Raw genomic sequence first — 55,757 nt, forward strand, 5'->3', positions numbered from 1 at the left:
CCCTCCCCCAGCGCAGTATGGGACACCACCATCGGCCCGCGTTTCACCAACCCAACGCTGCCGGACACCACCAACTACTCCATGCTGGAGACCGCAGAAGAGGTGGCCAAAGTAGAAGGTGTTTCGCGCGAGGACGCGGACGCCTTTGCCGTGGAATCCCAGCGCCGCGCACTCGAGGCCATCAGCCAAGGGCGCTTTGTTCCTGAGATTACGCCGGTCACGGTGACGGACCGCAAGAACAACAGCCACGTTGTGGACACCGACGAAGGCCCACGCGAAGGCGTCACTGTAGAAGGCTTGGCCAAGCTCAAACCGGTGGTCAAGGGCGGCTCGGTAGTGACGGCGGGCAATTCTTCCTCGCTCAACGACGGCGCCTCCGCCCTCATCATCGCCTCAGAGGAAGCAATCAAGCGCTACGGGCTCACCCCGCGCGCACGAATTGTAGACTTTGCCAACGTTGGCCTTGCCCCAGAGATCATGGGCATGGGTCCAGTCCCCGCCGTGGAAAAGCTCTACGCCCGCACCGGGTGGAGCAACCAAACGGTAGACACCTTTGAAATCAATGAGGCATTTGCCACCCAATCTCTAGCCAGCATCAGAAGGCTGGACCTCGACCCAGAAAAGGTCAACCCCTGGGGCGGTGCCATCGCACTCGGGCACCCGCTCGGCTCATCCGGCTCACGCATCACCATCACCCTGCTCAACCGCATGGAACAGCTGGGCCTCAGCACCGGCGTCTCCACCATGTGCGTGGGATTCGGCCAAGGCATGGCGTTGGCACTCGAACGCGTGTAGCACCCAATACCAAAGTTCCACCATCCCCCACACGAGCCCACCTTGAGGAGGAGAGCTCACATGCAATCCAAGATCTTCCCCAACGTTCAACAAGCTCTCGCCGGGATACAATCCGGCATGTCCATTGCCTTTGGCGGATTTGGCACCTCCGGCGTTCCCTATGCGCTCATCGCACAGCTCGCCAAGGAACCGGTGGATAACCTCACCATTTACTCCAATAACCCCGGCGGTTCAGACAGCGAGGGCAACCTCACCGGCTTGGCGTTCGTGGTGGAAAACAACCAGGTGCGCAAGTTCGTGGGCTCGCACCTGGGCTTCAACCGCGGTTTCCAGGATCTGTTCTTAGGCGGCAAAGTGTCTGTGGAGCTGATCCCGCAGGGTTCCTTCGCGGAGCGACTTCGCGCAGGTGGCGCGGGCATTCCTGCGTTTTTCACCCCCACGGGCGCGGGAACGGCGGTGGCGGAGGGCGGCGTGCCCACGCGCTACAACGAGCAAGGCGAGGCCATCGAGTTCACCCAGCCCAAAGAAGTGCGCACCTTCACCCACAACGGCCAAGAGCGCGAGTACGTCCTTGAGGAGGCAATTCAGCCGGACTACGCCATGGTCCACGCCTGGAAAGCCGACGCCGAGGGCAACGTTGTATTCCGCAAGTCCTCCACCAACTTCAACCCGGACATGGCCAAAGCGGCCCGGGTCACCGTGGTGGAAGCAGAGCATATTGTTCCCGTCGGCTCCCTTGATCCCTCCGAGATCCACCTGCCCGGCATCTTCGTGGACCGTGTCTACCCACTGACCAAGCAAGAACGAGATTACAAACCGCTCGGTATCCTGCAGCTCACTGACCCCGAAAGCAGTGAGGAGCATGCCGACGCCCCCACGTCCGCGCCCAGCAACGCCGCAGCAGGGTGGTCGCGGCAGCAAATCGCAAAGCGCGCAGGCCAGGAACTTTCCGATGGCGAGTACGTGAACCTCGGTATTGGCCTGCCCACCCTCGTAGCCAACTATGTTCCCAAGGGAGTGGAGGTGCGCCTGCAAAGTGAAAACGGCATTCTCCACATGGGCCCAGCCCCACTGCCCTGGGAGCTAGACCAGGACGTGTGCAACGCCGGAAAGGAAACCGTCACCATCAAGCCCGGCGGCTCCACCTTTGATTCCTCCACGAGCTTCAGCATGATCCGCGGTGGCTACATCAACACCGTCATCTTGGGCGCCTTCGAGGTGTCCGAATACGGCGACCTTGCCAACTGGGCAGTGCCCGGAAAGCTGCTGCGCGGCATGGGCGGAGCCATGGACCTGGTCCAAGGTGCACAGCGCGTAGTGGTAATCATGGAGCACCTGGACCCCGAGGGCAACTCCCGCATCAAACGCGAATGCACCTACCCACTCACCGGAAAACGCGTGGTAGATCGCATCATCACCTCCATGGGCGTGTTTGACGTTACCGACCAGGGGCTGAGCCTCGTGGAGCTGGCTCCGGGGATCACGGTAGACCAGGTACGCGCCGCCACTGACGCCCCCTTTGAGGACCTCACTTAAGGAAGCAGTGCACAACCGCAAAAGCGGCCCGCGAGCAAAAGCTAGCGGGCCGCTTCTTCATTCCCTCACCGGAATGCGTTTTCCCCGGTAAGCACCTGGCCGAGGATGAGGGTGTGAACTTCGTCCGTGCCCTCATAGGTGCGCACCGACTCCAAGTTGGCGGCGTGCCGCATCGGTGAGTATTCGGTGGTAATGCCGTTGCCACCCAAGATGGTGCGTGCCAACTGGCAGATTTCAATGGCGGTGCGGCAATTGGACAGCTTGCCCACGGAGATCTGGTGGGTTTGCAGGGTGCCGGCGTCTTTCGCACGGCCGATGGTCAAGGCGAGCAACTGCCCCTTGTTGAGCTCCACCGCCATGTTGGCCAGCTTCTGCTGAGTGAGCTGGAAGGAGGAAAGCGGGCGCTCAAACTGAAGGCGCTCGGCGCTGTATTTAAGGGCGCACTCCAGTGCATCGCGTGCAGCGCCCATCGCGCCAAAGGCGATGCCAAAGCGGGCCTCGTTGAGGCACATGAACGGGGCCTTCAAGCCGGGGTTTTTGGGCAGCAGAGCGTCCGCGGGGAGGGCTACTTGGTCCATCTCAATGTCGCATTGGATGGAAGCCCTCATGGACAACTTGTTGGTGATCGGGGTAGCGGTGAAACCCTCAAGGTCGGTGGGCACAATGAAGCCGCGCACCGTTGCACCGCCGGCGGATTCTTTTTCCAAGGTGTTGCCGGAAGCAACCACGTCAGCGTCGGAAACCTTTGCCCACACGATCGCCACCTGAGCCACGCTCGCGAGGCCAATCCAGCGCTTCGCGCCACTGAGGCGCCACTGGCCATCCACCCACTGAGCGTGGGTAGCCATGCTGGAGGGGTCAGAGCCGGCGGTAGGTTCGGTCAGCGCAAAGCAGCCGATCACCTCGCCTTTTGCCATCCGCGGCAGCCAGTGTTCCTTTTGAGCTTCAGAGCCGTGCTTGTAGATGGCAGACATTGCCAGCGAGCCCTGCACGGAAACCACCGTGCGGATGCCGGAATCGCCAGCCTCCAATTCCTGCATGGCCAGGCCGTATTCCACCGCAGACTTGCCGGCGCAGCCATAGCCCTTGATATGCATACCGAACAGGCCTGCCTCGGCGAGGATCGGGAAGAGATGGGTGGGTAGCTCGGCATTTTCGAACCACTGGCCTACGTGGGGCTTGATGTGCTCGTCCACAAGCGCGCGGACGCGGTTGCGGGTTTCAATTTCGGAGGGTTGAAGCAGCGCCTCAATACCAATGAGGTCCGTGTTTCCAGCAGCCATGGAAAGCACCTTTCTTGAAAAAGTTGTGGCCTAAAATGTGACCTAAAATGTGATGCGCGTCTCTTTATACTAGGAGACGCGCATCAATTACTGCGGGCAGATACCCAATTTGGGTGAGATTATTTCACCTGACAGAAGAATCCTTAGGGAGCAGCGACCGCGGCGGGAACAGGGGTGCTGGTGACGTCGGAACCTTCGCTCCCCTTCCTGGAACCCCGGCGCAGGCGGTGCAGCACGATGAGACCTGCGATCACCACCGCACCAGCGATGGAAATGCTCCACTGCGGGAGGAACACCGCGAAGCCAGCGACCACCAGGATGATGCGAGTGACGGGGTCGATCTTGGCGTCGGCGATTTGGAGGAAGCCGGAGAAGCCTGCTGCCAGCGCGAACACGCCGATGATGGAGAGGACCGCTGCCGCGAGGACCACTGGGAAGCTCGCCTGCGCAACCAAGGCGGGGTTGAGGGCGAAGCCAAACGGGACGATGTATTTCACCGCGCCCAAGCGCATGGCCTCCACGGATGTTTCCATAGGCCTGGACTTTGCAATGCCCGCCGCCGCGAAGGCCGCCAAGCCCACCGGCGGGGTGATGTAGGAAACGGATGCCCAGTAGATGATGAACAAGTGCGCCGCGTACACGTTCACGCCGAGTTCCAGCAGCGCCGGCGCCATGATGATGGCCAGGAATACATACGCCGCGGAGATCGTGAGGCCCATGCCGAGCACAAAACAGGCGAGCGCACCGGTGATGAGGAGGAGGATGACGTTGTCGCCGACCATTGCGATGAGGTCGCTGGACATACTCAGCGCCACGCCCGTTGCGGAGAGCCCACCCAGGATCAAACCAACGCCCGCAACGGTGGCAAACAGCTTGCCCATGGAAACCGCGAGGTCAATGTGCATTGAGTAGAGGTCTTTCAGCGTCATGCGGTCCTTCTTGCGCACGAAGGCGATGATCAGCAGCGTGAGCACAACCCAGTAAGGAATCTGCGCCTCAGAGGGGCTTACCACCAGCAGGACCGTGAGCAGGCCCAAGGCCAGGATGAACGGCCAGCCGCCCACCAGGGTTTTGCCGAATACCGGCAGCATTTCCTTGGGCACGCCACGCAGACGGTTCTTTGCGGAGTATCCGTCCAACTGCATGTAGATGCCAAAGAAGTAGAGGAATGCGGGGATAGACGCCGCGATCAGGATTTGGGTGTACGGAACGCCGGCGAAGGACACCATGAGGAAGGCAGCCGCGCCCATGATCGGCGGCGTGATGGAACCGCCGGAGGAGGCGGTGGCCTCAACGGCACCCGCGGTCTTGCGGCTAAAGCCGTTCTTGATCATCGCCGGGATGGTCATCGGGCCGGTGGTGAGCACGTTGGACACCGCGGAACCGGACATCATGCCCAGCGCAGCCGAGGAGGCAACCGAGACCTTTGCCGTACCGCCGCGGTACTTGCCGAAGATGGACATTGCGAGGTCGTTGAAGAATCGCGCACCACCGGTGTGCTGCAGCACCACACCGAAGGCCATGAAGCCGATGAGCAGTTGGCCGGCGGTCTGCATTGGCAGTCCCACGATGGAATCGGCGCCCATCACATGCACCTGGGCCAGGGTGCCAAAGTCATATTGAATACCGGAAAGCACTGGTGAAGGGATACTTTCCGCGATCAGCGGGTACAGGGAAACCAAGGCTGCGAGCAAAGCGACGATCCAGCCCGCCGCACGGCGCAGAGCCTCCAGGATGAGGGCCCACACGATAATGGCCACCACAGTTGCGCGCGTAGGCGCGATCATGGACCAGCCGAACAAAGAGATGTTTTCCGCGTTGAATGCCAACCACATGTTGGTGGCAAAGAAGACGACGATCATCACGACGTCATACCAAGGCACACTCGGGCGCGGCGATTCTTCCTTTCGGAAAGGCACCACAATGAATGCGATCGGAATGAACAGCGCCATGATGATGTAGAGGAATGCATTGGTAGGAATGTGCACTCCGCCCACACCGAGGTAGAACACCTGGTTGATGGTGAGCAAGATACCCGCGGCGGACAAAATGCCCACCACGATTCCCCAGAACTTGGTCAAGCGCGGGTTTTCCCACACCGAGTCATTGTGCTCAAAGTCAATGGACTCAGCCTTGTCAATGAGTGCGTTCCTATCCAAGCCGCCGGGGAGCTGCTCTCCTGAAGCCTGACCCTGAGCGCCGTTTGAAGTTGCAGTGGTCACGGCTCCTCCTTTCTGTTGGTGCTGTGAGTGTTGTTGAGAGTGTGTTAGGTACGAGCCTCAGCTTTTGGCAGCTCAGGAAGGTTTTCAGCACGCCATTGGTCCCACATTGCGGAGGTTTCAGCGTGCGGCTTGGAGCCATGTTCCGCCCAGAATCCGGGCCAGGCTTCCTGCATGATGCGCTCGCGTTCGAGGAGTGCTTGGTTACGCACGTCAAGGGCATCAGTCCACTTGCCGCGCTCTTTGAGAACACGAACCACGCCTTTGTGGAATGGGATGAACAGCGGGGTCATCACGAGTTGGTCGATGCTCATCGCGGGGCTTTCCGTGGTGACGTTCTTGTATTCGTCAAAGCGATCCACAAAGAGGTTGGTCACCGCGTACACCTCTTCTTCAGAGAGGTCCTCGCGGACCACCATCGGGAGGGAGGTCTCCATCACGCCGGCCTCCTGCTCGGGGTCTTGGCCTGGGAGGTTCTTGGCGCGGACCACTCGGCCCATGGGGAACTTATCTACCAACTGGGTGTAGTTCTCCGGCGGGTAGGCGCCCATGTCCAACCAGCGCAGGTCATAGCGGGAGGCCACCTCTTCAATAGAGGCGCCCACCACGTTGGCGTAAATCACGTCAATTTGTCCGGTCTTGAGCGCCTCGAACTGTTCCATGCCGGTGATGGTGATTGGCTGGACGTCTTCCCAGTCCATGCCGGCGATGTTGAGGAAGCCAGACATTTTCTTGTTCGTTGGCGCCATTGCAACAAAGCGCGGCACCTTCTTTCCTCGTAGATCATCCAGGGTGTAGATGTCCGAGTCCGCCTTGACGGCCATGCCGAACTTGGTGGAGGGAGTCCACAGCAGGCGCACGGGCTTGGGACCCCAGGCCTCAGAGGCAAACTCGCCGCTGCCTTCAAACACCTGCAGGGATTCGTCGCCAACGCGGGCGTAATTGGCAACGCCAGAAAACAGCGGCGCCATACGCGCAATGCCGGTATCGCCAGTCATCAAGCGAACCTGGGTGCCCGTGCTGCGGGAAATCACATTGCCCAAGGAAGCAACAACGGCGTAGGTAGATGAACCAACTGCGAAGGTGCTCCACACCATGTTCTTGGGGAATCCAGCTTCCCTTGTTTGTTCATCACGGGCACAGGATGCGAGAGCAGTTGCGGCGAACGTTGCAGCCACTCCCTGCAGAAAACGGCGCCTAGACATTGGCCGAGAAGTAACCATTGCCCCTCCAATCTAAAGAATGTAATGCGGGTCACGTTGAAAGCATTGCGGCAATCATAAAGAGGCGAAATGTGAAACACCATACAAAAACGGATTGATACCAAACGGCACATCAATTATTGCCGCTTTCCTGTAGGAAACAATCTTGATCCCGCCCAAATGACGGCGCCGCAACCTGCAACTTTGCACATCATTGCAGGTCAGGAATGCGATCACTGGGCGCATAAACCTAATACCGCTGCAGCATAAATAGGGAGGCAAAACCGCGGCACCACGTCCGCCACGGGGGTATTTTCCAGTGCCCGAATATTTGGAAATCCTCAGGCCAAGGCTTATAGACGGCAAGTACGCTACCCCCGTTTGAGGAAGTTTCGCGCAGTTCCTACCGATCTTCGGGCACCTCAAGCGCCCCTGCATAAACCCTGCCCGACAGCACCTCAGAAGCCCTAAGCTGGAATCAACCTTGGGTACGCAAGCAGTAAAACAGCAGACCAGAGGAAAACAGACCAGCCCGTCAGACGCACGCCCACGAGACGCACGCCCACGGCAGGAGAACTTCATCCCGGTTCCGGTTCAGGTGAACCGAATGGCCGGGTGGCCACCTGGTTGCGTCGGAAATGCACCGCACTCCAAGGGCCAGCAACACTCGCGCCCCAGCAATTAGAAAAGGTAGGGCGCAATACAAATTCACCATTGGCCTTCACAGGAAAGGACTCATCATGACCACCCAAACTGCAGAGAGCTTCCAGGTCCCCGCAACCATGAAGGCGCAGCGCCTATATACAGCGGACAAGCGCATCACCATTGAGGAGGTGCCGGTTCCCTCCATTAAGGCCGATGAGGTGCTCCTCAAGGTGGCGTATTGCGGTATTTGCCACTCGGATCTTTCCTTGATCAACGGCACCTTTACCCCGCGTGTGGATGTGGTCACGCAGGGCCATGAGGTTTCGGGAACGATTGTGCAGGTAGGTGAGAAGGTTTCGCACTGGAATGTGGGCGCGCGCGTGATCGCTTCCGCCGGCCGCCCGTGCGGCAAATGCAACAAGTGCCTGGTAGGCGATAGCATCGCCTGCGTAAAAAAGCAGGTCATGGCGTTTGATTACGACGGTGGCTGGGCACAGTACGTTGCCGTCCCGGCCGTTGGCCTCACCGCCGTCCCCGAGGGTGTGCCTATGGATCAGGCGGCAATCCTCGCCGACGCCGTTGCCACCCCATTCGGTGCCGTCATGCGCACCGCCCAACTGCAAATCGGCGAGTCCGTAGCCGTGTGGGGCGTGGGCGGCGTTGGCACGCACATCATGCAGCTCGCGAAAGTCGCCGGCGCGGTGCCAGTGATTGCGATTGACATCAACGACGAAGTCCTGGAACGGGCAAAGCGGCTCGGTGCGGATTACACACTGCGTTCCGACGACCCCGATTTGCAATCCAAGATCTTTGAGCTCACTCAAGGCAAGGGCGTGGACGTTGCCTTTGATGCCGTGGGCATTGGATCCACCAGCCGCAGCGCAATGGAGGCACTCAACCACTTGGGCCGCACCGTGGTGGTGGGAATGTCCTCCCAGGAGCTCGCTGCAGGCACGTCGATTGACCTGGCTCGCGGCCGCAAGAAGCTGTTCGGCCACTTTGGCTACCGCACCGAAGACGTGGGCGCACTGACACAACTGGTTCGCTACGGGCGTATTGATTTGAGCCAATCCATCTCCGAGGTGGTGCCCCTCGACGAAGTTGAGCGCGGCATCGCCGCCCTGGAGAACAAGGTTGGCAACCCGATCCGCATCTTGGTGAAGCCAAACGAGGATTAGGCGTTTGGTGCCCCCCCTTTCACCCCATATCCGGCTGCCCACTTCACGTACAACGCTTGTTGATCCAACGAGAAGTGGCGGCCGGATTTGGCATTTCCACCCCCGGCGGGGCTAATTATCTGGACCCAAGCAATGGTGCCCATCGGCGATGCGCCGCCTGTGTGCCGTCGTTGTGGATATGTGGGTTTATCAGGGGTTTTCCGCGGTAGTAGATTTGCTATATTTGGGAGAATTGTAAGAAAAATGCAGTAGATTAATTGCAGATCAGTAATAAATCGGTTGGAGGGTTTACATGCGCCAACCCCGTGCTAGGTTGTACCCCAGAACGTACAAAGTGCGTTACATCACATTCTTCCCGCAAGCATGATCGGTGCCATCTTTGACCCGAAAATGCGCGCTGAGAAACTTGGCCAAAACGTTTTACAAATGAACAACACAAGCCAAGCAGCTCAAGCACGCACATCGCACACCGCGCTCATCGCAAGCGAAAGCACCCCAGAAAGGACATTAGCCATGACAACCACCGGCACTTTCGTCCCAAAGACCATCACCGCAGATGGCCTGGAGATCACCTACTACGACTCCGAGAATGAGCGCGAGCACCCAGGCGAGGCAATCGTCCTGGTCCACGGCACCTCCGGTACCGCACCAACCCACTTCGGGTTCCTTTACCCAATTCTTTCCACCAAGTACCGCGTGATCGGCTTTGACTGGGCAAACCCCACCACCGGCGATCAGCCGCTTGAGCTGGAAGACCTCGTAGCCCAGACCGCAGAAGTAATCCGCCAAGTGGCACCAAACACCAAGGTCACCCTGGTTGGCTTCTCCCTCGGCGCCGTGACCGCAGCAGCCACCGCAGCACGCCACCAGGATCTGATTGGCAACCTCGTGCTGATCGCGGGATGGGCTCGCACCGATTACGTACAGAAGCTGCGCAACCGGGTGTACAACACCCTCGCAGCCCAAGAGGACCCCTCCGCACTGCGCGCATGGACCATGTTCTCCGCGTACTCCCCAGACTTCCTGCTCATGCAATCGCCACAGGCGCTGGATAAGGCGCAGGAAACCATTGTGAAGACCGAGTTCTCCCACAAACAAATGGAACTGAATACGCGCATTGACATCTTTGATGAGCTCGGCAACATTACCGCTCCAACGCTGATTATCTCCGCGCAGGAAGACATCATGATTCCGCCGCACCACCAGCGCCAACTCTTCGGCGGCATTGATAACGCCCGCCTCACCCGAGTGAACTCCGGCCACATGTGCGTCAACGAGCGCGCGCCCGAACTTGTCCACCACATCCTCGAGTTCACCGAGAAGCCAGAGCGCTTCGAGGCAGGCTCAATCATTCCGACGCCAAAGCCCTAAGTTTCAGGCCGTTTCGCTGAGGCGGTGGGCGTCGGTACCTTGACCCCGCTGCCATGACAACACTGACAACACTTCCACCCCGCACCCTTCCCAACTTTTCTACTTACAGGAGCACCCCATGTCTGAGCATTTTGACTACATCATCGTTGGCACCGGCTTCTCCGGTATCTCCATGGCTTGCAAGCTCAAGCGCCGTGGCGAGGACAACTTTGTTGTTTTGGACCGCGCAGAGGGCCCAGGCGGCACCTGGCGTGACAACACCTACCCAGGCGTTGCCTGCGACATCCCATCCCACGTCTACTCCTTCTCCTTCCACCTGAACCCAAACTGGTCCAAGTTCTTCGCCCCAGGCGAGGAGATTCAGCAGTACATGCTGGACGTGATCCGCGAGGAAGGCATTGAGCCACACATCCGCCAGTTCAACGAGCTCAAGCACGCCGAGTGGAATGAGGCCGAATCCCTGTGGCACATCACCACCGCTCAGGGCGAATACACCTGCAAGTACTACATTTCCGCGGTGGGCAGCCTCACCGTGCCAACGCTGCCAGACATCCCAGGCATTGATACCTTCAACGGGGACAAGATGCACACCGCGAAGTGGGATCACAGCGTGGACCTCACCGGCAAGCGCATCGCAGTGGTAGGCACCGGCGCCTCCGCTATCCAGGTGATTCCTGAAATGGTGAAGATCGGTTCCGAGGTTGTGGTGTTCCAGCGCACCCCGTCTTGGATTCGCCCACGCCCCGATTACGTTTACTCCGAGACGACGAAGCGCGCGTTTGCCCGCGACCACAAGGCACTTGAGCGCCACCGCGAGAACATCTACTGGTACCTCGAGCAGGGCTTCGCGGCCCGCAGGAACGTAGCCACCTACAAGGCCACCGCCACGCAGGAGGCCCTGAACCACCTGCACAACCAGGTTGAGGACCCAGAGCTGCGCGCAAAGCTCACCCCTGACTACGAGATCGGCTGCAAGCGCGTGCTGCTCTCCAACAACTTCTACCCTGCGATCCAGGACCCAAAGGTCACGCTGGAAACCTCCGCTCTGGTGAGCATGGATGGCAACACCGTCACCGCTGCTTCCGGCGAATCCTACGAGGTAGACGCCGTTGTGTTCGCAACCGGCTTCGACGCCACCACCGCCCCATTCGCCCCATACATCCACAACGGATCCGGCACCTCCCTGGAGGACCACTGGAACGTTGCCGGCATGAAGGCCCTGGACTCCATCACGGTTGCCGGCTTCCCCAACCTGTTCATCATCAACGGCCCCAATACCTCCCTGGGCCACAACTCCACGGTGCACATCGTGGAATCCCAGGCCGACTTTGTCCTGGACACCCTGGACTACCTGGAGGAATCCGGCTACGACGTCTTCGAGGCCACCCAGGAAGAAGAGGACCGCTACATCGCCGAGATGGACGCCGAGGCAGAAGAGACAATCTGGCTTTCCGGCGGCTGCAAGTCCTGGTACTTCGACCACAAGTTCGGCCGCCTGACCACCATCTACCCGAACTCCGCCCAGTACTTCCGCGACCACAACGGCGTGTTCAACCCAGAGAAGTACACCTTCCGCAAGTCCGAGCGTGAAGCCGTCACCGTATAGCAACACGCCTTGAAAAGGGCCTTGGCCGTGCGCCGGGGTCCCTTTTAGTTTGGTGGGGTTGGTGGGGGTGGGGTTGGAGTTGGAGGTGCTCGGTGTTGGTGTTGGGGGTGCTTGCGCCTCATCGCGATGGTCGATAGCACGCGTAGGTCGATAGCTAAAGGTCGATACCACCCGGATTTCCCCGAATCGGCCGCCCTTTCGACCAACGCCGCGTCCTATCTACCTTGAGCTATCGACCTTTAGCGATCTACCAAACGCCCGCAAACGCCCGCGAATGCCTCGCGGCACACAGCCAACGCACCCCAGCCAACGCACCACCCCTCACCCACCACCCCAGGCCCAAGCACCCCCGGACCCAAGCATCCAAAGCAATTTCATACAAGATTGCACACAATCTTTTTCCCCTCCGGCAATAAAGGCCAAAACTGTGACGCGCACCATATTTTTCAGGTCTAATTGGCCCATTCCCACAACGAGTTCAAGGAGTGTGAAATGACTCAGCAACCTGGCCAAGTTTCGCGTAGGACATTCTTAAAAGGTATGGGCACACTCGGACTCGCCGGTCTGGTGGGAGCGTGTTACCCAGCCCCCGAGGCAAAAATCGCCGGCCTACCTGGTTCAATTGTGTGGTCCACATACCCAGCGGGAACGGGTACCTACAATGACGTAGCTGCCTTCGCCAACACCCTCACCAGCATCGGCGGCAGCCAAGTTCGCCTCATGACTGGCGATACCGGCATCGGCCGCATCGCACCTCTCATTTCAGGCGTTGCCCACTATGCACGTTCGGGCGATGAAACCTACTACGCCTTCGAGGGCGACGATGAATTTGCAAGCCGCGTGTGGGGGCCACAGCCAATTCGCAATGTGTGGACACCTCCGGGTAACTACGGGGTGCTCACCAGGAAAGACTCCGGCATTGTCACTGCCGATCAACTCCGAGGCAAGCGCTACCCGCGGCTGATTTCTTCCATCTCCATGAACCGGAAGCTTGAGGCGGTTCTCAACTTTGGTGGGCTCACCCTTGATGACGTCACCCTGGTTGACATCTCATATTCAGAGCAAGCCGACGCAATTCGCGCTGGCCACATCGACGCGATGTATTACAACGTGGTGGGCGCTCAAATCGCCGAGCTCAACTCCAAGTACCCAATTCACTGGATCAACCTGGGTGGCGGGGAGCCGGAGCAGTACTCAACTTGGGATGAGCTGGTCCCCATGGTGATCCCCGGCCCGGTGGAAGGGGCGGTGGGTACGGAACCTGGCGAGGTTGTGACCAACTTCCAATACTCCATTCCACTCAGTACGGTCGCGGAACGCCCCGCCGAAGAGGTCTATACCGTGCTCAAGACCTTGCACGAAAACTTTGATGACTTCAAAGACGCAACACCCGACGCCAAGAAGTTCGCGTTGGATCAAATCCTGCTTCTCCCGCTGATTCTCCCTTTCCATGAGGGGGCGATTCGTTTCCTCGACGAGCAAGGACGCTGGAATGAATCACTCCAAGCGCGTAACGACGCCCTCCTTTTGCGGGAAGAACGGATGCGTGAAGCCTGGCCGCAGTTCTGGAAAGAAAATGAGGACGCCTCAGATGTGGACAAGCGGTGGCTGCAATGGAAGAAGGACAATCTTCCGGCCCTTCCCGAAGCAACGGACCCCACTTCACTTGCCACCTAGCCAACCTTCTTCGCACTGGAGCTTCCAATGAATACTGCCACCAATCAAGTTTTGCAAAAGCATGCACCGTCGGTAGAGATGCAATCCCCCGCGAGGCTCACACCGCTGTGGAAAATGGTGATCGGCGCGCTCACACTGTTGGGAATTTTGATTGCCATTAACCAGGTTTTCTTCCTGGAGCTAGCAGGGTTTTCAATCCCCACTAACTCCTTCCTCTACCTCATTGCAGGAACGTTCCTTCCGATTGTGTTCTTGGCGTATCCTGCGTCGAAAAAGCACCAGCAGAACTCAGATCGCACCGGCGTTCCCTGGTATGACGTTCTGCTAGCAGCAGCGCTCTTCTGTTTGTCCTTCTGGTTTGCCACCCAAGGACCATCTATCTCCAAGTACGGGTGGTCTATGGTCGCGCCCCTTTCAGCAACAATTGGTTCGATTGCCTTTTGGGCGTTTGCTCTTGAGATCCTGCGAAGGACCGCTGGAAAGATCGTTGCCATTCTGGCGCTGATCGTCTCGCTGTATCCTCTGGTTGCCGCGACGGTTCCAATCAACGTCCTTCGTGGTATTTCTTATGACTTCCTCACGCTCGCGCAAATCCACACCATGGGGTCCGAATCCATCCTTGGCCTGCCATTCCAAACGGCGGCCACAATCCTCATCGGGTTCCTGTTGTTTGGCGTGGCACTTCAGCACACAGGTGGCGCTGATTTCTTCAACAACTTGGCAAACTCCCTGTTCGGGCATTTCCGTGGCGGCTCGGCAAAAGTTTCCGTCACCAGCTCCGCAGCTATGGGCATGATGTCCGGGTCCGCGGTCTCCAACGTGCTGACCACCGGCCCAATGACCATTCCCACCATGATTCGCTCCGGCTTCAGCCGGGTGACCGCTGGCGCAATCGAAGCCACGGCCTCTTCCGGCGGATCAATTACGCCGCCCATCATGGGCACGGCTGCGTTTCTCATGGTGTCTTTTGTTGGCGTGCCGTACACGGAAATCCTGATCGCCGCATCAATTCCGGCATTCCTGTACTACTTCGGCATTTACATGCAAATCGACGGCTACGCGGCGGTGCGGCAACTGCATGGCGAGCCCAAAGAGCGTTTGCCAAAAGTGGGCAGTACGTTGAAGCAGGGTTGGCCATTCGTCCTTGCGATTGCCACCCTCACCTTGCTGCTTTTGGTAACTCCGACGGAAGCCCAAGTTCCATTTTGGATTGTTGCACTGCTGGTGCTGATCGCGATCCTGCTGCCAAAGCGATCCTTTGGTTGGGCTGAGGCCGGCGAATTGATCTTGGACGCAGGCAAAACCATTGCCCAGATCCTTGGCATCATCGTTGGCGTTGGGCTCATTCTTGGTGGACTTTCCGCAACCGGCGTTGCCCTTTCCATCTCCCGCGACCTGGTGGTGCTTGTTGGAGACAACGTCCTGCTTATCCTGATCGCGGGTGCGCTTGCCTGCTTCATCCTGGGCACGGGCCTCACCATTTCCGCGGCCTATGTGTTCCTCGCGATTGTGATGGTGCCGGCACTTACGGCGCTGGGGATTAACCCGATTGCGGCTCACCTGTTTGTGATCTACTGGGCATCGGTTTCCTACATCACTCCACCGGTGGGGCTCGCTGCCTTTGCGGCAGCAGGAATATCGAAGGCTAGCCCGATGGCAACTTGCGTGGAGGCGATGAAGTTCGGGGCTGTGAAATACGTTATGCCATTTGCGTTTGTGCTGAACCCCGCACTTGTGGCGCAGGACTCGCCAGCGAAAATTGGCATCGCTGCAGCGGCAAGCATCGTGAGCGTTTTTGCACTGAGCTCTATGTTCTCCGGTTATTTGCAGTTCGTGGAAACCCGCATCACCTGGCCAATTCGAGCAATCCTCGGTGTTGGCGGGACACTCATCTTCTTGCCCCAAGCATCACTGAGTTTGGCAGGCCTTGGGCTGATCATCGCTGCGTTCGTGATCGCAATTGCGTTGAAGAAGCGGATGCCAGAAACCAAGACACCGGAACCGGATGAAGTAGCGCTGGAAACCCAACCGGTCTAATCCTCCCCAAGGCGCTAGCCACGATGGGGTGCAGAAGTGATGGCGAGCGATGTTCCGCCCAACCACTCACCTCATCATGACCAGCTCGGCAGATTTGACGGATTGCCAGGGTTGAAGTGTCCCTGGATCTTCTAACATGCTATCAACTGTCAAGTCGTTGTTAGTTTTTCTCCTACCCCCTCTCTCCATTGGAGCTAACTGATATGAATAGAAAATTAATTGCTATATTCACTGGTTTCGCTGTAGCTTTTTCAGGAATTTCAGTTGCCTATGCTAACAGTGCTGATAGTGTTGCCAGCGATTTTAATTTTGCACTGCAGACCACCTCCCCGGCACTTCAGGCCGCCTCCCCCTCAATGGAAGATAAAGTTTCAATCGATTCTGGGGTTGTAAGTGCATCGACGATAGGCGGGAAAGAAGTCTCTCTTAAGCTTCCTAATAATGAACTTAATTCATTAGGGCTAGATGAATACTCAACCTCGCCCGGCGGCGCTTCTTTTGCGGTCACTAATGAAGGCGAGGGGGCATTCCGATCTCTAATTCATATTCCTAACTTAGAATCAAATGAGAAGTTTGAATTTTCATTTTCTAATAGCGTAGTTCTCACCTCCTTACCTGATGGCGGAGTAGTAGTTCGCGATAACGCGGGTAATATTCTAGGCACTCTTGATACACCTTGGGCTATAGATGCGACAGGGACTCCAGTTCATACATGGTATGAAATTCGTCAGAGCACGATAGTTCAACATGTTTCGCCAAATTCTTCAACACAATTTCCCGTAGTAGCAGATCCTTTTTAGATCCCATTTTTGGGCATCGTAGGTGGAAATTTTACGCGCCATGCGCTAACTCAGATGGCTAAGCGGAGGATAAATAAAGAGCTAGTTAAATACGTTATCAAGAACGGCCGCACAAGCAGGGGAAACGGAAACACTACAGTATTTACAGGCAACGGCATTCGAGTTATTGTCGATAATGAGAGTGGAAACGTGATTACTGTCACGAGAGGGTAATTATGAATTTTGATTATGATCCAGAAGCTGATGCAGCCTATCTAGCCATAGCGCAGCCAGATACCCTTCCTGACCGGCAGATATCAGGAATAACTATAGAAGGAATGGAAGGGGAAATCGAGATAGATGTCGACGAAGATGGAAGAGTTATTGGTATCGAGTTCGTGAAGGCTTCCTTGATCCTTCCTTCAGGTTTCCTAAAAAAAATCAAACCAGATAACATAGATATCACCTAAGGGGTTGCTGCGAGACAGAATATCTTCTCCTGCGCAAGTAGCTGCAAAATAGGTGCCAGCAACACGTCAAGCAAGTCGCAGAACAGGCCGCGAACTTCGCAAATCATGCACGGAAAGCTAGTCCGGTCCCCGCCGAGATTCCACCGCACCATCCAACAGCCCGAAACCGACCAGCAAAGCCCCCCCCCGCCCCTTGGCTCGGCACAACACCGAAACCCCTTGGATTCCATGAAAAGCTCTGCATAACGCCGAACCCAAGGGGTTCAAATCGCACTCGAAGCTTTGCATCCAAAGCCGAGGTCAAATGGTGGACCTAGCGGGAAGCTTGTCGAAACCTGCCCCGTCGCTTGTTCGCATGGGGTCGTTGCACCGAACGATCCGCGCTCGCGCAGCGCGACCTACTCAACGTGGGCTAGCACCGGTCAGCGTGCACCGCACCATCAGCGACAAGTCGCTCGACACCGTGGAAGGGCGGTACCACGCTGACAAGACCCTCCGCGCAATAGTGAACGATGTCGGTCTTCGCCGTCACCGGCTGTCATCGCTGCTCCGGGAGCGCGACGTCCACATCCGCCGGGCTGCTCCTTCTCCGGCGGAGGTTCAAGAGATGGCCCCGCGATACCAGGACGGGGAGTCGCTCGAACGTATTGGGCGACACCTGGGTTTCTCAGCTGGCACGATCCGAAACCACTTGATCGCCTCAGGATTGACTCTGCGTGACCCGCACAGTCGTGATCGATGAGGACCCGCGCACGGGCGATCGGCGCACAGGCGTGATGGAGTCGTCATGGAGTCCAGACGATTGTCGGCACCGCTTGCGACAATGAACCCGTGAAGTTCAAGCGCCACAACCCCGATGCCCTCGTTAACCTCGTGGTTGGCAATGTAGGTCGTGACGCCACCGAGGACGAGGACGAAGCCAAGCGCTTTCCGTATCACTCCAGCATGTACATCACCGAGTTCTTCAAGGAACTTGAAGAAGAGGACAGAAAGCTGCTAAATGATACAAAACTGATTCTGATGGCCAATATGCGCAACGACAGCTAGCAAAGCTTAAACAAACGCACCGTGCCAATAAGATCAAGAGGAGAAGTTCAAGGCTTCGAGTAGAGCAGGCGATTTGCGACTATTACTTGCTGACGGGACGCATACCGACGCGTCGTGAGGTTATGACTGGCTCGGGACTTTCCCAAGCAACCGTAAAATGGTATGTCCGTGCGCTTAGGGAAGATGGACTACTTCCTGAGCAGTGGGGGTGCCGTTGGTTGCGGATGTCGTGGCCTTGGCGGACATGGCCAAGCCCACGCGCCAACAAGAGGTCGGACGTAGGCTTTTAGTGGCTCCCAGCGCAAGCGCAGGAAGAAGCGTAAACGATAGTTACGAAAGTGAGTCTCCATATCTTTTGCTGCTACTTATTGCTTTGGGTAGATAAGCCATTGCAATAGGTAGACGGCAACCAGGGGAACTCCGCAGAGTGTAGCGATTACGTAAATAATCCTGACGGTATTTGCAGAGGTTTCATATACTTCAGCTATCCCGGCACAGACCCCTGCTATGCATTTATTTTTTTGAGACCGGTGCCATTTATTTTGCGGGTACATTATGCGCAACCGTACTCAAATGTTGAGATACCGCCATTGTGGCTTAGTACCTTGGTGTTCACAACGATCCCAAGACACTTTCCGTTACGGTGCGCTCGAATTGCGTCGTACCCCAGCTTTCCTGCCGCCGCCAGGATTGCCAATCCCACAGGTCCTGTAACGCCGAGTGCGGCCATCCAGGGGAGGGCAGCAATTGCACCGGCACCCCCTGCTGCTCCAGTTGCTTGTGTTTCTTTCTTGCTTAACTTGATGGTGGTTTTCTCCCATCCCCAATCGATCTGTGGATCTGCAGTGACCGGGAAAGCCGTGTCAGAATTGTGCTCAACAATCTGCACGAGGGTCCCATTCTCAATATGAAGGGAGGTCTGGAGGGGAGCGCCATTAGCGTCGATAGCCCAAGGGGTGGCGATCGTTGCGATCAAGCTTCCGTTTAGGAAGACTCCCATAGCATCTTCGCTTCCTTCGCTAAAGGGGATGACTTCAGCTCCTTGCGGGAGGCTGAGCGGGAAGCGGTACTCGGTAGGTGCTTCTGAATTCTCGATATGGATAAGCGTCTGCATTCCGTTTTCGAGTTGGTTCGTCTCGAAGGAGTAGTCCCTCGTGGAGCGCTTTGAACGTCCTGCTGACCCTTGGGTGGAGGGCACTTCCCAGCCAATGCTGTATTGATTGCCATCTGGAGACAGTCCAGTCGTGGTTACGTATTCTTTCGCAGACGCGTGAGGTGCACTGATGACGAACATCATTGCAACAGCGATCGCAGTGATTATGGCGATTATCCAGCGGCTGGAAAATCTGTTTATTTGCGGCATCGAAATCTCTTTTCGTGGCTTTGGGGACGGTTGTCCCGGTCGATGGAACGATCTGGCCAAGAATTTCCCTGGCCACAGTGGTTTCTGGAGGTGAACGCCTCAAATAAAAGGTGTCGTGCGTCACAGCCTACCGTAGTTGAGGTTTTCTATTGGGAGCTATTGCAAACTTTTCTCAATTAAGCGCTGACTGGGCGTGGTCTGCCCCGTTTACGGTTGTCTACTTCGGGGGTAATTCCCCTGCGTGTCACGCTTCTTTGACGTAGCGGCGGACGGTGCCGACGCTGATTTCTAGCTCTGCTGCGATCGCAGGCATGGATAAGCCTTGCAGTCGGAGTGCATTAACGGCAGCACGCTTTTCGTTGGCGCAAGCGAGCAAGTCCTCGCTGGGTTCTGCGATGATTCGGCGCACTTGCCGGGGGTGATCCCGAAGCGTTCCGCTAGTTCATTGGCCGTATGGTTGCGGCGGGCACGTACTGGTTTGCTCACGGGCCCCTTTCCTGGTCAAAGGCGATTACTTCAGCTTGTCCAGCACGGCGTTTTCGCCGAATTTTTTGCCGCGGACGGATTGAATGGTGCTGAATATTGCTTTCATTTGAGCACCCTCACCCGTCCTATCGACCAACGCCCACAGGAGCTCCAAAACGCTCAAACGCCCTACTTCATCCGGCCCTCCGCGTGGAGGGCCTCCACGGTGGACACCAATTTCCCAAGGGCCGGGTTGGTGTTTTCGGAGTGCCAGATGAGCTGGAGGTCGAGGAAGCGTTCGGGGTCATCGATCTCCAGGTAGTACACGTTCTTTTCCTGCACGTTACGGCGCACGGAGTCCAGGGTCATGGCAACGCCCATGCCCGCCCCCACGAGCACCAGGAGGGTCCAAGAGTCCGGGGAGGTGGTGCGCACCTTGGGGATGAAGCCGCCCCGGCGCGCCAACAAGTTGAAGCGGTTGAGCAGCGCGGAGGTGGATCCGCCGGGGAGGACAATCCAGTTTTCCTCGGCGAGCTGGTTCATTTTCACCTTGGTTGCGCCCGCCCTGGCAAGTGGGTGGTGTAGCGGTACTGCGAGCACCAGTTCCTCCCGGGAGATGGTCATGGAGGAGATCTCGGCGGGGAGGAAGTCCCAGCGCCCAATCACGGCGTCGATCTCGCCTTTTTGTACTTTCTGCAATCCCAATGGGGAAAGTTGGGAGGAGTAAAGCTCCAGGTCAATGCCTGGGTGCTTGGACTGCACCTCGCGCGCAAGTTGGCCCACGCTTTGGTGCACCGATGCGCCTGCGAAGCCAAGCTTCACCGTGCCCAGGTTTCCCGTGGCGGCGTCACGGACGGTGCGCACGGCGGCGTCGGAAACTTCCACGAGCTTGCGAGCAGGCTCAACCAGCGCCTTTCCTGCGGCGGTGAGCTCCACGTGGCGGGTGGAGCGTTCGAAGAGTTGTACTTTGAGCTGGCGTTCAAGCTGCTTGATGATGCGGCTTAGCGGGGGTTGCGCGATGTTGAGGCGGTCCGCGGCGCGGCCAAAGTGCAGTTCCTCGGAAAGCACCAGGAACGCTCGTGCTTGTTCGACTTCCAGCATGTTTCCACCTATTCCCGTTCAGTATTGCAGTCCATATGAGCTGCAGTTTCGCTCAAACCATTATTGCCTGTAGCGCAATAATAATTAGTAAATTAAGTATTGGACGTTATTTATGAATCGTGATTATATGAACTGCATCACTATTCGTCAAGGAAGGTGAAGCGTCAATGAACCTTGTTAATCACGCCGATAACCGCCCACTGGCAGGACTTGTTGTTGCAGATTTCTCTCGCGTCCTCGCCGGGCCATACTGCACAATGCTCCTAGCGGATCTTGGGGCCACGGTCATCAAAGTTGAGTCCCACGCTGGCGATGACACCCGTCAGTGGATGCCACCCGCTCGAGACGGCGTGAGCACTTACTACATGTCAGTGAATCGCAATAAGCAGGCGATCGCCCTGGACCTCTCCAAGGAAGAGGACCTCGAATTTGCCTACGCGATCATCGATCGCGCTGACATCTTTATTGAAAACTTCAAACCCAACGGCCTGAAAAAGTTCGGGTTGGACAAATCCCAGACCCTCGACCGCTGGCCAAGCCTCATCCACGCCTCCATCACCGGCTTCGGCACCGAGGGCGGCGCACACCTGCCGGGCTACGACCTCCTCGTACAGGCACTTTCCGGCTTCATGCATGTCACAGGCGATCCCGACGGCCCCCCGACGCGCGCGGGCGTGGCAATTTTCGACGTCGTCGCGGGGCTGCACACCACCGTCGGCATCCTTGCTGCGGTTGCTGAGCGGGCGCGCTCCGGCAAGGGGCAACATGTGGACATCGACCTGCTCTCCTCCACTCAAGCGGCGCTGGTCAACCAAACCACCGGCAACGTGGCCTGCGATAACGAACCTCAGCGCCTGGGCAACGATCACCCGAGCCTCTTCCCCTACGGGCCCTTCCAGGCAGCTGATGGCGAGATCATCATTTGTTGCGGCAACAATGGCCAGTTCCGCCGCCTGATGGAGCAGCTTGGCCAGCCAGAGGTTGCTGATGACCCACGCTTCACCGAAATGGCTCTGCGCAATGCCAACCGCGAGGAGCTACGAGTGCTCATTGAAACCGCCCTACGCACGCAGACCATTGACACCTGGTTTGAGCGCCTGAGCAGTGTGAAGGTGCCTTGCGCTCCAATCAAAACCATCGGTGAAGGGATTCGCTACTCTGAGCAGCTCGGACTGAACCCCATCTCCATGGCGGGTGAAGGCGAGCAGGCGGTGCCCACCGTGTCCAGCCCGATTCGCCTGAGCCGCACCCCGGTGCGCTACGACATCGCACCGCCAACCATTAATCAAGATATCGACGCTGTTCGGGCCTGGGTGGAAAGCACCAGCGCACGCGACGTTTCCGAACAATCCATGCAAAAGGTGGGCGGCTAACATGCGGGCTCCAGAAAATGCAGTCAGTGTGCAGGTGGGTTTGCGTTGGTCCGACCAGGACCCGAACCGCCACCTCAACAACGCCAACGTTGTGACCATCTTGGAAGAAGGCCGCGTGCGGGCGTCTGACCTGCTGGTTGGCCACCAGCCCAGCAAAACCCAACCGCGGGTTGTGCGCTCCATGCACGTTTCCTACGACCACGAGGTGCTCTACGCCCCTGAGGTAGAGGTGAAGGTGTGGATCTCGCACATCGGCAATACGTCGTTTGAAGTGGCCCACGAGCTCATCCAAAACGGAACGTCGTGTGTGTACGGCACCTCAAGGATTGTGAGCCTTGATCCAGAAACCCGCCGCCCCACCCCGCTGACCCCGGCGGAACGCGAACGAATGAACAAATACCTCCACACCACCGAACAACCTTAAGGAACCAACATGTCTGCTCAACACCAAAGCACCGATTACCAGGACTTCATCCCCAACTCTGACTTCTTTGGCCTCGACCAGGACTTGAGCCCAGAGGACATTGCGCTGCGTGACCGCGTGCGCGAATTTGGTGAGAACACCATCCTGCCAATCATCAATGACTACTGGGAGCGCGCCGAGTTCCCCGAGGAGATCTTGCCTGGCCTGGCTGAACTGGGGATCATCGGCACCTTCATCCAGGGCTACGGCTGCCCCGGCATGTCCCGCTTGCAGGCAGGCCTGGTGGCACGAGAAATGAGCCGCATCGACGGTTCCATTAACACCTTCCTGGGCGTCCACTCCAACCTCTGCATGGGCTCCATCTACATTCTGGGCAGCGAGGAGCAGCGCCAGCGCTGGTTGCCGCACATGGCCAAGCTGGAAAAGACGGGCGCGTTTGCCCTCACCGAGCCGGATCACGGCTCGGACTCCGTCTCCCTGGAAACCTCCGCCCGCAGGGAAGGCGACCACTGGGTACTCAACGGCCACAAGCGGTGGATCGGCAACGGCCACGCGGGCGACGTGATCGTGGTATACGCCCGCGACGAGGAAGACGGCCAGGTCAAGGCCTTCGTGGTGGAAAAGCAGGAGGATGGCACCTACCCAGCCGGCTACAACCCCACCCCAATCACCGGCAAGATCGGCAAGCGCGCCATTCTGCAGGGAGACATCATCATTGAAAACCTCCACGTCCCCGCGGAAAACCGCCTGGAGAACTGCAACTCCTTCAAGGACGTGAACAAGGTGCTGGCCGCCACCCGCGGCGGCGCGTCCTGGGAAGCGGTGGGCCACGCAATTGCCGGCTTTGAACTGGCCTGCAAGTATGCACTCAACCGTGTGCAGTTTGGCGCACCGATTGCCAGCTACCAGCTTGTGCAGGAGAAGTTGGCGACGATGCTTTCCGACGTCACCCAGCTCCAGCTCCTCACCCGTCGCATGGCAGAGCTGCAGGAGAACGGCACCTTCACCGGCGCGCAGTCCTCCATGGTGAAGATGACCACCTCCCGCAAGGCGCTGGCGATCTGCCGTGAGGCTCGGGACATGATGGGCGGCAACGGCCTGCTGCTGGAAAACCATGTTGCACGCCACCTGACGGACATGGAAGTGGTGTCCACCTACGAGGGCACGGATTCCATCCAGGCGCTGATCGTTGGCCGCGAGATCACCGGCATTTCCGCATTCACCCACGTTAAGAGGTAATACAGATGAACACTCAAGTCCCAGATCAAGCACCAGAAGCTCCGGTAGCGTACATTGTTGCAGCCCGCCGCACCCCAACCGGCAAGTACGGCGGAGCGCTTTCCTCCATCCGCCCGGATGATCTGGCCGCAACCGTGATCAAGGCGGTCATGGATGATTCCGGTGTCCCACCGGAGGCAGTGGATGAGGTCATTTTTGGCAACGCCAACGGCGCGGGTGAGGAAAACCGCAACGTGGCCCGCATGGCCTGGCTGCTTAACGACTACCCGAACACCGTACCCGGTATGACCATCAACCGCCTGTGTGCCTCGGGCATGAGCTCCATTGCCACCGCCGCCACCTTGGTGAAAGCCGGTGAGGCAGACATCGTGGTTGCCGGTGGCGTGGAGTCCATGTCCCGTGCGCCGTGGGTGATGGAAAAGCCCAGCACCGCCTTTTCCAAGCCGGGTGAGATTTTTGATACCTCCATTGGCTGGCGCTTTGTGAACAAGAAGTTCAAGGAGCAGGAAAAGACCACCTTCTCCATGCCGGAAACCGCTGAAGAAGTGGCTCGCGTGAAAGACGTGTCCCGCGAAGACTGCGACGCCTTTGCCCTGCGCTCACACCAGCTTGCCCATGAGGCAACGAAGGCCGGGAAGTTCGAGAAGGAAATTGTGCCCATCTCCGTTCCGCAGCGCAAGGGCGATCCAGTAGTGGTGACTGAAGACGAAGGCATCCGCCCCAACACCACCGCGGAAGCGCTGGCGAAACTGCGTGCTGTGGTGGGCGGTGGCAGCGTCGTTACTGCTGGCAATGCCTCCTCGCTGAACGATGGCGCCTCTGCCGTACTCATCTGCTCTGCTGCAGCGGTGGAGAAGTACGGCCTAAAGCCGCTGGCAAAGGTTGTCGGTGCTGCGGCGGCGGGCTTGGCCCCAGAGATCATGGGTCTGGGCCCCGTGCCGGCAACGCAGAAATTGTTCGCACGGATCGGCTGGTCCAATGAGGATTTGGACGCGGTGGAGCTCAATGAGGCCTTTGCCAGCCAGTCTCTGGCAAGCGTGCGCGACCTCGGGCTCGACCCTGAAATCGTAAACGCGTGGGGCGGCGCCATCGCGCTTGGTCACCCGCTGGGTTCCTCCGGGTGCCGCATCACCGTCACGCTGCTGAGCCGCCTGCTGGAAAAGGCTGCGGAAACCGGCAAGCCAGCAAAGGGCCTGGCCAGCATGTGCATCGGTGTGGGCCAGGGGCAGTCCCTCGCCATTGAGACTGTCTAGCCGCTGTCTAACGCCGAGCTAGCTGGTGGGCAACTGCCCCTCAAGGATCGCCTCTATGATCCGCGCAACGCCAAAGTCGTCGTTGGTGGTGGTCACAGCATCGGCCGCTGCCTTGACCTCGGCTTTGGCGTTTCCCATTGCGTAGCCGGTGCCGGCCCAGGTGAGCATTTCGATGTCATTGGGCATGTCCCCAAACGCCACCACCTCATCGGCGGGCACGCCCACGATGCCGGCGAGTTCCGCCACCGCCGCCTGCTTGGTCACCCCCGGCGCGGACACCTCCAGCAGCCCATAGTCCATGGAGAACGTGACGTGCGCGAGCTCCGCGGGAATCACCGGTGCTACCAGGTCATAGAGCTGCTGCGCGGTGTAGGCATCATTGCGCAACAACAACTTGATAGCTGGCTCGGAAAGAATCTCCGCTTCCTCACCCTCCCCATGCGCGGTGCTTTCCCAGGCATGCTCGTAGCTGGGGCTCACCAAGAACAGTTCCTCGCTGCGGTCAAAGGCAGAGGTGCCGGCGCGCTCCACAGCGGTGCCGACGCCCCCAGGTACCACACTGCGCGCAGCTTCCGCGATAGCGGAGAGGCGTTCCGGCGAAAGCGTTCGGCTGCTTAAGATTCGGTCCACACTGGAGTCATACAACACCGCACCGTTGGAGCATACACACACGGGCCGGTGCGGGAGTTGTTCGAGTACGGGGAAGATCCACCGCGGTGGGCGGCCAGTGGCCAGGGCAAAATAGCCGCCTTGCTCGGTGTATTGGATCAGTGCGTTGCGTAGGCGCGGGGTGACTCGCTCGCGGGAGTCCAGCAACGTGCCATCAACGTCACTCACCACAAGCCCAGGCATTTCACCGTTCATGGGTCACCTCAGTTTGCGCAGGAGTTTCCGCAACGGATTGGGCTTCTTGCTCCCCTGAGCTGCCTTGGCTGCCTTCGCTGCTTTCGCGGCTTCTTTTTGCGCACGCAACTCCGCGTCGATCTTGAGCGCCTCCTCGGGTGTTGGGGCGGTTCCGCCCATGGACGCAGGGAGCCAGTCCTCCCCGCCGGCAAAGGGACCGTAAGCGCGTTCGTAGCCTTGGCGGACGTCGTGAAGCAATTCCTGCATCGCGCTGCGCAGCCGTGCCGTGACCTCTTCCACCGAACCTTCGGTGCTGATAGGTTTGCCCAGCTTGATCCATACGGGGATGCCGGAGCGCCCGAGGTTGCGTTTGGTGCCTTTGCTGAGGATGCGTTGGGAACCCCAAATGGCTACGGGGAGCAGAGGGGCGTCAGCTTGCTTGGCGATGCGCACCGCGCCGGTTTTGAGTTCTTTGATTTCAAAGCTGCGGGAAATGGTGCCCTCGGGGAAAATGCCCACGAGTTTGCCCGCGCGGAGGTCGCGGACTGCGGCGTCCATTGCGGCGGCGCCGGCGGAGCGGTCTACCGGGATATGCCCCATGGCCTTCAGGATCAGACGCAAAGCTGGAACTTTAAACAGCTCCTGCTTGGCCATGAAACGCACGAGGCGGCGGCCGCGAAGGTTTGCCAACGTGCCTGAGAGGATGAAATCAAAGTAGCCGGTGTGATTGATGGCAAGGAGCGCGGGGCCGTTCTCGGGGATGTTTTCCTCGCCCTCCACGGTGATTTGGAGGTTTTGAGCGCGCATCATCAGTTTGAGCGCGGGCACCACAATCCGCCCGTAGAACAGCTCTTTGCCTTCGGCGTGGATGGGCAAGTGAACCCAGGTGGGGCGCACGCGGAAAATGCCGCGGCGAATCCAGTCGCCGGCGTGCCCGGTGCCACTGGAGCTGGAACCGGCACCGAAACTGGCACCATTGTTGAGCTCATTGTCACGGGAGTTCCCGGAACCATTTTCGCTGTTCATCACCGCACCACCACCCTTGCCGTTGTTGCCGTTGTTGAATTTCTTGTTGTTTTTGCCGGCGCTGTTTCGCCGGCGCTGTTTTGCCGGCGCTGTTTCGCCGGCGCTGTTTTGCCGGCGCTGTTTCACCGGCTCTATTTGACCGGCTCCAGCACCTCTTTGCCCACGAATGGGCGCAGTGCCTCGGGCACTACTACGGAGCCGTCTGCTTGCTGGTTGTTCTCCAAGATAGCCACCAACCAGCGCGTGGTAGCCAGGGTGCCGTTGAGCGTTGCTGCCACCTGGGCTTTGCCCTGCTCATCGCGGTAGCGGGTCTGCAGGCGGCGCGCCTGGAAGGTGGTGCAGTTGGAGGTGGAGGTGAGCTCGCGGTAGGTCTGCTGGGTAGGCACCCACGCCTCGGTGTCGAACTTGCGCGCGGCGGAGGAGCCGAGGTCGCCACCGGCAACGTCGATGATGCGGTACGGAACCTCAACAGCGGATAGCATCTCACGCTCCATGTTGAGCAGCGCCTGGTGCTGCGCGGCTGCTTCCTCCGGCTTGCAGTAGACGAACATTTCCAGCTTGTCGAACTGGTGCACGCGCAGGATACCGCGGGTATCCTTGCCGTAGGAGCCGGCCTCGCGGCGGAAGCAGCTCGACCAACCCGCGTACTTCACAGGGCCCTTGCTGAGGTCAATGATTTCATCCTGGTGGTAGCCAGCCAGTGCCACCTCAGAGGTGCCAACCAGGTAGAGGTCGTCGCGCTCAAGGTAGTAGATCTCTTCTGCGTGCGCACCCAGGAAGCCAGTACCAGCCATGACCTCTGGACGCACCAATACCGGTGGGATCATCAGTTGGAAACCGTTTGCGCGTGCCTTCTGGGCGGCGAGGGTGAGCATGCCGAGCTGCAACATGGCGCCGTCGCCAGTGAGATAGTAGAACCTTGCACCGGACACCTTGGTGCCACGCTTCATGTCAATCAAGCCAAGGGATTCACCGAGGTCAAGGTGGTCTTTGGGCTCAAAGTCGAACTCCCGCGGGGTGCCCACGTGCTCGAGCACAACGTAGTCATCCTCGCCGCCAGCCGGGGCGCCCTCCACCACGTTGCCCAGACGCATCTGCAGGTCATAGACGGCCTGCTCCGCGGCCTTTTGTGCCTCATCAGCTTCCTTCACCTTCACCTTCAGCTCGTTGGAGCCTTCCAGCAGGGCGGGGCGCTCCTCCGGCGAGGCCTGGCCAATCTTCTTGCCAAAGGCCTTCTGCTCACTGCGCAGGGCATCAGCGGTACCGATGGCCTCGCGGCGAGCCTCATCAGCAGCGATGAGCTGGTCTACCAGGGCTGGGTCTTCGCCGCGGGTGCGCTGGGATTCACGCACAACTTCTGGGTTTTCACGGAGGAATTTGAGGTCAATCACAAAACCCAACATTACCTGCTGAACGGCCATCGGGGGTATTCGTTTTGGCGTCCACATCCTCGCCCCAAAAGCACACACTGGTTATGACCACAGGCGTAGCATGGGTGGTATGGCACCGGCTCCCAAGGAGTTGCCCGCCAGGGCCCTGACTGACGGGACCACCACTCCCAAACATCAGCAACTCAGGGAAATCCTCTACGATTGGTGCACCCAATCCCTCTCCCCTGGGGATATGCTCCCCGGCGAGCGCGTCCTCGAAGAGCACTTTGGGGTCAGCAGGATCACGGTCCGCCGCGCAATCGGTGACCTGGTGGCCTCCGGCAAGCTCGCGCGCCGCCGCGGCAAAGGCACATTCGTCGCAGACTCAGAAATCATGGGCGCTCACGACGCCGCCAGCTTCCAGTCATTCACCGCGGAAATGCGGGCTCAAGGCCTCACGCCTTCCAGCACGGTCCTGGAAGCCAAATTGGCGGTGCCACCACCGGAGGTGGCGGCGTTCTTCGGGGTCAGCGAACACACCGAGCAGGTGTATCTAAAACGCCTGCGCTTTGGCTCCGGTACCCGCTTTGCCCTGGATGCTGCGTGGTTCAATGCCGCGCTTGCGCAAGGGCTGCTGGACCACCCACTGGAAGGCTCCATCTATGAGCTCCTGGCGCAGGAGTACCACCTCCCCATCACCAGCGCGCAGCAAGTGATCACGGCGGTGGTTGCCAGCGCACAAGATGCCGCGCAGTTGGAGGTGCCGCCGCGGGCGGCGCTGCTGAAGGTGGCGCGCACCAGCTTGAGCGGCACCAGCCCCGTGGAATGGTGTGTGTCCTTGTTCCGCACAGACGTGTACGCCATGCGCACCAACTTCCGGGCCGCCTAGTTGCCGCCAGATTTTGGGAGCTTTTTACTGCTTAGGCCTGAACTTTTGGCATGATGGAGGGCATTATGAGTAATTCTTGGCGCTCCGCGCTCGCAGTTCGTTCCATGGCCATCGGTGCCATCGCAGCCTCGGTAGGCTTTGGTGCGTACTCTTGGGCTGCCTCCAGCGAGGAACCAAGTGCCGCCTCCCCCAGCACGAACCAGCCGGAAACCACGCTCACCGCCGGGAGTTTCACCACCGCAGACCAGGGTGCGTGCCTTACTTGGGACACCGTGGACGGGTTGCCGTCGAACTTCCAGCAAACGGACTGCGCGATGCCGCACCGCTTTGAGGTGGCCTCCCGCGAGGATTTGGGCGCGTACCCGACGTCGGAATTTGATGACCAAGCACCGATGCCAAACCGCACCCGCCAAGCCCAGTTGCGGGAGGACCTCTGCCTGAGTCCCGCCCTGGCGTATCTCGGCGGCACCCTTGACCCGCTGGGGAAGTATTCCGTGGCCTCCATCCTCCCGCCACAGGAGGCTTGGGATGCCGGCGATCGCACCATGCTTTGCGGTATCCAGGCAACAAATGAATCCGGTGAGCCGCAGATCACGGAAGGTCGCGCCGCAGAGCAGGATCAGGCGCGTGTGTTTGCCCAGGGTGATTGTGTTGCCGTGGACAATTTGAGCGTGACCCGCACCGTGGACTGCGCTGAACCTCACCAGCTTGAGATCACCCAAACCGTGGACTTGGAACCACTGTTTGACCACGTGCCCACCATCGAGGAACAAGACAACGCGCTTCGCTTGACCTGCCTCCAGGCGGCGCGGGACTACTTGGGTGGCGATGACCCCTACTACTACTCCACCTTGCAGACCTTCTGGACCACCGTTCCGGAAAGCTCCTGGACCGGCGGCTCCCACTCAGTGAACTGCGCGCTGGTGTTTGTGAATCCGGACGCCACTTTTGGCACCTTGGCCGGCAGCGCCCGAGGCGCCTTCACCATCAATGACGCCCCACCGGCCCCCATGCCTCCGCGTGATCCGATTGTGAATCCAGAGGAACTCAGCGGCTTCCAGGGAGCCTAAGTGTTTTGGGTTTCTGAAGCGCGCTTTGAAGAGCTGGTTGATGAGGCGCTGGCGCAGATCCCGGACTCCATCACCCAGCATGTGCGCAACCTCGCCATCTTGATTGAGGACTACAACGAGGAATCCCCGCACATCCTGGGCCTATACCGGGGTGTGGCACTCACCGAGCGTACTTTCGACCACACCGGTTTCCTTCCGGACACCATTACCATCTACCGCGGCGCGCTCCAGGACTACTGCAACAGCGAGGAAGAGCTGGTGGAGCAGGTACGCATCACGGTGATGCATGAGATCGGCCACTACTTTGGCCTTGATGAAGAAGACCTCCATCGCCTGGGGTACGGATAAGCGGCCTGAGCGCAGCGGCCCCAGCTCAAGCCTGAACTGGCCCCACCCATTGTTCGCAGCGCCAATTGCCAATGTGCCCCTCGGGATGCAACACAATGGTGGTTCCATTGCCCACATAGGTGTGTTCTGCAATGTGCTGGGGCACCGTAGAGGCAAAGCGACCCATAATGCGCATGGCGGCCCCATGGCTGACCAGCAAAACGTCGCCGTCGGTTTGCCGAGCCACCTCCGCGGCGCGCTCCAGGGCAGGAGTGGTGCGGGCGATTACCTCGAGGGCCGTTTCCCCACCGGGCATGCTGGCCTCGAAGTTGCCGCGCATCCACTGCGCCAAGGCTTCGCGATAGAGCACGTGGGCTTGGGGGTCGCTGCTGCCTTCAAAGTCGCCGCCAAAAAACTCGTGGATACCCTCGACCTCTTCCACCTCGCCGTGGAAACCATAGGAGTTGGCCACCAGCCGCGCGGTTTGGCCGGCGCGCAGCGCCACTGAGTGCATGATCGCGGTGAGGCGGAAGCCCTCCTGAGCCAATCGGGCGCCGGCGGCGTCGGCCTGCACCCTGCCCTGGATGCTCAGGCTTGCCCCTGGCGGGCGGGTGTCAAAGATGCGGGCGGCGTTGGCGTAGGTTCGCCCGTGGCGCATGATGATGATTCTGCTCATGAGTTCCCTTTCCTCGCAGCATCCAGCCACTTGTTGGCGGCGATGATGTTGGCGTCGGACCCCGCTGGCGCTTCCAATTCATCGCGCGCAGGCCAGGACCCCAGGAAGGTGAGCTGCTCGCAGCGCAGGTAGAGGGCGCGCAGGGCCTCACCCACGTTGTGGTCCGCGATGTGCCCGCGGATGTCGGCATAGAAGCGGTAGGTGCCCAGGCCGTTCTCAAGGGGGCGGGATTCGATTCGGGTGAGGTCCACATCGCGCAAAGAGAACTCAGTGAGCGCACCGACGAGGGCGCCAGGCACGTTGCGCAGGCTAAATAGCACGCTGGTGCGATCCGCCCCGGTGGGCGGCGTTGGTGGCCCCACCGGCCCCACCAGCACAAAGCGGGTGCGGGCGCCGGAAACGTCAGCAACATTGTGCGCAATACTTTCCAAACCGTAGAGTGCGGCGGCCCGCTCTGGGGCGGCGGCCACATCCACTTCACCCGCCGCCACCTGTGCCGCGGCCGCAGCATTAGAAGAAGCCGCCCGGAACTCAAGGTGCGGTGCGTGCTCCTCAATCCAGGATTTGACCTGCTGATACGCCACAGGGTGGGTGGCAAAAGTTTTCGTGCTCTCCAACTTCACACCGGGCTTGACCATGATGGAAAAGGCGATGGAAAGGTCCAGCTCGTCGTAGATCTGCACGCCCCTATCAGCGCCAGGTGCGGCAGCGGCGCCCGTGTTCGTGCCGGTTACCGTGCCGGTTCCCAAGGCATCGAAGGTGGGCGTCACCGCGCCATCCACGGAGTTTTCAATGGCCACGCAGGCGTAGGCGGCCTGCCCGGCGCGCACGGCGTCGATTGCTTCCCGGGGGCTGCGGCACGCAAGGCCCTCGTAATGTTCCCCAAAGTGACCCCGCTGGGCAAAGCCTAAAAATGCTGCCTCGGTGAAGGTTCCCGCAGGCCCCAGATATGCGATCGTGTTCGTGGCATTCATAGTGGTTACTGTAGCCTGTTGAAACATGGGAGCCTGGGAAACTTGGGAAACATGGGCCTAAACGAGCAACAGGAAACGGCGCAGGAAGCAGCGCACGCAAGCGTTGAAGCGCGCATCGATCAGCTCGCGCGGCGAATCCACGCAATGCCGGCCAGCGAGCACGGTTTTGCTCACTTTGACGCCGAGGCCGCGCTGCGCCAAGCTGCGGAACAGGCCAGGAATCAGGCCAATACACGCGGCAGGCTAGCCGGCTGGCTGATCCCGGCAAAGGACCTTTCGCATGTTGCGGGCATGCCCACTTCTTTCGGTTCGGTCCATCGCGTGGAGTGGCCGGAGGAAACGGACCCTTTCATCGCGGCGTTTCAGCGCCTCGGCGCGATCGTGCCTGGCAAAACTCTTGCCTCTGAACTGGGGCTTTCCGCATACACTGAGCCGGTAGGACTTCCCGCGCCCACAAATCCACGCTTTCCCGGCGCAACACCAGGCGGTTCCTCCGGTGGTGCCGCGGTAGCGGTGGCCAGGGGTTTGGTGCGCGCAGCTCACGGCTCCGACGGCGGCGGCTCCATCCGCGTCCCTGCTGCCGCCGTGGGCATCGTCGGCTACAAACCTCCACACAACACGCACCAGGCAAACCCGGTTGCGCAGGGCTTCCTTTCGGCAACGCTTGCCGACGCCGCCACGCTCGCCAACATACGGGCGCCGAGGCGCGGCGTTGCGGTTCGAGTGGGGGTGCTAATGGATCCGGTGCACGCCCAGGTGACGGCGGCTGAGCACATGCTGGTGGGCGTCGATACTGCTGCTGCTCGGCTTGCTGCAGCGGGTCACGCGGTGAAAGCAGTGCCCGTGCCCTATGGGCCGGAGGTGTTCGAGGCGTTCCACACGCTGTTTGCATGGCGTTCCCGCACGGTGGAGGGACATGGTTCGCCGCTGGTGGAGTGGCTGAGGGAAACCGGCTGGAAGGTTTCCGAGAACCAGGCACAGGCCGCAGCCCAGACGTTTGCGCAAGTAAAGGCGCGGTTGTTGGCAGCATGGGACGTGGACGTGGTGCTCAGCCCCACCTTGGCATTTGATCCGCCAAAGATCGGCTATTTTTCCTCCATGCCACCAGAGGAAGACTTTTACGCCCAAACCCGTTGGACGCCCTGGGCAACCATGGCCAACATGTCTGGGTTGGGGGCGTTGAATGTGCCGGACGCCAATAAGGTGGGCTTGCACCTGCTGAATTTGCGCCTCACCCCAGCGCAGCTCTTCGCGGTGGCGCAGGTTTTGGAGGGATCATGAGGGCGGCGCAGGTGCGCAAGCTACTGGTCATCGAGGTGGCGATCGTGCTGGTGCTCAGCTTTGGCACCTCTGGGCTACGTTCCTTGCTGCGGCTCATCAGTGCGCTTTTAGACCCCACGCCACTGAATGACCAAAGCACCACATTGCACGCGCAGCAGGTGGCAGTGTCGTGGCTGGATCTCGGGCTGCAGGTGCTCGGTGCTGCAACATTGTTTTCCTGGGGTTGTTTAGCGCTGTACCTGCTGTGGCCCCACCACAAGTTGGCCATGCTGGAAGCCCGAGACTGGGGCTGGGGCGCGCTATTGGCCGCGGTAATCGGGATACCGGGGCTCGCCTTTTACCTCGGCGCGCTGTATCTGGGTTTGAGCAAAGAAGTTGTACCCACCACTTTGGAGCACCTGTGGTGGGAAGTGCCGGTATTACTGCTGTATTCAGCGGCCAACGCGTTTGCCGAGGAAATCGTGGTGGTCTTTTACTTCATCACCCGCCTGCGCGAGCTGCGTTGCGGGGTGTGGCCCGCAATCATCCTCGCGGCCCTCCTCCGCGGCAGTTACCATCTCTACCAGGGCGTTTCTGCCGGTGTGGGCAATGTGGTGATGGGGTTGCTCTTTGGCTGGGTGTTTGTGCGATACGGCAAAGTGTGGCCGCTGGTGCTGGCGCATTTTCTTATCGACGCCGTCGCGTTCGTAGGCTACAGCGCCGTCGCCGGAACTTCTGTGGGTGCGTGGCTGGGGATTTAGCGTGGCGCGTTTGCTGGTTTCTGGCGGGGTCTCACGGGATCAGTAACGCGCATAGCTCTGGCTAAGATGTGCATATGAGCTCAGACAATTCCGAGTACATCCTTGGCCGTGACGGAAAGCCCCTGCTTGATCGCTATGGGCGCCCCGTGCGCCGCCGCGGCCAGCAACCACCGCAGCGCCGGCCCCGTATGGACTCAGGAGCGAATGTTGCGCCCACTCGTTTTGAATCCTTCCCAGCGCAGCAACCGCAACAACCGGCGCAACCTCAGCAAGCAGCGCCGCAGCAGGCACCGCAGCGGCCGCAGCAGTATTTCCCTACTCAGCAGCCGCAGCAATATGCGCCGCAGCAACCCCAATACCAACCCCAGCAGTACCAGCCCCAATACCAGCCGCAATATCAGCGGCAGTTTCAGCCCCAGCCGGTTGGCGGTGGAGGTGGTGCGCGGCCGGCGCGGCGACGTCGGAAGGCTCCTGGATGCCTGCGCAGCGTGAAGTGGATCCTTGCCACGCTGCTTGTGCTGGTGATTGCTGGCGGGCTGTGGCTGGATACTCGCCTGAGCCGGATTGAGGCCATGCCCTCGCAGCAGATTGGCAACACGGCGGGGACGAACTGGCTGCTGGTGGGCTCGGATTCCCGAAGCGGGCTGAGTGAGGAGGATGTGGCTCGGCTGGGTACGGGTGGCGACATCGGCTCGATGCGCACAGACACCATCATGTTGCTCCACATCCCGAATACGGGGCAGGCGAAGTTGGTGTCGCTGCCGCGTGATTCCTATGTGGAGATTCCGGGCTACGGGATGGACAAGATCAACGCATCCTTCACCTATGGTGGCGCCCCGCTCCTGGTGAGCACGGTGGAAGGGGCAACTGGGCTACGCATTGACCACTACGCGGAAATCGGCATGGGTGGGCTCGCCAACGTGGTGGACGCCGTGGGCGGTATCCAGGTGTGCCCCGCGGAACCGATTGAGGACCCACTAGCGCAACTGAGCATCACCGCAGGCTGCCAAACCGTGGACGGGCCCACCGCCTTGGGTTATGTGCGCACTCGAGCAACCGCGATGGGTGACATCGACCGCGTGCAGCGCCAACGCGAGTTCTTTGCCTCCCTGGTCAATGAACTGACCTCCCCCACCACCTGGGCAAATCCGTTGCGCATGTTGCCTACGCTCAACGCCGTCACCGGGAGCTTCACCGTGGATAATGGCGACCACATCTGGCACCTCGCCCGCGTGGCCCTCGCTATGCGTTCCGGTGTGCAAACCGAAACCGTGCCCTACGCGGGCTTTGCCTCCACCGAGGTAGGCGACGTTGTGCTCTGGGACGAGCAAGGTGCCGAAGCACTCTTTGGCGCAATGCGCTAGCAGGGGTTGGTTCACAAATAGCAAAAGCCGTAATCGCGCCGGTGATGGAGGGTCCTCCCCCACCAGGTGCGATTACGGCTCACTGCTGCGCTGCGCGAGTTCTATACAAGCGCGTGTTCTCTGCAAGCGATAGCGAGTCCTAGCGGATTGTGACCTGCCTGGACTTGATGTTTTCGAGCTGCTTGCGCTCCTCCGCGTTCAGATCGGCGGTGTTTTCCAGCTCAGCGGCGATCTTGGCGTCCAGCGCCTCCAGGTCTTCTTTGTAGCTTGCGGGCTCGCGCTCCGGCTCAAGGTCCCATACGGGAACCATGAGGTCGTTGGTGCGGAATACACCGGCGAACTTGGTTTCCTCACCAAGCTTGAGTTCCCCGCGCGCCGCGATCCTTGCGAGTGCGGGCAGCAGCACCTCCTCGGCCTCGCTGCGCACCCAACGGATGTGCGCCTTGCCACCGGGGTTGACCCACCAGGTGGTGCCGGGTACGTTGGCCTCCACGCGCTCGGAGGGCACCAGGGAGTCGTTGGCCATCTGCAGAATCTGCGCAACCTGCGGGTTACTGCTTGCCCCGGCTGGGAACCACCACGCGAAGTCGTGGTGCTCCACAACCTCGAACTCACCCTTCGGGTCGAGGATTTCGGTGAGCGGCGGCTGCGTGCCGTCGGCAATACCCGTTTCCAACGTCTGGCCCGGCTTGGCGTTGCGCGCCCAGTTCAGCGCAAACGCCAGGTCACGGCCCGGATTGTTGGAACGGTTGCGGGTCTGCAGCGCCACAAACGCATCATCACTGGTGCCTTCACCGTGTTCACGCACCAGCGCAGCGGCGCCGCCTGGCAGCACGGTGCATAGGTAAACATCGCGCGGGGAGTCCACAACGGAAACCTTCACGGTAGCGGAAGGCACGAATTCCTGCACCGCCACCAGGGTGGTTTCAAAAGGGTACTCGGCGTATGGGCGCGGGTCCTTCTCAAATGCAGCGCGTTCCTGCGCACGAGCAGCGAGCTTTGCCTGGCGGCGGCTCATGCCCTCAGGCAGGTTGTCCTTCTTGCGGTTCTTTTTAGCCATTCCACCAATTTACCCGTTTCCCCGGCGGCTACCCCAGCCGGGCAATCCAAGTGGCCGGGGTGGCGGTTCAACATCAGCCAAAGAGCTTCAGCGCAATGTCTGGGAAGTCCGTGGCCATCATGGAAACGCCCTGTTCCTTGGCCCAGAGCATGTCTTCTTCCTTATTCACCGTCCACATGTACGCGCCCTTCTTGCCGCTGGTAATCAGCGACGGCGTAAGGCGACCACGCATCACGGACAGCCCCTTGGCGGTGGGGGTGGAGAAGCCGAAGTCACGCGGGTTGTAGCGCAGCTCCCATTCCCGACGCAGGTAGATGCGGTCAAGATGCGGCGCCAATGCCGCCATGCGGCGGATAGCGGCATGAGAAAACGAGATGATGTGAATCCGCGGATCTTCCAACAGGCCCCGGTAGCGCAGGCGTAGCGCCACCTGCTCCTCAAGGATGGGACCGGTGACCACTGGGTGCTTGGTTTCAATGTAGAGGTGCTTGTCCGGGTAGTCCTCCATGATGTCCAGCAACTCATCAAGGGTGAGCACCCGCTGCACCTCGTCTTGTGTGCCGATGTTGAGGCGCTTGAGCTGGGAAACGGTTGCCCTGGAAACGCGCATCGGGTCGCCTGCGGTGCGCAGCATTGTGGCGTCGTGGTTGCACACCACCTGGCCGTCTGCGGATAGGCGAACATCGCACTCCACACCGTGGATGGGCATTTCAAGGGCACTCCGGAACGCGATTTCGGACATCTCTGGGTAGTGGCCCCGAAATCCTCGGTGCGCAATGATGTGCATGGTTTCAATCCCTCTGACACTTGGCTGACAAACCGCTGCCTATTGTAAACCGACCGCAAGAAAACCGCTTCCCGCGGATACTTGCCTGCACCCGCCTCCGGGTGAGCAAAGAACAACACCCCAGCAGGCAGAGGTTCACAGCGCGGCTGGGGTGGTGTGGGCTCAATAGCCCTGGTGAGGTAGGCCAGTTCAGGCTTACTTCGCTGGGAAGAACTCCTCCTGCACGGCGCGCAGGGTGTTGGCGGAGTGCGTGAAGCGCTCCATCTCGTGGTCGGTCAGCTCCAGCTCCACAACGCGGTTGATGCCGCGGCGGTTGATGATCGCTGGGGTGCCAATGTAGATATCTTCCTGGCCGTATTCGCCCTGCAGGAGCGCGGAAACAGGCAGCGCCACCTCCTGGTTGTGAATCACAGCGCGGGTGATGCGGGCCAAGCCCATGCCGATGCCGTAGGAGGTGGAACCCTTAGCCTCGATGATGTTGTAGGCGGCGTCGCGGGTTTCCTCGAACACCTTCTCCAGCTCAGCCTCCAGCCCCGGATTCTTCTCAAGCTGCTTCCGCATGGACACACCGGCCACGGTGGCAGAGGACAGCACTGGGAGTTCGGTATCGCCGTGCTCGCCGATGATGTAGGCGTGGATGGAGCTTGGGGCAACGTCGTAGCGCTCGCCCAGCATGTAGCGGAAGCGTGCGGAGTCCAGCACGGTGCCGGAACCGATGACGCGGTGCCAATCCAAACCGGAGTACTTCCACACTGCGTAGGTGAGTACGTCTACTGGGTTGGAAGCGATGAGGAAGATGCCGTCAAAGTTGTTGGCCATCACCTGGTCCACGATGGACTTCATGATGTGCATGTTCTTATCCACCAACTGCAGGCGGGTTTCACCAGGCTTCTGCGCAGCGCCAGCGCAGATCACCACCATTGCTGCGTCTTCGCAATCAGCGTAGGTGCCCTTGGTGACGCGGGTGCGCGACTGCGCCCACACCACACCATGGTTCAAATCCTTGACGTTACCCTCGAGCTTCTTCTCGTCGATGTCAATAATCGCCAGGTGATCCACGGTGCCCTGATTCACCAAAGCAAAGGCGTAAGCAACACCAACATCGCCGGCGCCGATCAGCACAACCTTGTTTCCAACGATCTTCTTCATGAAGCGACCCTCTCTCCGCAGAAAATGATTCACCCCCAACTATGCCCGATTAATTGGTTTCATGCCCGTTTTGAGGGATTTTTCACAGATTTCCCCACAGTCTTCGTCTACCGATGCCACCGCCTCAGCCCCACCCGCACTTCAAAATAATCAACCCCCAAGAAGCACGCTCTGAACTGCTCCTCGGGGGTTGATGTTTCGCGTAGGCGCTACTAGCCGTTGTGGCGCCCGCTTTCCCGGCGCAACACCAGCACGCCGGCTGCAATCAATGCGAAAGCGGCAGCGCTAATACCCATCATGCCGGCAACACCGGTTTGCGCAAGCATCTTGCGCACCGGCGCTGCGGCCTGAGCCTGAGGAGCCTGAGCGGCTGGCGCGGATGGCTGCGGAGCGTCCGGAGAAACCGGCTGATCAGGGGTAAACGGATTTGGCACTGGGATGGGCAGCGGAATGATTGGGATCTCTACTTCTTCGGCTACTGGCACCTCGGCGGAGTCAGCTACAGCGAGCTGCAACTTTTTCCCGATTGGATTGCCCGTGGAATCGGTTTCACCAGTGGCGGTTGGCACAGCATCATCTGCTGTGGCAGTGGCGGTGTTGTGGATGAGTGAATCCGCCGCCAGAGCTTCCTTCACGTCCTGCGCGGTGACGGTGTGGGACGCCGTGCAAGTGAGTGTTTCAGAGCGGTCCAGAATGTTGAGCACCTGTTTGTTGTTGCATTGCAAGCTGCCCTTATCGAACATCGGGTCGGTGACCTGAATGTTTTCCAGCACGTCATCGGTGTTCACGGTGATGGTGTAGTTGATGATTTCACCAGCATCGGCCTTGCCATTGCCGTTGCGATCCACCAACTGGGCGGCCTTGTTGATGCGCATGTTGGTCTCTCCAAGACCAGCAGCCACAATCACTGGATCACCGGAGCCGGCCTCATTGAAAGGAGTGAGGCGGAAGTAGTAGGTCTTGTTGCGCATAGCATCAGGCACGGCAACATAAATCTCCTTCGCACCCGCCGCAGCCGCCTGGCTGTACTGAGTCCACGTTTCGCCGTCATCGTAGGAAATCTCCACCACAACGTCCTTGAGATCCGTCTGATGAGGCCCAGGCGTTGGGTCTACCCAGCGAATCTGTGCGATGGACTCCACTTGGTCTTCCATCACAGGGTTGCCCCGCTCATCAAAGATGAGCGAACCGTTCGCATCAGTGGCTTGGGTGGTGTTCACTCGGTTGAACATGGTCGCCTTAGCGTCGGTCACTGGGTTTGGGGTTTTGCCGTAAATCTGCACGCGGGAGATCACGCGCGGGTCGCGGTCTGTGCCGTCCCACTGCTGCGTGGTGGCGTACACCAAACCGCGAGAGTCCATCACCACGCCGCGTGGGGACTGCTTACCAATACTGCCGTTCCACAGGTTACCCAGGTTGTCTTCGTCGAGCTGGAGTACATCTTCCGGCACGCCGGTGGTTGCATTGAAGAACCAGATTCGGCCGCCGTCATCGGTGTAATCCACAGCGTCTGCGTCGGTAACGCCCTTGAATGCGTCACGGGACTGGCCGTTTTGGTCCCACGCGATGATGAGGTTGCGCTCCTCGTCAAAGGTCACGCCAAAGGCGTGGCCGCGCTCGCGCCATGCGGCGTCATCACCCATTGGTGCGGCGGTAGCGGTGATGGTGCCGTCTGGGTTGCGTGTGAAATCCGTAGGGATCACGATGTCCTGCAAGCGGTTTCCCTGCTGGTCAAACACGCGGATTGAACGCTGGTATTGGTGCATTGCAACGTAGATGTTGCCGGTTTTTTGGTCAATGGACATGCCCCAGGGCGCCTGCGCGGTAGGAATGGAACGCTTGAACTCGCCCGTTGCCTTGTCATACACATTGATCTTCTGGTTGTAGGAGGTCACAAACAGTTCATCGCCGTATGCATCAATGCCATAGGGCTCAGTAAGTGCGCCAGCGCCGGTGGGCTTGTAGGTTTGGATCACGTTGCCATCGGCATCAAATTGGGTGTAGCCGTTGCGGCTGGAATCCACAATCCACACGTTGCCGGAGGTGGAATCCACGTACACGCCGCGCGGGGTTTGGAAGGTCATGCCGGTGGGGCTTTCAAACACGTCGCCCTCGCCAACCGGCGCACCAACGCCGTCGCTCGCGGCGTCTTCGGTAGCATTGAAGAAGCCATTGCTTTCGTACTGGCCCGCCGTGGGATCTACTGCGTCATAGCCGAACACTGCAGGGGTGCCGCCAAGGCAAATGTCGAACCCAAAAATGGTGCGGCATTTTGCGTTGGAGGTGGCGTAGATTTTCCCAGTCGCATCATTGATACCCAGGCCGTAGTACATGTACGGCCGGCCATCGGGAACCGTGCTTTGCTGCAGGTCACCCACATAGCCCCACTTGTCGGAGCCAATGGCCTTACCGGAGGTGCCACGGTTAAACTCGTTGTCTTTAGCACCGAACTCGCCGGGTTCAGCAGGGGTGTCGGAAGGATCGGGTTCGTCATCTCCGCGCAGCGCAACAGCGTCGGCATTGCGGCCCACCGTATCCGTATCCTTTGAGGTGGGCTCGGCATCCTGCGGCATCGGAGCAACCACAGTGGTGCCTTCGGGAACCGTCGGGCGCAGCGTGCTGGTGACGGTACTCTCCACTCCGTTGGCGTCGGTAGTGGTCGCAGTGCTGGTGGGGTAGTCCAAGCCGTTGCGCTCGGGCACGCGTTGAACTCGCTCATGCTGCGCGGCCAAATGATCCGTTGGGATCGCCGTGGTTGGGGCAACGTTTTCTGGGCCGGCGGTGGTGCTCAGCGTTTCAGTTGCGTCTTGGGCGAATGAATGGACGGGCAGCGCAACGGTGACGAGCGCGGTACAGGCCACGGTGGAAAAGATACGGCGGCGCAGGCGGTTGTGCGCCTGGGACTGAGACTTCACAAGCAGTTCCTTACAAACTGAGATTTTCCTTAACGAGGCATTTAACCTACACCGCAGGACTGCTATACACAAGCCGCGCCGCTAGGCTGTACTTCATGTCAGCTCCCAGCCCCGCAGCCATCCTTTTTGACCTGGATGACACCCTTATTGACTCCGCCCACGCTGCCCACGCTGGGGCAATCGCCTGGCATCAGGAGATCGGCGCCCCGGGCACTCCAGACCCTGAACGCTGGCGTTCCATCGAAATCGCCTGGTACAAGCGCTTCGAGCGCGGCGAGGCCACCTATCTGGGCCAGCGCATCGGCCGCGTCCGGGAGTATCTCAACGCCCCCGACCTCCCGGAAGAAGAAGCCCTGGAGCTGCTGCAGCGCTTCTATCCGCACTACTTGGCTGCAACAACTGCGTTTCCCGACGCCCCCAGCGCACTAGAGCGCGCCCGCCGCACGGGAGCTACGGTGGGCATTTTCACAAACGGTGGCTTTGAGATGCAATTCAGGAAAATGAAGCACGCAGGCATTGCCCACCCCTGGCTCAAAGTATTCGCAGCGGTGGAGCTGGGCCACCCGAAACCCCAGCCGCAGGCCTACACCAAGGTGGCCCAGCTCCTTGGCACCAGCAACATCACCATGGTGGGCGACAACCTGGAAAATGACGTCCTCGCGCCGCTCCAAGCTGGCTGGCAGGCGGTGTACCTGCAGCGCCCCGGCGCGCCGCAAGCACCTGCGGGCGTTGTGGGCGTCGGTACCCTTGATGAACTCTTTTAGAGCTCGCAGGCAACACCCGTGGAATGATGCGGGCAGTACCCCAGCGGATTTTTGTCCAGGTACTGCTGATGTTCGTCCTCCGCGCGGTAGTAGGCGCCGGCCGGGGTCTGTGCCAGCGGGAGGACCTCGGTGGTGATGCCGCTGTAACCCGCCGCGCGCAGGGCCGGCTCGTAGGCCTGCACGATCTCCTGGGCGCGCTGGGCTTGGGCCTCGGTGGCGGTGTAGATCGCGGAGCGGTATTGCGTACCGACGTCATTGCCTTGGCGGAAACCCTGCGTGGGATCATGCGCCTCAAGGGCTTTCACCACGATTTCATCGAAGCTGATTTGGGTGGGGTCATACACAACCTCCACGATCTCCGTGTGGTTGGTGCGCCCCGTGCACACTTCCCGGTAGGTGGGGTTCGGCGTCACACCTCCGGCAAAACCAACTGAGGTGGACTCCACGCCGGGGGTTTCCCAAAACATCTTTTCTGCACCCCAATAGCAGCCTAGCCCCACATACACCACCTCTTGGCCTTGCTTCCAAGGCCCCGTAATGGGGGTGCCCAGCACCGTGTGTGGCTTCGGCTCAGCGAGCACCGGCATGCTCCCACCTTTCAGGGCCTGCTCAGGGTCTACCAGGTGGGGCTGAATTGGCGGGAAAAGAAAACCCATGATGCTCCTTATATTCTGCGGCAAATTGTGCGGCGAGGCGTTTCAGGCTTTTCCTACAGCGCTGCACCTTCCTGCAGTATTCCATGTTGCCTTCCGGTGGCGCCTCCGCTGGGCGTCAAAAGCCTTCCCCAATATTTTTGTTGCGAAATTCCAGCATTGACCTATCATGGTTGACATGCCCCCAATGTGGCGGCCGCAGCACACTCGCTGGGGTGGCCACACTACTCGGGACAGCGAAAATTAGCACAACGAACATCCGGAAGGATTGATCATCATGGCACAGAAGTACACCCTGCCAGAGCTTGACTACGCATACGACGCTCTCGAGCCCCACATCAGCGCCGAGATTATGGAGCTGCACCACTCCAAGCACCACCAGAACTACGTCAACGGTGCAAACACCGCACTGGAGAAGCTTGAGGCCGCCCGCAAGGATGGCTCCATCGCCGCTGTAGTTACCGCCCTGTCCAAGGACCTGGCGTTCAACCTGGGTGGCCACACCAACCACTCCCTGTTCTGGAAGAACCTCTCCCCTAACGGTGGCGGCGAGCCAACCGGCGCTCTTGCTGAGGCAATTAACGCTGAGTTCGGTTCCTTCGATGCTTTCAAGGCTCACTTCAACGCAGCAGCCCTGGGCCTGCAGGGTTCCGGCTGGGCAGTGCTCGGTTACGACAAGGTAGGCGAGCGCCTGGTCATCGAGCAGATGACCGACCAGCAGGGCAACCTCTCCATCGACCTCGAGCCACTCCTGCTGCTCGACATGTGGGAGCACGCTTTCTACCTGCAGTACAAGAACGTGAAGGCTGACTACGTTGAGGCAGTCTGGAACGTCTTCAACTGGGACGAGGTTGCAAAGCGCTACGAGGCTGCAACCAAGTAAGAATCCTAAAAGGCGCACGTCAGCGCTAGCATCACCCCGCTTCGGCGGGGTTTTGCCTTTCTTGGGTCTTGGGTCTTGGGTTTTGGGTCTTGGGCGCAAGGCGCCACGGCGAATGATGCCCGTCTTCGGTGGCATTTCTCACGACCGACGCCACTGGCTTTAGCTTGTGCGCCCGCGTGGGTAGATTGCGTTGCATGAGCACCAGTCCCCTGCCCCACCCCACTGTGTCACCGGCCCTCCATACCCCGACGGAACACGGCCCCAACGGCCCCGACGGCACAGACGGCCCGAGCCAGACCTCCCATTCCAGCAAGCGCCTGCGTGCAAACGCGTGGCATCGCAAAGCTGGCCGGCCGGTGCAGATCTGGTTGGCGCTCATTGTGGTGGTTGGTCTGTTCCACTGGGCAATTCCGCAGTACCGCTGGCTGCTCATTCACCTGTTCACCTTGGGTGCGGTCACGAACTCAATCCAGTTGTGGTCGCAGCATTTCACGGAGAACTTCCTGCATACCCGCTTGCCGGAGGAGAGCCGTGCGTGGCAGGTGCGGCGCATTTGGATTCTGAATGCGGGTATCGCAATTACGCTCGTCGGCAAGCTTGCCAACCTGTGGCCAGTGACTGCTGTTGGTGCCACGGTCGTCGGCGGATCGCTGCTTTTCCACGCCTGCTACCTGGGCTGGCAGTTTCGGGCCAGCTCGCGTGGCCAACGCTACCGGCACCTGGTAAGCACCTACATTATCGCCGCAGCGTGCCTGCCAATAGGCGCGGTGTTCGGGGCAATGATGGCCGCCGAGGCCTGGGACAAAGAAAAACTTCTGCTCGCGCACCTAGTGGTGAACCTGCTGGGATTTGTGGGGCTTACGGCCTTCGCCTCCCTCATGGTGCTCTTCCCCACCCTCTGGCGCACCCAAGCCGGTCCGGAACACATCCGTCCTGCGCTGGGGCTCATGACACTCGGCGTTACTGTTGCAACGGGAGCAGCGCTTGCCGACGTCCCCAAGGCGGCAGCCGCAGGCCTCATCCTGTACGCGGCGGGGTGGCTCGTGGCAGGGCGTTCCTGGCTGCACTGCGTGCGCACGGTGCTGCGCGACCCACGCGACCGCATGTCCTACAGCGCTGTGGGCGTCGGACTCGCTCCCCTGTGGCTGCTGTACGGTCTGGGGGCCTGCGCTGTGAGTGCGCTACAGGCGCAGCGGGTGGTAGACATTGCGTTGCCCACTTTGCCGCTGCTCGTGGGGTTCGCTGCGCAACTGCTGATCAGCGTGCTGAGTTTCCTGCTGCCTTCGAACATCGGCGGGGGTCCCGCGGCTACGCGCACCGGTTTGGCCATGATGGGGCGGGCCGGTTTGCTGCGGGCAACGCTGCTCAACGTGGGATTGGCGCTGTGGTTGCTGGCGGAGCAGTCCTGGTTGCGGGTGGCGCTTTCCCTGCTGGTGTTCGCTTCATTGGCGGTGTTCCTGCTGCTGGTGCCGCAGGCGGTGCGCGCGCAGCTCGGGGTGATTCGCAAGAAACGCGAACCGATTGCCCTGCCGGATTCCCCGCGCTACAACCAGGTGAGCCTGGGTGTGGCCACACTGGCGCTGGTGGTGGCGTGCTTCGGTGGGCTTGCCGCTCCCGTTGCTCCTTTGCCGGCGTCGGGATCCAGCGGCGGGCCAGTGACTGAAGTGACGGTAGAGATGACGGGGATGCACTTTGCGCCTGACGTCATCACAGTGCCAGCGGGCAATGAGCTATCCATCACGCTGGTCAACAACGACGATCAACCCCACGACCTCCGCCTGGACAACGGTGCGCAATCCGGGCGCCTACTGCCCGGTGAAACCATCACCTTCTCCGCCGGGGCGATCAACGCGGCAATCGAAGGCTGGTGCACCATCGCCGGGCACCGCCAGCAGGGGATGACGCTGCAAGTCGTGCCTGAGTAGCAAGGAACGCTTAGGCCTGCCTAGCGCCTAATTGAGCTTCGGCGCACCCGGCGCGCCCGCGGCCAGCCATTTCCGCACGGCGGCGGTGGCTTGGCAGTCGTCGCCGTTGTAGCTAAGCAAGGTGTCCCGTGCGGCTTGCGGATCGGCGCCCTCCACCTGCCCGATGGCTTCAAGGTAGAGCGCCACGGAGGCCTCGCCGTCCACGTTGTCTTGCGCCCAGTGGTAGCCGGCTTGCGGCGCCACCACTTTCAACCCGATGCCTTCCGGGCCCACGAGCTGCGCCTTTACTGAAGCAAAGACGTCGATCCAATGCGGGGAGCTGATGAACTCGGTGACTTCCTCCACGCTGGGCACGTCGGGGTATTTGCCGTGGAAGCGCCGGGCGGAGAACTTCAGCCAGTGGTTTTCGCCGTGCGCGGAATAGCAGAACACGCCCAGCGATTTGCCCGCCTGTGCGGCAGCGCGGCGTTGCTGCACCAACCAGGCCCAAAAGTTGGCAAAATTGCGCGCCTCCTCGGCTTGGCCGAGCCCACCCCAAGTGACAAAGGGGCGGTAGCTGCGGCCGTCGAACGTGCCCCAGAGGTAGGCGCCCTGGTCGAGATAGGCCTCCACGTCAACGTCAATTTCCACATCAAATCGGGGAAACTGCACCTCATCGGCTATTTTCAACACGGGGATTCCGGCGCGCCACGCGGCGGCCAAAAGCGATGGCGGGCCCAGGCGTGCGTCGATAAGCCCCTGCACCGTCTCAATGCCCTGCTCCCGGAACGCTTGGCCGCGGTCGCCGGGGAGGAAGAGGCTGAGGTCGTCACGGGCCTGGAGTTCCTGCTGGCAGTGCTGCCAGAACCGGCAGCCTACGCATTCTTTGATGCGGCGCGCTTGGGTGGCGGCAGGGATGCGCAGTGCTGCGTCGAGGCCGGGTTGCAGCAGGTCAGTGTTCAGAATGTAGGCCTGCGCGCGGTTCTGCCCGATTAGGGCCCCACGCCGCGACCCGAGCCCCAGCTCCTCCAGCGCCCGCGCCGCCGCGGCAAGCGTAAAGGAATCAATCGAGTGGTGCTTCAGCCGCGCCCCCACCGTATAACCTGCGCCGAGCCCCAGCCGCGACGTATCCACCACCCGCACCTGCCTGCGCGTATCCGTTGCCGGCCGCGCCACCCGGTGATTGCTCACCAGCAGCGGCATATAGGTGCCGTCAGCCCTGCGGATCAAGGCGTCGAGCGCCACCAGCACGCTGCCTGAATCGCCTACCGACGCGCGCAGCACCGCAGATGTCACAATGTTCGCCCGCGCCGCCAGGGCTTCAAGGGTGGCGAACTCCCGCTCATCCTCGGTGTCGCTGCTCGCCAAGTCAATGCGCAAGAAATTCCTGCTATCACCCTTGGCGGGGGCGGTTGGCAGGGTTGCTAACACCTCCTCGCGGGCGGCGGCCAAGCGTAATTTGCGCAGCGCAGACTGCTCGGTGGGCGGGGTGTCAGGGAAACGGCTCTGCTGCACCCGCCGGTATTGGCACCCCACCAGGTCCGCCGGCTGGATGACTGCCGGCGTGAAGGGGTCAATGCTTGCTGCTGAAATGGGCTGCTGCTCCAAAAGTCTTTTGCTGTGCGAGGATTGTTGAAGTTGGGCTCCACGCTCGTGCGCGGGCCTGCGTTCCAAGCCTAACGCCTAGGGGGACTGCAACCCCAGTTTCCAAGGTTTGTGTGACAGACGGATTGTGTATGGCGGGCGGTAAATGTTGTCACTGACTAGTAGGCTTTAGGGGAATTGGTTCGTACAACCGGAACTGGATGAGGAACAGATGGGTATTTTCAAGGCAATCCGCAACGCCCGCATCGATGCAAAGGCAAAGATTAAGGCCGCTGAGGCCCAAGCCCGCCAAGAGGTGAAAGAGGCGCACAAGTTGGAATTGCGCCGCGCAAAACTGCTCACTAAGGCAGAGAAACGCGTGGCAAAGGAAGAAGCCAAGGGCCTGAAGCGCAAGCGCAAGCACGATGAAAAGATGGCCAAAGAGCTCACCCAACAAATGCGCGCAGGCAAATTTAACAAAGACACCGTAATGCGTTACTCCGGTGCCGCCCGCGCAATTGCCCCGCTGGCATTGCCACTGGCCTTCCGCGGCCTCATGGCGATCCGCGAATACCTCAACGGGCGCCGCGCAAACGCGCTTGGTGTTTCCCGCGCGGACCTCGGCCGATTTGCCGGCCACGGCGCAGAACAAAAGGCCCGCATTGAGGCAATGCGTTCCTCCTTGAAGGTCACCAACCTGCCCCAGGGCTTCAAAGAGGACGCGAAAGACCGCCTTGAGGAGCTGGAGGATTCCGCAAACAACGCTGAATACATGACTCCGGAATTGCGTACCCGCGCACTTCGGGCAATCAGCGCCGATTTGGATCAGCTTGCAAAGCAAATCCAGCAAAAGCGCCAAAAGCAAATCTAAATCCACTTTTGCAGGGACCTGCTGATACTAGCGCGTGAGTAATTTTGGAACACTTTTATTGATTGCTTGGTGAAAGCGCTTTCCAAGGACTACTATTTAGGCCGTACGCTGATAATCAATTAGCGTGCGGCCTAAATTCATCTTTTTCAATCGTTGAACAGCATTTATTTGCCCCAGAAAACCGAGAAAGGACCACTGATGGCACGCCGCGAAATCACCCAGTATTTTGATGATCTGGATAACACCCCTTTGACCGAGGAAGAAGTGCACATTGTGAACTTCACCGTCAATGGCGTGGAATACGTAATGGATCTTTCCGCAAAGAACGCCGAGAAGTTCCTTGAGGTGCTAGAGCCCTACCTTTCCTCAGCACGCAAGCTCAGCACCGGGCGCCGCCCAGCCTTTTCGCCGAAGTACGACCCAAAGGCGGTTCGCGTTTGGGCTAAGGGTATGGGCTACGAGGTTTCCACCCGCGGCAAGATCCCGCAGCACATCATTGATGAGTATCTCCAGGCCGGCGCCTAACACATAAGGCAGAAAAGCCGAAAGCCTACAGCACACCCTGCTCGCGGGCCGCCGCCACCGCCGAGGTGCGCGACCGCACACCCATTTTGTCGTAGATATGCACAAGGTGGCTTTTCACGGTGGCCTCGGAAAGCAGCAGGATGTGCCCAATTTCCTTGTTGGAACTTCCAGCCGCCACCAACTTCAGTACCTCCAACTCCCTTGGGGTGAGCGAGGTTCTGGGGGTGCGCACGCGAGTCATGAGGCGCGTGGCCACCGTGGGGGAAAGGGTGGAATCGCCTTCAGCGGCGGAGCGCACCGCAGCCAACAACTCCTCCGGGGGTGCGTCTTTGAGCAGGTAGCCAAGCGCGCCCGCCTCGATGGCGCCGAGGATGTCTGCGTCGGTGTCGTAGTTGGTCACCACCAGCACATGCGGGGGTTGCGCAATGGTGCGCTTGATCTCCGCGGTGGCGTCCGCGCCGGTGCGCAGCTTGGTGCCCTCAACGCCTGCTCCGAAGCGAAGATCCATCAGGATCACATCGATCCCACCCGCCTGAGCTGCAGCGATGGCATCTTCAGCGGTAGCTACTTCTCCCACAACCTCAATGTCTTTGGTGCTTTCCAGCACCGCGCGCAGCCCGAGGCGCACGATCTCGTGGTCGTCGGCAAGCAGCACCCGAATCATCGCTTCGCTCCATCCTCCCCACCCTAAAGTTGGGGGTCAGTTCCACATAACGGGCTAAAGTCTACCCCTTTTGATTGATGGGCAGTGCCAGCGAAACCGCCGTACCCTCCCCCGGCGCGCTTTCCACCTCCAACACACCGCCTTGCTCGCGGGCTCGCTGCCGCATCGCCGCCAACCCAATGTGGCCAAGCCCTGCATGCTCGCTGGATACAGCGGTGGGGTCAAAGCCCTGGCCGTCATCCACCACGTCCAGGCGGACCTCATCTTCTTCATACGTCAGCGTCACCTGGCAGCGGGTGGCGTGGGCGTGTTTTGCCACGTTACCCAGCGCCCCTTGCGCGATGCGCAGCAACGACGCCTCCGTGCGCATCGGCAACTGCCGCTCCTCACCCTCCACAAGGATGCACACTTCCGGGCCCACCACCTGGTTCGCTGCGCGGTGCAGCGCCCCCTCAAGGGACGTTTTGGAAAGCGCCGCCGGCTGCAGCGCCGCGATCATGGCTCGGGCTTCACCCAAGTTGTCCGCCGCGGTCTGGCGTGCCAATTCCATGCGTTTCAAAGGAAGCAGGCGCTCCTCTTCGGACATGGAGGAATTGAGGATGTCCTGCTCAGCCACCCGCAGCAGCATTTGGATACTGGAAAGGCCCTGGGCGAGCGTGTCATGAATTTCATGGGCAATGCGTTGGCGTTCTTCCGCCACACCCGCCGCACGTTCGGTTGCGGCCAACTGGTTACGGGTGCTCATCAATTCCTCAATCAACGCTTCACGCTCTCTCGCGCCGCGCCAGGAAGCCACGAACGCCAGATGCATGCCGATCACCACGAGCGCACTCACCACAGGCCCCACCACCGCACCAAAGGTGATCTCCGGCCAGCGGCTCATCACCGCCATGAACGTCAGCGCCACGATGGCCACCACGCCGCGAATGTCCGGTATCACACGCAGCACCATGAAATACATGGGCAGCACCAGGTACACCGCCACGGGGATCACCGGCAGCATGAGCACCCACACCGCGGTGAGCAGCGCAATCCACAAGAGGCGCAGCCAAGGATCGGTAGCTTCTTGGCGCAGCATGCCGGTGCCGTACACCATTGCAAAAGCGGCGGTAAGTCCCACCGCGATGAATGCCTGGTTCTGCTGCCCCGTCTGCACCAGCGCCACCACGAGCAGTACCGACGTCAACGTGTTCACCGCCATCGCCAGCTTGTTTGCCCCCGGCGCGGTGGAGTAGATATTGCTTTCTTCCCTGTTGAGCTCTGGGAGGCGGAACCACCCACGCTTGCTTTCTGCAGCCGCGTTGGTGTTTTCCATTTCAGACTCTAGGCTGAATTCCATGACTCGTACCTTACTGCTTCCCGTGCTCACCACCGCCGCCCTGGCGCTTAGCGCTTGCGGAAATCAACCGAGTGGAACGGAAACGAGTGCGCAGACAACAGAGGCGGTGGCGTCGGCCGCTGAAGCCGCAGTGCTTGACCAGGGCCTGCCTATTGACGCCCTCCCGGAGGTCCCCGGTGGGCGCGAGTCCTGGGAAGAGTGCCCCTACCTGGATACGCAATGGGTGGCGGATACCAACGGCCAGCGCATGACCGGCGTGGGCATTGACACCCGCTTTGACACCCCAGCCTGCGTGTTCTGGTCCTATCCCGAGGAGCCGCAGGCAACGGTGATTGTGCGTCATATGCCTGATCAGGAGTCGGCGATTCGCGTGGTGAACTGGGCCGCCCCGATTGCAGAGACTGAGCCGGTAAACCCGCCAGCGGATGATCCCGATGGTTGGATGGGCGGGCGCATCGGCAACGAGTTCGGCTCCAAATATGCCGTACAGAAGGGCAACATCGCCGTGGTGGTGTTCAGCAACCAGAATCAGTCCGTCAAGGCGGAAAGCATCGCGCTGGAGACCATCAACCGCCTGGGGCTGTAACTGCCTTAGCGGGGCGGGGGCTGCCTATACTGCTACGTCGTTGTAGGGCATCATGGTGGACACCCACGGGAAAACCACTTCCATGAGCAGGAAGAACACGCCAACGAGCACCGCCAGGGTGATGAGCAACTTCACGATGAAAGGCCCAGGCAGGCTGCGCCAGAAAAGTCCGTACATGTTGTTTATGCCTCCTGAAGTACGGCTGGGCGGGAGCCGTCGCCAACCTTGGGGATGGAATCGGTGAGCATACCGTGGACGATCATGCGCTCCGCGTTTGAGAACTGCGGGTGGCAGGTGGTCAGCGTGATCATCTTTTCCATGCCTGGGTCCGCGGTGATGATGTCCGTGCCGGGAACCGCGCTGATGGTGTTGATATCACCAGGAGTGGTGATGTAGCGGCCGTTCACGCCGGCGTATTCGCCGCTGATCATGCGCTCGGTCTGCTCCGGGGTGAAGCAGTCCAGGGCCTCGGCGCGGCGAGCTTCACCTTGGGCGTCGATCGGCAGCACCCGGTACACCTCCCACGCGGTCTGGGTTTCAATCACGATGGCGTCACAGGTCTGCAGGTTGCCAAGGTCATTGAACGGTGCGCCCTTGCCCACGCGGTGCCCGGCGATGGCAAAGTTGCCAGCCTCACCCGGCATCTGCGTATCCACGTAGCGCCCTGGGCCGCGGTTCAAATCCTCATCAGAGGTGCCCTCCACTACGGCGAACTGGAAATCAGAGCCAAAGGTGGGGATGTAGAGGCGCGCAAACGCATCACCGAGCGCCGGGGTAATCTGCCCGCGCGGGTTCACCCGCTGGTTCTGCCACTGCTCCTCCATCTGGGCGTCCGCAGCCGCGTTGGCCTTGCCGGAAGCAATGTTGGTCCAATAGGACTCATAGAACGCGAACAGGAACAGCACCACACCCACGGTGAGCAACAACTCGCCGATGACCTGGGAGATGGATACCTTGGAACGGCGTGGCTGTGGGTTCTGCGTGTGTCCCCCAGGCGCGCTGATGGTTGAAGTACTCATAGTGAAAAGCGCTTGTCCTCACAGTTTCTTGAAAGCATGCGCCTTGCAGTCTAGCCTTTTGTGCTCACAAAGCGGTAGCCCCTGCAAGCTGTGGGTAGTATTAAGCCGTTCAAGCCGTGCCTGTGGCCCTGCGAGCGCCGGGCAACGTTGTGTGGTGCGGCGCGTGGCGGCGTCGGCAGCGCCAAACAATGCCCGAGAAGCAACACCACAAGCCCCCACCACCCACGGTGAGCGGCAGAGCAAGGAGAGCGTTCACGCCCATGTTGGAATGGTTCATCTACCCGGTATCAGGCATCATGCGCCTGTGGCATTGGCTATTCACCAGCACTTTTGGGTTGGCCGAGGACACCGCGTGGATCGCGTCCATCTTCGCGCTCGTGGTGACAGTGCGCAGCTTGATCGCCCCATTCTTCTGGATGCAATCCAAGTCCGCGCGCCTCGGGGTGCTCATGCGCCCGCACCAGTACCGAATCCGTGAGGAATACGGCGAGAAAACAGACCGCGAGTCCATTGAAAAGCAGCGCCAGCTCACCAAGGAATTAGCAAAAGAGTATAACTACAATGCTTTGGCTGGATGTGTGCCAGCCCTCATTCAGGTGCCGGTGTTCCTGGGTCTTTACCAAGTGTTGCTGCGGATGGCGCGCCCCACCGAGGGTCTGGACACAGCGGAGCACGCCCCAATTGGCTTACTGACCTCGGACAACGTGCGTTCCTTCCTAGAGGTCCGGATCAACGACGTCCCCCTGCCGGCGTACATCGCCATGTCCGACGAAGCCCTCAACCGCCTGGGCACCACTCAAGAGGCCGTGCAGAACTTTATCACCCCGTGGTTGCTCGCTGCCTGTGCGTTCACCATGATCAACATGCTGATCTCCGTGATCCGCAACCGCTACACCACGGACCACGACATCGAGTTCAACGTCAAAATGAACAACATCCTCGTGGCCTTCGTGGTGATCGCCCCCCTCATGCTCCTTATGATTGGCATCACCGGCCCGATCCCCGTGGCCATCATCCTTTACTGGTTCGCCAACAACACCTGGACCTTCCTCCAAACCGCGCTGGTATATACCATCATCACCCTGCGCTACCCCTTTGACCAGGAGCACAAAAATTTCCAAGCTTCCCGACGCGCCCAGCGCCAGCAGCGGCGCAGCGAACTCCGCGCGTACAAGCGCTCCCTGCGCAGCCACCGGATTCGCAGCATCACCCAACCAAGCAAGGCGGCTGAGCATCGCCAAGCCCTAAAGGACTTGAAGCAGGAACGTATTGACGCCGCAGCCGCTGAGAAGGCGCGTAAGAAGGAGATTCGTAAACAGCGCAGCGCCATTGAGTCAGAGCTCACCAAAGAGCGCATGAATGAGCGCGTGGAGCGGATCCGCGCGAAGCGAGCGGCGAAGCGTGGCATGAGTGCTGATGACGCGCGCGGCGGAGAGCCTGCCAGCTAGACCTAGATGGAGTAATCCGCCGGCGGAGCAGACAACAACTGCAATGCGAGGTCCCGAGCGGTGCGTAGCGAATCCAAATTGCGGTTGAGGCGCCCGCCAGCCAGGCCGCCGTCCAGGAAGATCATGAGCTGCTGCGCCTGGGTCACCCCAGGGTAACCATTCTTTTCTTCCAGCAGGTCAGTGAGGGTTTGCAGCACCCAGCGGCGGTGCTCGTGGACCACTGCAACGATTTCCCGCTCCGTCTCCGTTTCCGGGCGCGGGTATTCATTCGCCGCGTTTTGGAAGTGCGAACCACGGAAGTCTGCGTTGGGCTGCTCCTCAATACACTGGTCAAAGAAGGCCAGGATCTTCCATTCCGGGTCCTTCATTCCCTCACAACGCGCGTAGTAGTCTGCGCGCGCTTGCTCATCGAGTGCTTCCAGGTATGCGATGACGAGCTTGTCCTTGGAACCGAACAGGGAGTACAGGCTGGCTTTGGCAACGTCCGCCTCACGGAGAATCCTGTCAATGCCGATCACACGGATGCCCTCAGTGGTAAACAGCGTGGTGGCGCTTTGCAGGAGCCGTTCACGTGGACTCGGGCGGTTTCGGCGGCGCGAAGCACTCTTCTTAGCACCAGATGCCGCTGTGGAGGTTGCCACCTACGCTTCTCCTTGCCTTTGACGTGTTGAAGACCTGTGCATGCCCCGATAAGGCACTGCGTTCCACTATAAACGAACAGATCGGTCTATTCAATTGGTACGTTGCGGTTTGGGCGGCTGATGGAGCTTTCCAACCAGGGCACTCTTGCGTAGATAAGGTGCCCCAACACGCAAAAAAGCCTCAGCCCTTAAGGGCTGAGGCAGTGCGTACTGCGAAGCGCTTACTTGCGCCCGCGCACCATATTCACGATGGTCAGCAGGATCACTGCACCAATCAAGCAGGTAACAAAGCTGAAGATCCAGCCGCCACCGGCAACGTCGAAGCCGACGAGGGTGAGCAGCCAGCCGCCGATGAAGCCGCCGACAACACCAACGATGATGTTCAACAGAACGCCCTGTTCTGCGTCGGTGCCCTTAATCTTGGAGGCAATCCAGCCTGCCAGGCCGCCAATGATAATCCAACCGATAAAACCGAGGGGTGGCATAACAACTCCTTAAAAATATGTTTTCAATTCCACGTTGAAATGAATTATCAACAATTCGTAAGTTTCTTTTAGGTCCGCATCATCTCCGAAGGGAGATCATCGATCGATAATCGATTCAGAGCGGACGCAGTTTGACTCAAGAAATTATTGTTAAGTTTCCCAACTGCCCCCACTCTACGCGAACCGCAACGTTGCTGCACCTGCCACGCTGCAGTTATGCCAACTTGTGGACCTGTCCACTATCTAAAAACCCGCCCTTACCAGTAGGTAAAGGCGGGCTGTAACAATTATGTAACACTTGCATTTACACGCATATTAAGCGCTCATTCTACACCCAATCTACGGCATTTAGGCGCCTTCATTTGGGCGCACAACCACCAGCGGGCATGGTGCCTGCTGGAGCAGCGCACGGGAGGTGGAGCCGAGCAGCATGCCGCGGAACCCGCCTCGTCCATGAGAGCCGACCACGAGCAGTTGGGCGTCGGTAGCGTTCTCCACGAGTGCACGGATTGGCCGGTCGCGGGCGATCACCATCTCCACTTCTACGCCAGGGAACTTGTTGAGCATGGGCTCGATGCGTTCGCGGAGCAATTCCGTCTGCTCGCGTTCGATCTCTTCCCAGTCCTGCTGTGCTGCAGCCAACCCGGCGAGGGAAGCCTGCACCTGCATATCCATCCAAGTGTGCACAGCCACCAGCTTCGCCCCACGAGCTTGCGCCTCCTGGAACGCGAATTCCGTGGCGCGCTGGGAGACGTCGGAACCATCTACACCTACCACCACCGGGCCGTACTTGTTGGCCTCAGTGAGCTGGTTGTCTTCGCGCACCACAACCACCGGGCAGTGCGCGTGGCTGACTA

General features: G+C 59.9%; 54 protein-coding genes (2 of these 54 running past the window's edge). 29 read left to right on the forward strand and 25 right to left on the reverse strand.

Features of this window, described 5'->3' with window-relative positions; genetic code table 11:
• Both NQ018_RS04380 and NQ018_RS04385 read left to right on the forward strand, forming a co-directional pair.
• Nucleotides 1-795: the 3' portion of a thiolase family protein gene (locus tag NQ018_RS04380; protein ID WP_257058816.1), read on the forward strand. Its footprint begins 399 nt before the window's first position; 795 of the gene's 1,194 nt are visible here — the last part of the coding sequence; its start codon lies beyond the left edge, outside the window; it ends in the stop codon at nt 793-795.
• Nucleotides 796-855: 60 nt separating this feature from the next.
• Nucleotides 856-2,331 carry a 3-oxoacid CoA-transferase gene (locus NQ018_RS04385; RefSeq protein WP_257058818.1) on the forward strand — a complete coding sequence of 492 codons (1,476 nt, stop codon included), beginning with the start codon at nt 856-858 and terminating at the stop codon, nt 2,329-2,331.
• Between the two features lie 65 nt (nt 2,332-2,396).
• Here the strand turns inward: NQ018_RS04385 and NQ018_RS04390 are convergent, their stop codons facing one another.
• The 3 genes from NQ018_RS04390 to NQ018_RS04400 all read right to left on the reverse strand — a co-directional run bounded on the left by NQ018_RS04390 (nt 2,397) and on the right by NQ018_RS04400 (nt 7,056).
• Complete coding sequence (locus NQ018_RS04390; RefSeq protein WP_257058820.1) at nt 2,397-3,614, reverse strand: acyl-CoA dehydrogenase family protein; 1,218 nt, start codon at nt 3,612-3,614, stop codon at nt 2,397-2,399.
• 143 nt (nt 3,615-3,757) lie between these two features.
• A complete protein-coding gene (locus tag NQ018_RS04395) occupies nt 3,758-5,836 on the reverse strand; it encodes a TRAP transporter permease (protein ID WP_257058821.1) in 2,079 nt (692 codons plus the stop codon).
• A 44-nt stretch (nt 5,837-5,880) separates the two neighbouring features.
• Nucleotides 5,881-7,056, reverse strand: coding sequence for a TAXI family TRAP transporter solute-binding subunit (locus NQ018_RS04400; protein WP_257038489.1), 1,176 nt, complete (start codon nt 7,054-7,056; stop codon nt 5,881-5,883).
• 719 nt (nt 7,057-7,775) lie between these two features.
• Here NQ018_RS04400 and NQ018_RS04405 point away from each other — a divergent pair.
• The 9 genes from NQ018_RS04405 (at nt 7,776) to NQ018_RS04445 (ending at nt 17,845) form a co-directional block, all read left to right on the forward strand.
• Entirely contained in the window at nt 7,776-8,858 is a 1,083-nt protein-coding gene (locus tag NQ018_RS04405) for a zinc-binding dehydrogenase (RefSeq protein WP_257058822.1), read from the forward strand.
• A 513-nt stretch (nt 8,859-9,371) separates the two neighbouring features.
• Entirely contained in the window at nt 9,372-10,229 is an 858-nt protein-coding gene (locus NQ018_RS04410) for an alpha/beta fold hydrolase (RefSeq protein ID WP_257038491.1), read from the forward strand.
• 118 nt (nt 10,230-10,347) lie between these two features.
• On the forward strand, nt 10,348-11,835 hold the full coding sequence (locus tag NQ018_RS04415; protein ID WP_257058823.1) for a flavin-containing monooxygenase: 1,488 nt from the start codon (nt 10,348-10,350) through the stop codon (nt 11,833-11,835).
• A gap of 492 nt (nt 11,836-12,327) precedes the next feature.
• Nucleotides 12,328-13,512 carry a TAXI family TRAP transporter solute-binding subunit gene (locus NQ018_RS04420; RefSeq protein ID WP_257058824.1) on the forward strand — a complete coding sequence of 395 codons (1,185 nt, stop codon included), beginning with the start codon at nt 12,328-12,330 and terminating at the stop codon, nt 13,510-13,512.
• A gap of 27 nt (nt 13,513-13,539) precedes the next feature.
• On the forward strand, nt 13,540-15,549 hold the full coding sequence (locus tag NQ018_RS04425; protein ID WP_257058827.1) for a TRAP transporter permease: 2,010 nt from the start codon (nt 13,540-13,542) through the stop codon (nt 15,547-15,549).
• A gap of 203 nt (nt 15,550-15,752) precedes the next feature.
• Nucleotides 15,753-16,349 carry a hypothetical protein gene (locus NQ018_RS04430; RefSeq protein ID WP_257058830.1) on the forward strand — a complete coding sequence of 199 codons (597 nt, stop codon included), beginning with the start codon at nt 15,753-15,755 and terminating at the stop codon, nt 16,347-16,349.
• 9 nt (nt 16,350-16,358) lie between these two features.
• Nucleotides 16,359-16,562: a DUF4258 domain-containing protein gene (locus NQ018_RS04435; RefSeq protein WP_257058832.1), complete on the forward strand. Its 204-nt coding sequence runs from the start codon at nt 16,359-16,361 to the stop codon at nt 16,560-16,562.
• 2 nt (nt 16,563-16,564) lie between these two features.
• Nucleotides 16,565-16,798, forward strand: coding sequence for a DUF2283 domain-containing protein (locus NQ018_RS04440; RefSeq protein WP_257058834.1), 234 nt, complete (start codon nt 16,565-16,567; stop codon nt 16,796-16,798).
• Between the two features lie 831 nt (nt 16,799-17,629).
• Complete coding sequence (locus NQ018_RS04445; protein ID WP_257058836.1) at nt 17,630-17,845, forward strand: hypothetical protein; 216 nt, start codon at nt 17,630-17,632, stop codon at nt 17,843-17,845.
• 365 nt (nt 17,846-18,210) lie between these two features.
• Here the strand turns inward: NQ018_RS04445 and NQ018_RS04450 are convergent, their stop codons facing one another.
• Both NQ018_RS04450 and NQ018_RS04455 read right to left on the reverse strand, forming a co-directional pair.
• Complete coding sequence (locus NQ018_RS04450; protein WP_257058838.1) at nt 18,211-18,399, reverse strand: PspC domain-containing protein; 189 nt, start codon at nt 18,397-18,399, stop codon at nt 18,211-18,213.
• Nucleotides 18,399-19,142 (reverse strand): hypothetical protein, encoded by a 744-nt coding sequence (locus NQ018_RS04455; RefSeq protein WP_257058841.1) that lies wholly within the window; start codon nt 19,140-19,142, stop codon nt 18,399-18,401. The genes NQ018_RS04450 and NQ018_RS04455 overlap by 1 nt, the downstream gene beginning before the upstream one ends.
• On the opposite strand from NQ018_RS04455, the gene NQ018_RS04460 reads away from it, so the two are divergent.
• A complete protein-coding gene (locus NQ018_RS04460) occupies nt 19,129-19,302 on the forward strand; it encodes a hypothetical protein (protein ID WP_257052879.1) in 174 nt (57 codons plus the stop codon). The two genes, NQ018_RS04455 and NQ018_RS04460, sit on opposite strands and share 14 nt — an antisense overlap.
• Before the next feature lie 150 nt (nt 19,303-19,452).
• Here NQ018_RS04460 and NQ018_RS04465 read toward each other — a convergent pair whose 3' ends face one another.
• On the reverse strand, nt 19,453-19,617 hold the full coding sequence (locus NQ018_RS04465) for a sigma factor-like helix-turn-helix DNA-binding protein (protein WP_257058844.1): 165 nt from the start codon (nt 19,615-19,617) through the stop codon (nt 19,453-19,455).
• Between the two features lie 245 nt (nt 19,618-19,862).
• Nucleotides 19,863-20,774: a LysR family transcriptional regulator gene (locus tag NQ018_RS04470; RefSeq protein WP_257058848.1), complete on the reverse strand. Its 912-nt coding sequence runs from the start codon at nt 20,772-20,774 to the stop codon at nt 19,863-19,865.
• Between the two features lie 167 nt (nt 20,775-20,941).
• On the opposite strand from NQ018_RS04470, the gene NQ018_RS04475 reads away from it, so the two are divergent.
• Genes NQ018_RS04475 through NQ018_RS04490 form a run of 4 tightly spaced genes read left to right on the forward strand, consistent with a single transcriptional unit; the run spans nt 20,942 to nt 25,063 of the window.
• Nucleotides 20,942-22,147: a CaiB/BaiF CoA transferase family protein gene (locus NQ018_RS04475; RefSeq protein WP_257058850.1), complete on the forward strand. Its 1,206-nt coding sequence runs from the start codon at nt 20,942-20,944 to the stop codon at nt 22,145-22,147.
• A gap of 1 nt (nt 22,148) precedes the next feature.
• A complete protein-coding gene (locus NQ018_RS04480) occupies nt 22,149-22,571 on the forward strand; it encodes an acyl-CoA thioesterase (RefSeq protein WP_257052882.1) in 423 nt (140 codons plus the stop codon).
• A gap of 9 nt (nt 22,572-22,580) precedes the next feature.
• A complete protein-coding gene (locus NQ018_RS04485; protein WP_257058853.1) occupies nt 22,581-23,810 on the forward strand; it encodes an acyl-CoA dehydrogenase family protein in 1,230 nt (409 codons plus the stop codon).
• 5 nt (nt 23,811-23,815) lie between these two features.
• Nucleotides 23,816-25,063, forward strand: coding sequence for an acetyl-CoA C-acyltransferase (locus tag NQ018_RS04490; protein WP_257058855.1), 1,248 nt, complete (start codon nt 23,816-23,818; stop codon nt 25,061-25,063).
• Nucleotides 25,064-25,081: 18 nt separating this feature from the next.
• Here NQ018_RS04490 and NQ018_RS04495 read toward each other — a convergent pair whose 3' ends face one another.
• The 3 genes from NQ018_RS04495 to serS form a co-directional block, all read right to left on the reverse strand.
• A complete protein-coding gene (locus NQ018_RS04495) occupies nt 25,082-25,927 on the reverse strand; it encodes an HAD family hydrolase (RefSeq protein ID WP_257058858.1) in 846 nt (281 codons plus the stop codon).
• A 3-nt stretch (nt 25,928-25,930) separates the two neighbouring features.
• On the reverse strand, nt 25,931-26,824 hold the full coding sequence (locus NQ018_RS04500; protein ID WP_257058937.1) for a lysophospholipid acyltransferase family protein: 894 nt from the start codon (nt 26,822-26,824) through the stop codon (nt 25,931-25,933).
• A gap of 239 nt (nt 26,825-27,063) precedes the next feature.
• Nucleotides 27,064-28,323 (reverse strand): serine--tRNA ligase, encoded by a 1,260-nt coding sequence (serS, locus tag NQ018_RS04505; RefSeq protein WP_257039068.1) that lies wholly within the window; start codon nt 28,321-28,323, stop codon nt 27,064-27,066.
• A 109-nt stretch (nt 28,324-28,432) separates the two neighbouring features.
• On the opposite strand from serS, the gene NQ018_RS04510 reads away from it, so the two are divergent.
• The 3 genes from NQ018_RS04510 to NQ018_RS04520 all read left to right on the forward strand — a co-directional run bounded on the left by NQ018_RS04510 (nt 28,433) and on the right by NQ018_RS04520 (nt 30,609).
• Nucleotides 28,433-29,191: a GntR family transcriptional regulator gene (locus NQ018_RS04510; RefSeq protein ID WP_257058862.1), complete on the forward strand. Its 759-nt coding sequence runs from the start codon at nt 28,433-28,435 to the stop codon at nt 29,189-29,191.
• Between the two features lie 65 nt (nt 29,192-29,256).
• Entirely contained in the window at nt 29,257-30,261 is a 1,005-nt protein-coding gene (locus tag NQ018_RS04515) for a septum formation family protein (protein ID WP_257058864.1), read from the forward strand.
• The gene (locus NQ018_RS04520) at nt 30,262-30,609 is read left to right on the forward strand and encodes a metallopeptidase family protein (RefSeq protein WP_257058867.1); all 348 of its coding nucleotides are present in this window, start codon (nt 30,262-30,264) and stop codon (nt 30,607-30,609) included.
• A gap of 25 nt (nt 30,610-30,634) precedes the next feature.
• Here NQ018_RS04520 and NQ018_RS04525 read toward each other — a convergent pair whose 3' ends face one another.
• Both NQ018_RS04525 and pheA read right to left on the reverse strand, forming a co-directional pair.
• Entirely contained in the window at nt 30,635-31,264 is a 630-nt protein-coding gene (locus NQ018_RS04525; protein ID WP_257039063.1) for a histidine phosphatase family protein, read from the reverse strand.
• Nucleotides 31,261-32,238, reverse strand: a complete 978-nt coding sequence (gene pheA / locus NQ018_RS04530; RefSeq protein WP_257058871.1) for a prephenate dehydratase — start codon at nt 32,236-32,238, stop codon at nt 31,261-31,263. Before pheA ends, NQ018_RS04525 begins: the two co-directional genes overlap by 4 nt.
• A gap of 51 nt (nt 32,239-32,289) precedes the next feature.
• On the opposite strand from pheA, the gene NQ018_RS04535 reads away from it, so the two are divergent.
• The 3 genes from NQ018_RS04535 (at nt 32,290) to NQ018_RS04545 (ending at nt 35,623) form a co-directional block, all read left to right on the forward strand.
• Complete coding sequence (locus NQ018_RS04535) at nt 32,290-33,519, forward strand: amidase family protein (RefSeq protein WP_257058873.1); 1,230 nt, start codon at nt 32,290-32,292, stop codon at nt 33,517-33,519.
• A complete protein-coding gene (locus tag NQ018_RS04540; protein ID WP_257058876.1) occupies nt 33,516-34,259 on the forward strand; it encodes a CPBP family intramembrane glutamic endopeptidase in 744 nt (247 codons plus the stop codon). The genes NQ018_RS04535 and NQ018_RS04540 overlap by 4 nt, the downstream gene beginning before the upstream one ends.
• A 68-nt stretch (nt 34,260-34,327) precedes the next feature.
• Entirely contained in the window at nt 34,328-35,623 is a 1,296-nt protein-coding gene (locus NQ018_RS04545) for an LCP family protein (protein ID WP_373566895.1), read from the forward strand.
• A 139-nt stretch (nt 35,624-35,762) separates the two neighbouring features.
• Here the strand turns inward: NQ018_RS04545 and NQ018_RS04550 are convergent, their stop codons facing one another.
• The 4 genes from NQ018_RS04550 to NQ018_RS04565 form a co-directional block, all read right to left on the reverse strand.
• A complete protein-coding gene (locus tag NQ018_RS04550) occupies nt 35,763-36,683 on the reverse strand; it encodes a DUF5926 family protein (RefSeq protein ID WP_257058880.1) in 921 nt (306 codons plus the stop codon).
• 73 nt (nt 36,684-36,756) lie between these two features.
• Complete coding sequence (locus NQ018_RS04555) at nt 36,757-37,470, reverse strand: glycerophosphodiester phosphodiesterase family protein (RefSeq protein WP_257039057.1); 714 nt, start codon at nt 37,468-37,470, stop codon at nt 36,757-36,759.
• A gap of 195 nt (nt 37,471-37,665) precedes the next feature.
• Nucleotides 37,666-38,619, reverse strand: coding sequence for an L-lactate dehydrogenase (locus NQ018_RS04560; RefSeq protein ID WP_257039055.1), 954 nt, complete (start codon nt 38,617-38,619; stop codon nt 37,666-37,668).
• Between the two features lie 212 nt (nt 38,620-38,831).
• The gene (locus NQ018_RS04565) at nt 38,832-41,534 is read right to left on the reverse strand and encodes a CLIPPER-2 domain-containing protein (RefSeq protein WP_257058883.1); all 2,703 of its coding nucleotides are present in this window, start codon (nt 41,532-41,534) and stop codon (nt 38,832-38,834) included.
• Between the two features lie 95 nt (nt 41,535-41,629).
• On the opposite strand from NQ018_RS04565, the gene NQ018_RS04570 reads away from it, so the two are divergent.
• Nucleotides 41,630-42,298, forward strand: a complete 669-nt coding sequence (locus NQ018_RS04570; RefSeq protein ID WP_257058885.1) for an HAD family hydrolase — start codon at nt 41,630-41,632, stop codon at nt 42,296-42,298.
• Here NQ018_RS04570 and msrA read toward each other — a convergent pair.
• Complete coding sequence (gene msrA, locus NQ018_RS04575; RefSeq protein ID WP_257058891.1) at nt 42,295-42,954, reverse strand: peptide-methionine (S)-S-oxide reductase MsrA; 660 nt, start codon at nt 42,952-42,954, stop codon at nt 42,295-42,297. The genes NQ018_RS04570 and msrA overlap by 4 nt on opposite strands.
• Nucleotides 42,955-43,228: 274 nt before the next feature.
• On the opposite strand from msrA, the gene NQ018_RS04580 reads away from it, so the two are divergent.
• Together NQ018_RS04580 and NQ018_RS04585 are read left to right on the forward strand one after the other, a co-directional pair.
• Nucleotides 43,229-43,834: a superoxide dismutase gene (locus tag NQ018_RS04580; RefSeq protein ID WP_257039048.1), complete on the forward strand. Its 606-nt coding sequence runs from the start codon at nt 43,229-43,231 to the stop codon at nt 43,832-43,834.
• Nucleotides 43,835-44,028: 194 nt separating this feature from the next.
• Nucleotides 44,029-45,759: a cupredoxin domain-containing protein gene (locus tag NQ018_RS04585; protein ID WP_257058894.1), complete on the forward strand. Its 1,731-nt coding sequence runs from the start codon at nt 44,029-44,031 to the stop codon at nt 45,757-45,759.
• Nucleotides 45,760-45,786: 27 nt separating this feature from the next.
• Here NQ018_RS04585 and NQ018_RS04590 read toward each other — a convergent pair whose 3' ends face one another.
• Complete coding sequence (locus NQ018_RS04590; protein ID WP_257058896.1) at nt 45,787-47,346, reverse strand: TM0106 family RecB-like putative nuclease; 1,560 nt, start codon at nt 47,344-47,346, stop codon at nt 45,787-45,789.
• 208 nt (nt 47,347-47,554) lie between these two features.
• On the opposite strand from NQ018_RS04590, the gene NQ018_RS04595 reads away from it, so the two are divergent.
• Complete coding sequence (locus tag NQ018_RS04595; protein ID WP_257058898.1) at nt 47,555-48,193, forward strand: DUF6474 family protein; 639 nt, start codon at nt 47,555-47,557, stop codon at nt 48,191-48,193.
• Between the two features lie 198 nt (nt 48,194-48,391).
• Nucleotides 48,392-48,718, forward strand: coding sequence for a histone-like nucleoid-structuring protein Lsr2 (locus NQ018_RS04600; RefSeq protein ID WP_257058900.1), 327 nt, complete (start codon nt 48,392-48,394; stop codon nt 48,716-48,718).
• Nucleotides 48,719-48,743: 25 nt separating this feature from the next.
• On the opposite strand, the gene NQ018_RS04605 is transcribed toward NQ018_RS04600, so the two are convergent.
• Both NQ018_RS04605 and NQ018_RS04610 read right to left on the reverse strand, forming a co-directional pair.
• Nucleotides 48,744-49,382: a LuxR C-terminal-related transcriptional regulator gene (locus tag NQ018_RS04605; RefSeq protein ID WP_257058902.1), complete on the reverse strand. Its 639-nt coding sequence runs from the start codon at nt 49,380-49,382 to the stop codon at nt 48,744-48,746.
• A 61-nt stretch (nt 49,383-49,443) separates the two neighbouring features.
• Nucleotides 49,444-50,697: a sensor histidine kinase gene (locus tag NQ018_RS04610; protein WP_444861399.1), complete on the reverse strand. Its 1,254-nt coding sequence runs from the start codon at nt 50,695-50,697 to the stop codon at nt 49,444-49,446.
• Between the two features lie 22 nt (nt 50,698-50,719).
• Between NQ018_RS04610 and NQ018_RS04615 the strand changes: the two genes are divergently transcribed.
• Nucleotides 50,720-51,307 carry a DUF2020 domain-containing protein gene (locus NQ018_RS04615; RefSeq protein ID WP_257058904.1) on the forward strand — a complete coding sequence of 196 codons (588 nt, stop codon included), beginning with the start codon at nt 50,720-50,722 and terminating at the stop codon, nt 51,305-51,307.
• A gap of 24 nt (nt 51,308-51,331) precedes the next feature.
• Here the strand turns inward: NQ018_RS04615 and NQ018_RS04620 are convergent, their stop codons facing one another.
• Both NQ018_RS04620 and NQ018_RS04625 read right to left on the reverse strand, forming a co-directional pair.
• A complete protein-coding gene (locus NQ018_RS04620) occupies nt 51,332-51,484 on the reverse strand; it encodes a hypothetical protein (protein WP_257039039.1) in 153 nt (50 codons plus the stop codon).
• Nucleotides 51,485-51,489: 5 nt separating this feature from the next.
• The gene (locus NQ018_RS04625; RefSeq protein ID WP_257058906.1) at nt 51,490-52,326 is read right to left on the reverse strand and encodes a class E sortase; all 837 of its coding nucleotides are present in this window, start codon (nt 52,324-52,326) and stop codon (nt 51,490-51,492) included.
• Between the two features lie 260 nt (nt 52,327-52,586).
• Here NQ018_RS04625 and yidC point away from each other — a divergent pair, with 260 nt between their 5' ends.
• Nucleotides 52,587-53,774 carry a membrane protein insertase YidC gene (gene yidC, locus NQ018_RS04630; protein ID WP_257058909.1) on the forward strand — a complete coding sequence of 396 codons (1,188 nt, stop codon included), beginning with the start codon at nt 52,587-52,589 and terminating at the stop codon, nt 53,772-53,774.
• A 2-nt stretch (nt 53,775-53,776) separates the two neighbouring features.
• On the opposite strand, the gene NQ018_RS04635 is transcribed toward yidC, so the two are convergent.
• The 3 genes from NQ018_RS04635 to NQ018_RS04645 all read right to left on the reverse strand — a co-directional run.
• Nucleotides 53,777-54,415 (reverse strand): TetR/AcrR family transcriptional regulator, encoded by a 639-nt coding sequence (locus NQ018_RS04635; protein ID WP_257039036.1) that lies wholly within the window; start codon nt 54,413-54,415, stop codon nt 53,777-53,779.
• Nucleotides 54,416-54,636: 221 nt separating this feature from the next.
• Nucleotides 54,637-54,900 (reverse strand): GlsB/YeaQ/YmgE family stress response membrane protein, encoded by a 264-nt coding sequence (locus NQ018_RS04640; protein ID WP_257058911.1) that lies wholly within the window; start codon nt 54,898-54,900, stop codon nt 54,637-54,639.
• A gap of 348 nt (nt 54,901-55,248) precedes the next feature.
• Nucleotides 55,249-55,757, reverse strand: the 3' portion of a protein-coding gene (locus NQ018_RS04645) for a universal stress protein (RefSeq protein ID WP_257058920.1). Its footprint extends 391 nt past the window's final position; 509 of the gene's 900 nt are visible here — the last part of the coding sequence; its start codon lies beyond the right edge, outside the window; the stop codon is at nt 55,249-55,251.

Source organism: Corynebacterium kozikiae (assembly GCF_024580965.1).
GTDB classification, from domain to species: domain Bacteria; phylum Actinomycetota; class Actinomycetes; order Mycobacteriales; family Mycobacteriaceae; genus Corynebacterium; species Corynebacterium kozikiae.

What these genes read in the sequence shown, in the direction of transcription:
- NQ018_RS04385 (WP_257058818.1), top strand. Translation starts at nt 856, where the DNA reads ATGCAATCCAAGATCTTCCCCAACGTTCAACAAGCTCTCGCCGGGATA.
- NQ018_RS04390 (WP_257058820.1), bottom strand. Translation starts at nt 3,614, where the DNA reads ATGGCTGCTGGAAACACGGACCTCATTGGTATTGAGGCGCTGCTTCAA.
- NQ018_RS04400 (WP_257038489.1), bottom strand. Translation starts at nt 7,056, where the DNA reads ATGGTTACTTCTCGGCCAATGTCTAGGCGCCGTTTTCTGCAGGGAGTG.
- NQ018_RS04405 (WP_257058822.1), top strand. Translation starts at nt 7,776, where the DNA reads ATGACCACCCAAACTGCAGAGAGCTTCCAGGTCCCCGCAACCATGAAG.
- NQ018_RS04410 (WP_257038491.1), top strand. Translation starts at nt 9,372, where the DNA reads ATGACAACCACCGGCACTTTCGTCCCAAAGACCATCACCGCAGATGGC.
- NQ018_RS04415 (WP_257058823.1), top strand. Translation starts at nt 10,348, where the DNA reads ATGTCTGAGCATTTTGACTACATCATCGTTGGCACCGGCTTCTCCGGT.
- NQ018_RS04420 (WP_257058824.1), top strand. Translation starts at nt 12,328, where the DNA reads ATGACTCAGCAACCTGGCCAAGTTTCGCGTAGGACATTCTTAAAAGGT.
- NQ018_RS04425 (WP_257058827.1), top strand. Translation starts at nt 13,540, where the DNA reads ATGAATACTGCCACCAATCAAGTTTTGCAAAAGCATGCACCGTCGGTA.
- NQ018_RS04430 (WP_257058830.1), top strand. Translation starts at nt 15,753, where the DNA reads ATGAATAGAAAATTAATTGCTATATTCACTGGTTTCGCTGTAGCTTTT.
- NQ018_RS04440 (WP_257058834.1), top strand. Translation starts at nt 16,565, where the DNA reads ATGAATTTTGATTATGATCCAGAAGCTGATGCAGCCTATCTAGCCATA.
- NQ018_RS04450 (WP_257058838.1), bottom strand. Translation starts at nt 18,399, where the DNA reads ATGTACCCGCAAAATAAATGGCACCGGTCTCAAAAAAATAAATGCATA.
- NQ018_RS04460 (WP_257052879.1), top strand. Translation starts at nt 19,129, where the DNA reads ATGACGAACATCATTGCAACAGCGATCGCAGTGATTATGGCGATTATC.
- NQ018_RS04455 (WP_257058841.1), bottom strand. Translation starts at nt 19,142, where the DNA reads ATGATGTTCGTCATCAGTGCACCTCACGCGTCTGCGAAAGAATACGTA.
- NQ018_RS04470 (WP_257058848.1), bottom strand. Translation starts at nt 20,774, where the DNA reads ATGCTGGAAGTCGAACAAGCACGAGCGTTCCTGGTGCTTTCCGAGGAA.
- NQ018_RS04475 (WP_257058850.1), top strand. Translation starts at nt 20,942, where the DNA reads ATGAACCTTGTTAATCACGCCGATAACCGCCCACTGGCAGGACTTGTT.
- NQ018_RS04480 (WP_257052882.1), top strand. Translation starts at nt 22,149, where the DNA reads ATGCGGGCTCCAGAAAATGCAGTCAGTGTGCAGGTGGGTTTGCGTTGG.
- NQ018_RS04485 (WP_257058853.1), top strand. Translation starts at nt 22,581, where the DNA reads ATGTCTGCTCAACACCAAAGCACCGATTACCAGGACTTCATCCCCAAC.
- NQ018_RS04490 (WP_257058855.1), top strand. Translation starts at nt 23,816, where the DNA reads ATGAACACTCAAGTCCCAGATCAAGCACCAGAAGCTCCGGTAGCGTAC.
- NQ018_RS04495 (WP_257058858.1), bottom strand. Translation starts at nt 25,927, where the DNA reads ATGAACGGTGAAATGCCTGGGCTTGTGGTGAGTGACGTTGATGGCACG.
- NQ018_RS04510 (WP_257058862.1), top strand. Translation starts at nt 28,433, where the DNA reads ATGGCACCGGCTCCCAAGGAGTTGCCCGCCAGGGCCCTGACTGACGGG.
- NQ018_RS04515 (WP_257058864.1), top strand. Translation starts at nt 29,257, where the DNA reads ATGAGTAATTCTTGGCGCTCCGCGCTCGCAGTTCGTTCCATGGCCATC.
- NQ018_RS04525 (WP_257039063.1), bottom strand. Translation starts at nt 31,264, where the DNA reads ATGAGCAGAATCATCATCATGCGCCACGGGCGAACCTACGCCAACGCC.
- pheA (WP_257058871.1), bottom strand. Translation starts at nt 32,238, where the DNA reads ATGAATGCCACGAACACGATCGCATATCTGGGGCCTGCGGGAACCTTC.
- NQ018_RS04535 (WP_257058873.1), top strand. Translation starts at nt 32,290, where the DNA reads ATGGGCCTAAACGAGCAACAGGAAACGGCGCAGGAAGCAGCGCACGCA.
- NQ018_RS04540 (WP_257058876.1), top strand. Translation starts at nt 33,516, where the DNA reads ATGAGGGCGGCGCAGGTGCGCAAGCTACTGGTCATCGAGGTGGCGATC.
- NQ018_RS04550 (WP_257058880.1), bottom strand. Translation starts at nt 36,683, where the DNA reads ATGGCTAAAAAGAACCGCAAGAAGGACAACCTGCCTGAGGGCATGAGC.
- NQ018_RS04555 (WP_257039057.1), bottom strand. Translation starts at nt 37,470, where the DNA reads ATGCACATCATTGCGCACCGAGGATTTCGGGGCCACTACCCAGAGATG.
- NQ018_RS04560 (WP_257039055.1), bottom strand. Translation starts at nt 38,619, where the DNA reads ATGAAGAAGATCGTTGGAAACAAGGTTGTGCTGATCGGCGCCGGCGAT.
- NQ018_RS04570 (WP_257058885.1), top strand. Translation starts at nt 41,630, where the DNA reads ATGTCAGCTCCCAGCCCCGCAGCCATCCTTTTTGACCTGGATGACACC.
- msrA (WP_257058891.1), bottom strand. Translation starts at nt 42,954, where the DNA reads ATGGGTTTTCTTTTCCCGCCAATTCAGCCCCACCTGGTAGACCCTGAG.
- NQ018_RS04580 (WP_257039048.1), top strand. Translation starts at nt 43,229, where the DNA reads ATGGCACAGAAGTACACCCTGCCAGAGCTTGACTACGCATACGACGCT.
- NQ018_RS04585 (WP_257058894.1), top strand. Translation starts at nt 44,029, where the DNA reads ATGAGCACCAGTCCCCTGCCCCACCCCACTGTGTCACCGGCCCTCCAT.
- NQ018_RS04595 (WP_257058898.1), top strand. Translation starts at nt 47,555, where the DNA reads ATGGGTATTTTCAAGGCAATCCGCAACGCCCGCATCGATGCAAAGGCA.
- NQ018_RS04600 (WP_257058900.1), top strand. Translation starts at nt 48,392, where the DNA reads ATGGCACGCCGCGAAATCACCCAGTATTTTGATGATCTGGATAACACC.
- NQ018_RS04605 (WP_257058902.1), bottom strand. Translation starts at nt 49,382, where the DNA reads ATGATTCGGGTGCTGCTTGCCGACGACCACGAGATCGTGCGCCTCGGG.
- NQ018_RS04610 (WP_444861399.1), bottom strand. Translation starts at nt 50,697, where the DNA reads ATGGAAAACACCAACGCGGCTGCAGAAAGCAAGCGTGGGTGGTTCCGC.
- NQ018_RS04615 (WP_257058904.1), top strand. Translation starts at nt 50,720, where the DNA reads ATGACTCGTACCTTACTGCTTCCCGTGCTCACCACCGCCGCCCTGGCG.
- NQ018_RS04620 (WP_257039039.1), bottom strand. Translation starts at nt 51,484, where the DNA reads ATGTACGGACTTTTCTGGCGCAGCCTGCCTGGGCCTTTCATCGTGAAG.
- NQ018_RS04625 (WP_257058906.1), bottom strand. Translation starts at nt 52,326, where the DNA reads ATGAGTACTTCAACCATCAGCGCGCCTGGGGGACACACGCAGAACCCA.
- yidC (WP_257058909.1), top strand. Translation starts at nt 52,587, where the DNA reads ATGTTGGAATGGTTCATCTACCCGGTATCAGGCATCATGCGCCTGTGG.
- NQ018_RS04640 (WP_257058911.1), bottom strand. Translation starts at nt 54,900, where the DNA reads ATGCCACCCCTCGGTTTTATCGGTTGGATTATCATTGGCGGCCTGGCA.